Origin of the sequence: Geobacillus sp. E263 (assembly GCF_007197795.1) — a bacterium.
Taxonomy (GTDB): domain Bacteria; phylum Bacillota; class Bacilli; order Bacillales; family Anoxybacillaceae; genus Parageobacillus_B; species Parageobacillus_B toebii.
The window spans coordinates 2,306,334-2,364,004 of record NZ_CP041632.1; the positions used below are offsets into that span (position 1 = coordinate 2,306,334).

The 57,671-nt window shown below is 44.8% G+C and carries 58 protein-coding genes (2 of these 58 cut by a window edge); 2 read left to right on the plus strand and 56 right to left on the minus strand.

Annotation, left to right across the window (positions count from 1 at the left end; genetic code table 11):
- The 29 genes from dprA to FNL97_RS11930 form a co-directional block, all read right to left on the minus strand.
- Window positions 1-710, minus strand: the 5' portion of a protein-coding gene (gene dprA / locus FNL97_RS11790; protein ID WP_143416324.1) for a DNA-processing protein DprA. Its footprint begins 175 nt before the window's first position; the window shows 710 of its 885 coding nt (coding positions 1-710); it begins with the start codon at window positions 708-710; its stop codon lies beyond the left edge, outside the window.
- Window positions 711-841: 131 nt separating this feature from the next.
- Window positions 842-1,744 carry a succinate--CoA ligase subunit alpha gene (sucD, locus tag FNL97_RS11795; RefSeq protein WP_015863433.1) on the minus strand — a complete coding sequence of 301 codons (903 nt, stop codon included), beginning with the start codon at window positions 1,742-1,744 and terminating at the stop codon, window positions 842-844.
- Window positions 1,745-1,761: 17 nt separating this feature from the next.
- Window positions 1,762-2,922, minus strand: a complete 1,161-nt coding sequence (gene sucC / locus FNL97_RS11800; RefSeq protein ID WP_143415849.1) for an ADP-forming succinate--CoA ligase subunit beta — start codon at window positions 2,920-2,922, stop codon at window positions 1,762-1,764.
- Window positions 2,923-3,063: 141 nt separating this feature from the next.
- The gene (locus FNL97_RS11805) at window positions 3,064-3,336 is read right to left on the minus strand and encodes an EscU/YscU/HrcU family type III secretion system export apparatus switch protein (RefSeq protein WP_015863431.1); all 273 of its coding nucleotides are present in this window, start codon (window positions 3,334-3,336) and stop codon (window positions 3,064-3,066) included.
- Complete coding sequence (locus tag FNL97_RS11810) at window positions 3,333-4,907, minus strand: hypothetical protein (RefSeq protein ID WP_205729469.1); 1,575 nt, start codon at window positions 4,905-4,907, stop codon at window positions 3,333-3,335. The genes FNL97_RS11805 and FNL97_RS11810 overlap by 4 nt, the downstream gene beginning before the upstream one ends.
- Window positions 4,864-5,697 (minus strand): ribonuclease HII, encoded by an 834-nt coding sequence (gene rnhB, locus FNL97_RS11815; protein ID WP_081188597.1) that lies wholly within the window; start codon window positions 5,695-5,697, stop codon window positions 4,864-4,866. The genes FNL97_RS11810 and rnhB overlap by 44 nt, the downstream gene beginning before the upstream one ends.
- An 83-nt stretch (window positions 5,698-5,780) precedes the next feature.
- Window positions 5,781-6,632 carry a ribosome biogenesis GTPase YlqF gene (ylqF, locus tag FNL97_RS11820; protein ID WP_015863428.1) on the minus strand — a complete coding sequence of 284 codons (852 nt, stop codon included), beginning with the start codon at window positions 6,630-6,632 and terminating at the stop codon, window positions 5,781-5,783.
- A gap of 13 nt (window positions 6,633-6,645) precedes the next feature.
- Window positions 6,646-7,197 (minus strand): signal peptidase I, encoded by a 552-nt coding sequence (lepB, locus tag FNL97_RS11825; protein WP_143416326.1) that lies wholly within the window; start codon window positions 7,195-7,197, stop codon window positions 6,646-6,648.
- Window positions 7,198-7,299: 102 nt separating this feature from the next.
- Window positions 7,300-7,647, minus strand: a complete 348-nt coding sequence (rplS, locus tag FNL97_RS11830) for a 50S ribosomal protein L19 (protein WP_041269613.1) — start codon at window positions 7,645-7,647, stop codon at window positions 7,300-7,302.
- Between the two features lie 137 nt (window positions 7,648-7,784).
- Complete coding sequence (gene trmD / locus FNL97_RS11835) at window positions 7,785-8,519, minus strand: tRNA (guanosine(37)-N1)-methyltransferase TrmD (protein WP_162839690.1); 735 nt, start codon at window positions 8,517-8,519, stop codon at window positions 7,785-7,787.
- A complete protein-coding gene (rimM, locus tag FNL97_RS11840) occupies window positions 8,519-9,037 on the minus strand; it encodes a ribosome maturation factor RimM (RefSeq protein ID WP_015863424.1) in 519 nt (172 codons plus the stop codon). Before rimM ends, trmD begins: the two co-directional genes overlap by 1 nt.
- 14 nt (window positions 9,038-9,051) lie before the next feature.
- The gene (locus tag FNL97_RS11845) at window positions 9,052-9,438 is read right to left on the minus strand and encodes a YlqD family protein (RefSeq protein WP_062678233.1); all 387 of its coding nucleotides are present in this window, start codon (window positions 9,436-9,438) and stop codon (window positions 9,052-9,054) included.
- Window positions 9,439-9,490: 52 nt separating this feature from the next.
- Complete coding sequence (locus tag FNL97_RS11850) at window positions 9,491-9,727, minus strand: KH domain-containing protein (RefSeq protein WP_041269849.1); 237 nt, start codon at window positions 9,725-9,727, stop codon at window positions 9,491-9,493.
- 14 nt (window positions 9,728-9,741) lie between these two features.
- Window positions 9,742-10,014, minus strand: coding sequence for a 30S ribosomal protein S16 (gene rpsP / locus FNL97_RS11855; protein WP_015863421.1), 273 nt, complete (start codon window positions 10,012-10,014; stop codon window positions 9,742-9,744).
- Window positions 10,015-10,108: 94 nt separating this feature from the next.
- Window positions 10,109-11,449: a signal recognition particle protein gene (ffh, locus tag FNL97_RS11860; RefSeq protein ID WP_015863420.1), complete on the minus strand. Its 1,341-nt coding sequence runs from the start codon at window positions 11,447-11,449 to the stop codon at window positions 10,109-10,111.
- Between the two features lie 17 nt (window positions 11,450-11,466).
- Window positions 11,467-11,799 (minus strand): putative DNA-binding protein, encoded by a 333-nt coding sequence (locus tag FNL97_RS11865; RefSeq protein WP_015863419.1) that lies wholly within the window; start codon window positions 11,797-11,799, stop codon window positions 11,467-11,469.
- A 161-nt stretch (window positions 11,800-11,960) separates the two neighbouring features.
- A complete protein-coding gene (ftsY, locus tag FNL97_RS11870; RefSeq protein ID WP_015863418.1) occupies window positions 11,961-12,950 on the minus strand; it encodes a signal recognition particle-docking protein FtsY in 990 nt (329 codons plus the stop codon).
- A gap of 21 nt (window positions 12,951-12,971) precedes the next feature.
- Window positions 12,972-16,535: a chromosome segregation protein SMC gene (gene smc, locus FNL97_RS11875; RefSeq protein WP_143415850.1), complete on the minus strand. Its 3,564-nt coding sequence runs from the start codon at window positions 16,533-16,535 to the stop codon at window positions 12,972-12,974.
- A gap of 92 nt (window positions 16,536-16,627) precedes the next feature.
- Window positions 16,628-17,368: a ribonuclease III gene (rnc, locus tag FNL97_RS11880; RefSeq protein WP_062678236.1), complete on the minus strand. Its 741-nt coding sequence runs from the start codon at window positions 17,366-17,368 to the stop codon at window positions 16,628-16,630.
- Between the two features lie 149 nt (window positions 17,369-17,517).
- Window positions 17,518-17,751: an acyl carrier protein gene (locus FNL97_RS11885; protein WP_003251806.1), complete on the minus strand. Its 234-nt coding sequence runs from the start codon at window positions 17,749-17,751 to the stop codon at window positions 17,518-17,520.
- Between the two features lie 74 nt (window positions 17,752-17,825).
- Window positions 17,826-18,566 carry a 3-oxoacyl-[acyl-carrier-protein] reductase gene (gene fabG, locus FNL97_RS11890; RefSeq protein ID WP_015863414.1) on the minus strand — a complete coding sequence of 247 codons (741 nt, stop codon included), beginning with the start codon at window positions 18,564-18,566 and terminating at the stop codon, window positions 17,826-17,828.
- A gap of 3 nt (window positions 18,567-18,569) precedes the next feature.
- On the minus strand, window positions 18,570-19,511 hold the full coding sequence (gene fabD, locus FNL97_RS11895) for an ACP S-malonyltransferase (RefSeq protein WP_015863413.1): 942 nt from the start codon (window positions 19,509-19,511) through the stop codon (window positions 18,570-18,572).
- Between the two features lie 14 nt (window positions 19,512-19,525).
- Window positions 19,526-20,515, minus strand: a complete 990-nt coding sequence (plsX, locus tag FNL97_RS11900) for a phosphate acyltransferase PlsX (RefSeq protein WP_062678237.1) — start codon at window positions 20,513-20,515, stop codon at window positions 19,526-19,528.
- Complete coding sequence (gene fapR / locus FNL97_RS11905) at window positions 20,499-21,095, minus strand: transcription factor FapR (RefSeq protein ID WP_015863411.1); 597 nt, start codon at window positions 21,093-21,095, stop codon at window positions 20,499-20,501. The genes plsX and fapR overlap by 17 nt, the downstream gene beginning before the upstream one ends.
- Before the next feature lie 120 nt (window positions 21,096-21,215).
- Window positions 21,216-23,264, minus strand: a complete 2,049-nt coding sequence (gene recG / locus FNL97_RS11910) for an ATP-dependent DNA helicase RecG (protein ID WP_062678238.1) — start codon at window positions 23,262-23,264, stop codon at window positions 21,216-21,218.
- Window positions 23,254-24,144: an L-serine ammonia-lyase, iron-sulfur-dependent, subunit alpha gene (gene sdaAA / locus FNL97_RS11915; RefSeq protein ID WP_041269848.1), complete on the minus strand. Its 891-nt coding sequence runs from the start codon at window positions 24,142-24,144 to the stop codon at window positions 23,254-23,256. The genes recG and sdaAA overlap by 11 nt, the downstream gene beginning before the upstream one ends.
- Window positions 24,145-24,178: 34 nt before the next feature.
- Complete coding sequence (gene sdaAB / locus FNL97_RS11920) at window positions 24,179-24,841, minus strand: L-serine ammonia-lyase, iron-sulfur-dependent subunit beta (protein ID WP_015863408.1); 663 nt, start codon at window positions 24,839-24,841, stop codon at window positions 24,179-24,181.
- 66 nt (window positions 24,842-24,907) lie between these two features.
- Window positions 24,908-26,584, minus strand: a complete 1,677-nt coding sequence (locus FNL97_RS11925; protein ID WP_143415851.1) for a DAK2 domain-containing protein — start codon at window positions 26,582-26,584, stop codon at window positions 24,908-24,910.
- 17 nt (window positions 26,585-26,601) lie between these two features.
- On the minus strand, window positions 26,602-26,964 hold the full coding sequence (locus tag FNL97_RS11930; protein WP_015863406.1) for an Asp23/Gls24 family envelope stress response protein: 363 nt from the start codon (window positions 26,962-26,964) through the stop codon (window positions 26,602-26,604).
- A gap of 234 nt (window positions 26,965-27,198) precedes the next feature.
- Between FNL97_RS11930 and rpmB the strand changes: the two genes are divergently transcribed.
- Window positions 27,199-27,384 carry a 50S ribosomal protein L28 gene (rpmB, locus tag FNL97_RS11935; RefSeq protein ID WP_015863405.1) on the plus strand — a complete coding sequence of 62 codons (186 nt, stop codon included), beginning with the start codon at window positions 27,199-27,201 and terminating at the stop codon, window positions 27,382-27,384.
- Between the two features lie 46 nt (window positions 27,385-27,430).
- Here the strand turns inward: rpmB and spoVM are convergent, their stop codons facing one another.
- The 17 genes from spoVM to FNL97_RS12020 all read right to left on the minus strand — a co-directional run bounded on the left by spoVM (window position 27,431) and on the right by FNL97_RS12020 (window position 44,898).
- Window positions 27,431-27,511 (minus strand): stage V sporulation protein SpoVM, encoded by an 81-nt coding sequence (gene spoVM / locus FNL97_RS11940; protein ID WP_003394991.1) that lies wholly within the window; start codon window positions 27,509-27,511, stop codon window positions 27,431-27,433.
- Between the two features lie 74 nt (window positions 27,512-27,585).
- A complete protein-coding gene (locus FNL97_RS11945; RefSeq protein ID WP_062678240.1) occupies window positions 27,586-28,236 on the minus strand; it encodes a thiamine diphosphokinase in 651 nt (216 codons plus the stop codon).
- A gap of 37 nt (window positions 28,237-28,273) precedes the next feature.
- Window positions 28,274-28,939 carry a ribulose-phosphate 3-epimerase gene (rpe, locus tag FNL97_RS11950; RefSeq protein ID WP_015863403.1) on the minus strand — a complete coding sequence of 222 codons (666 nt, stop codon included), beginning with the start codon at window positions 28,937-28,939 and terminating at the stop codon, window positions 28,274-28,276.
- Between the two features lie 2 nt (window positions 28,940-28,941).
- Window positions 28,942-29,823, minus strand: coding sequence for a ribosome small subunit-dependent GTPase A (gene rsgA, locus FNL97_RS11955; RefSeq protein WP_062678241.1), 882 nt, complete (start codon window positions 29,821-29,823; stop codon window positions 28,942-28,944).
- A gap of 4 nt (window positions 29,824-29,827) precedes the next feature.
- On the minus strand, window positions 29,828-31,789 hold the full coding sequence (gene pknB / locus FNL97_RS11960; RefSeq protein WP_143415852.1) for a Stk1 family PASTA domain-containing Ser/Thr kinase: 1,962 nt from the start codon (window positions 31,787-31,789) through the stop codon (window positions 29,828-29,830).
- Window positions 31,790-31,794: 5 nt separating this feature from the next.
- Window positions 31,795-32,544, minus strand: coding sequence for a Stp1/IreP family PP2C-type Ser/Thr phosphatase (locus FNL97_RS11965; RefSeq protein ID WP_015863400.1), 750 nt, complete (start codon window positions 32,542-32,544; stop codon window positions 31,795-31,797).
- 4 nt (window positions 32,545-32,548) lie between these two features.
- The gene (gene rlmN, locus FNL97_RS11970; protein ID WP_373467267.1) at window positions 32,549-33,628 is read right to left on the minus strand and encodes a dual-specificity RNA methyltransferase RlmN; all 1,080 of its coding nucleotides are present in this window, start codon (window positions 33,626-33,628) and stop codon (window positions 32,549-32,551) included.
- 20 nt (window positions 33,629-33,648) lie between these two features.
- Window positions 33,649-34,992 (minus strand): 16S rRNA (cytosine(967)-C(5))-methyltransferase RsmB, encoded by a 1,344-nt coding sequence (gene rsmB, locus FNL97_RS11975; protein WP_143415853.1) that lies wholly within the window; start codon window positions 34,990-34,992, stop codon window positions 33,649-33,651.
- Window positions 34,982-35,938, minus strand: coding sequence for a methionyl-tRNA formyltransferase (gene fmt / locus FNL97_RS11980; RefSeq protein ID WP_143415854.1), 957 nt, complete (start codon window positions 35,936-35,938; stop codon window positions 34,982-34,984). The genes rsmB and fmt overlap by 11 nt, the downstream gene beginning before the upstream one ends.
- Window positions 35,939-35,949: 11 nt before the next feature.
- Window positions 35,950-36,423: a peptide deformylase gene (def, locus tag FNL97_RS11985; RefSeq protein ID WP_015863396.1), complete on the minus strand. Its 474-nt coding sequence runs from the start codon at window positions 36,421-36,423 to the stop codon at window positions 35,950-35,952.
- A gap of 14 nt (window positions 36,424-36,437) precedes the next feature.
- Complete coding sequence (gene priA, locus FNL97_RS11990; protein WP_143415855.1) at window positions 36,438-38,852, minus strand: primosomal protein N'; 2,415 nt, start codon at window positions 38,850-38,852, stop codon at window positions 36,438-36,440.
- On the minus strand, window positions 38,849-40,054 hold the full coding sequence (coaBC, locus tag FNL97_RS11995) for a bifunctional phosphopantothenoylcysteine decarboxylase/phosphopantothenate--cysteine ligase CoaBC (protein WP_015863394.1): 1,206 nt from the start codon (window positions 40,052-40,054) through the stop codon (window positions 38,849-38,851). Before coaBC ends, priA begins: the two co-directional genes overlap by 4 nt.
- Window positions 40,055-40,111: 57 nt before the next feature.
- Window positions 40,112-40,309, minus strand: a complete 198-nt coding sequence (gene rpoZ, locus FNL97_RS12000) for a DNA-directed RNA polymerase subunit omega (protein WP_015863393.1) — start codon at window positions 40,307-40,309, stop codon at window positions 40,112-40,114.
- A 3-nt stretch (window positions 40,310-40,312) separates the two neighbouring features.
- Window positions 40,313-40,927 (minus strand): guanylate kinase, encoded by a 615-nt coding sequence (gene gmk, locus FNL97_RS12005; RefSeq protein ID WP_015863392.1) that lies wholly within the window; start codon window positions 40,925-40,927, stop codon window positions 40,313-40,315.
- 14 nt (window positions 40,928-40,941) lie between these two features.
- Window positions 40,942-41,205: an extracellular matrix/biofilm regulator RemA gene (gene remA, locus FNL97_RS12010; protein WP_015863391.1), complete on the minus strand. Its 264-nt coding sequence runs from the start codon at window positions 41,203-41,205 to the stop codon at window positions 40,942-40,944.
- Between the two features lie 56 nt (window positions 41,206-41,261).
- Window positions 41,262-42,137, minus strand: a complete 876-nt coding sequence (locus FNL97_RS12015; protein WP_089097054.1) for a YicC/YloC family endoribonuclease — start codon at window positions 42,135-42,137, stop codon at window positions 41,262-41,264.
- Between the two features lie 88 nt (window positions 42,138-42,225).
- Window positions 42,226-44,898: a calcium-translocating P-type ATPase, SERCA-type gene (locus tag FNL97_RS12020; RefSeq protein ID WP_143416327.1), complete on the minus strand. Its 2,673-nt coding sequence runs from the start codon at window positions 44,896-44,898 to the stop codon at window positions 42,226-42,228.
- A 108-nt stretch (window positions 44,899-45,006) separates the two neighbouring features.
- Between FNL97_RS12020 and FNL97_RS12025 the strand changes: the two genes are divergently transcribed.
- Window positions 45,007-46,719 carry an Rqc2 family fibronectin-binding protein gene (locus FNL97_RS12025; RefSeq protein WP_143415856.1) on the plus strand — a complete coding sequence of 571 codons (1,713 nt, stop codon included), beginning with the start codon at window positions 45,007-45,009 and terminating at the stop codon, window positions 46,717-46,719.
- 42 nt (window positions 46,720-46,761) lie between these two features.
- Here FNL97_RS12025 and FNL97_RS12030 read toward each other — a convergent pair whose 3' ends face one another.
- The 10 genes from FNL97_RS12030 to FNL97_RS12075 all read right to left on the minus strand — a co-directional run.
- A complete protein-coding gene (locus FNL97_RS12030; RefSeq protein WP_015863387.1) occupies window positions 46,762-47,325 on the minus strand; it encodes a Uma2 family endonuclease in 564 nt (187 codons plus the stop codon).
- A gap of 128 nt (window positions 47,326-47,453) precedes the next feature.
- Window positions 47,454-48,077: an orotate phosphoribosyltransferase gene (gene pyrE / locus FNL97_RS12035; RefSeq protein ID WP_097354298.1), complete on the minus strand. Its 624-nt coding sequence runs from the start codon at window positions 48,075-48,077 to the stop codon at window positions 47,454-47,456.
- Window positions 48,074-48,793 carry an orotidine-5'-phosphate decarboxylase gene (pyrF, locus tag FNL97_RS12040; protein ID WP_097354297.1) on the minus strand — a complete coding sequence of 240 codons (720 nt, stop codon included), beginning with the start codon at window positions 48,791-48,793 and terminating at the stop codon, window positions 48,074-48,076. Before pyrF ends, pyrE begins: the two co-directional genes overlap by 4 nt.
- The gene (locus tag FNL97_RS12045) at window positions 48,765-49,706 is read right to left on the minus strand and encodes a dihydroorotate dehydrogenase (protein ID WP_143415857.1); all 942 of its coding nucleotides are present in this window, start codon (window positions 49,704-49,706) and stop codon (window positions 48,765-48,767) included. The genes pyrF and FNL97_RS12045 overlap by 29 nt, the downstream gene beginning before the upstream one ends.
- Window positions 49,703-50,476, minus strand: coding sequence for a dihydroorotate dehydrogenase electron transfer subunit (locus FNL97_RS12050; protein WP_143415858.1), 774 nt, complete (start codon window positions 50,474-50,476; stop codon window positions 49,703-49,705). Before FNL97_RS12050 ends, FNL97_RS12045 begins: the two co-directional genes overlap by 4 nt.
- A complete protein-coding gene (gene carB, locus FNL97_RS12055; protein ID WP_143415859.1) occupies window positions 50,473-53,670 on the minus strand; it encodes a carbamoyl-phosphate synthase large subunit in 3,198 nt (1,065 codons plus the stop codon). Before carB ends, FNL97_RS12050 begins: the two co-directional genes overlap by 4 nt.
- Window positions 53,663-54,757 carry a carbamoyl phosphate synthase small subunit gene (locus FNL97_RS12060; protein ID WP_062678253.1) on the minus strand — a complete coding sequence of 365 codons (1,095 nt, stop codon included), beginning with the start codon at window positions 54,755-54,757 and terminating at the stop codon, window positions 53,663-53,665. Before FNL97_RS12060 ends, carB begins: the two co-directional genes overlap by 8 nt.
- Complete coding sequence (pyrC, locus tag FNL97_RS12065) at window positions 54,758-56,041, minus strand: dihydroorotase (protein ID WP_143415860.1); 1,284 nt, start codon at window positions 56,039-56,041, stop codon at window positions 54,758-54,760.
- A complete protein-coding gene (locus FNL97_RS12070; RefSeq protein ID WP_143415861.1) occupies window positions 56,004-56,933 on the minus strand; it encodes an aspartate carbamoyltransferase catalytic subunit in 930 nt (309 codons plus the stop codon). The genes pyrC and FNL97_RS12070 overlap by 38 nt, the downstream gene beginning before the upstream one ends.
- A 178-nt stretch (window positions 56,934-57,111) precedes the next feature.
- Window positions 57,112-57,671, minus strand: partial view of a solute carrier family 23 protein gene (locus FNL97_RS12075; RefSeq protein WP_143415862.1) — the 3' portion only. 745 nt of this gene lie beyond the right edge of the window; only the last 560 of its 1,305 coding nucleotides appear in the window; its start codon lies off the right edge, out of view; it ends in the stop codon at window positions 57,112-57,114.

Here is a 57,671-nt window from a genome sequence, read left to right on the forward strand (position 1 = left end):
CTCTCTTTCGCTTGTACGACGATCGTTCCAAGCGATATTCCGCTGATAATCCGATTGCGCAGCGGAAAATGCCATTTTTGCGGCCGCACATGCGGCGGATGTTCCGATAAAATAAGGTGTCCGCCCATTAATTGGTCTGCTAGTCTTTTATTTTGTCTTGGATATATATGTTCAAATCCTCCTGCGATGATCGCGATTGTATGTCCACCGTTTTCAATTGTCATTTCGTGCGCTAACGTATCGATTCCTACCGCAAGACCGCTTACGATTACCCAATCGTTCGCCACCAGCGGCGGAACTAGTTGCCGCAACGATTGTATCCCTTCTTTTGTCGGCTGTCTCGTCCCAACAATACTAATCATTTTAAATGACGACAAAAGACGAATATTCCCTTTTGCATATAGCACCCATGGGGGCTTGTATATATGTTTTAACAAAGGTGGATAGTCTGCGTCAAAAATTGTGATGACGTGGATATTTTTGTCCTTATATGTTTTTATCATACTTTCAATATGAGGGGAATGTAAATCTTGGAAAAATTGTGTATATTGTTGGGAGGATAAAGGAATACGCGTTCGCAATGCAGAAGATGGAAGGGTAAATACAGAGGAAAAGGTCGGATCGATTTCCAATAAGCGATGGATCGTTTTCCAGCCTGCCCCGCGGCAGTGGTGAAGATGAATAAGGCGCTCACGAACGGATGAATACATCATATCTTCCTTTCTATCCCTTTGTCTGTTTTTGCACGGTTCCGATCATGAATCTGCCATAACGATGATAGAATTTGCCAATACCCAATAAAAAATCGTCCCGCCTGAAAAACGATGCGGGACGATGTATTTTAATGAGTTTTGCATTTTTCGTAAAGGCCTTGTTCCTTCAAAACGGAAATTAATGTTTCGCCAATTACTGCAGGTGTTTCTGCCACTTTAATGCCGCATTCGTTCATTTTCTTAATTTTTTCTGCTGCCGTTCCTTTACCGCCGGAAATAATTGCGCCAGCATGTCCCATCCGTTTTCCTGGAGGTGCTGTTTGGCCGCCGATAAAGCCAACGACCGGTTTTTTCATGTTCGCTTTTACCCATTCTGCCGCTTCTTCTTCCGCGGTGCCGCCGATTTCCCCAATCATAATAACGGCATACGTTTCTTCATCTTCGTTAAACGCTTTTAATACATCAATGAAGTTTGTGCCATTGACCGGATCGCCGCCGATTCCGACCGCTGTCGATTGGCCGATGCCCGCTTGCGTCAATTGATGAACCGCTTCGTACGTTAAAGTACCAGAGCGGGAAACAATGCCGACATGGCCTTTTTTATGAATGTAGCCTGGCATAATGCCGATTTTACATTCTTCCGGCGTAATGACGCCAGGACAGTTTGGTCCGATGAGACGAGTTTTCTTGCCTTCCATGTAGCGTTTTACTTTCACCATATCAAGGACAGGAATACCTTCCGTAATACAAACGACAAGGTCTAATTCTGCATCGACCGCTTCCATAATCGCGTCTGCGGCAAATGCTGGCGGAACGTAAATGACAGAAGCGTTTGCTCCTGTTTTTTCTACCGCTTCGGAAACAGTATCAAACACTGGTACTCCTTCGACTTCTGTACCGCCTTTTCCTGGCGTGACACCGCCTACAATTTTTGTTCCGTACTCGAGCATTTGTTTTGTATGGAATAATCCTTGTGAACCCGTAATCCCTTGTACGATCACTTTTGTGTCTTTATTAATAAAAATGCTCACGTTTCTCCCTCACTTTCTTAACGTACTAGCTCCACGATTTTTTGTGCGCCGTCTGCCATCGAATCAGCAGCGGTAATGTTTAGACCCGATTCTTGCAAAATCTTTTTCCCTAGTTCGACATTTGTTCCTTCGAGACGGACAACAAGCGGAAGATTAAGGCCGACTTGTTTTGTCGCCTCGATAATGCCGCTAGCGATCACGTCGCATTTCATGATGCCGCCGAAAATATTGACGAAAATGCCTTTGACGTTCGGGTCGGAAAGAATAATTTTAAACGCTTCCGTTACTTTTTCCGCGGTTGCGCCGCCGCCGACATCCAAGAAGTTTGCTGGTTCGCCGCCGTAATATTTGATGATATCCATCGTTGCCATTGCAAGGCCGGCGCCGTTGACCATGCAACCGATATTACCGTCAAGGGCGATATAGTTTAAATCATATTTGGATGCTTCAACTTCTTTCGGATCTTCCTCATCTAAATCGCGGTATTCTAAAATGTCTTTATGGCGATATAAAGCGTTCGAGTCAAAGTTTAATTTCGCATCAAGCGCCATTACTTTGCCGTCGCCAGTGACAACAAGCGGGTTGATTTCCGCGATCGAGCAGTCTTTGTCAACAAACACTTGATAAAGCCCCATCATAAACTTGACTGCCTGATTGACAAGCTCTTTTGGAATGTTGATGTTAAACGCTAAACGACGTGCTTGAAACGCTTGTAATCCCACCGCTGGGTCGATATATTCTTTAAAAATTTTCTCTGGTGTTTTTGCTGCTACTTCTTCGATTTCGGTACCGCCTTCTTCTGAACCCATCAACACAACGCGAGAAGTTGCGCGATCCACAACGAGACCAATGTAATATTCTTTCTTAATGTCGCAGCCTTCTTCAATAAGTAAGCGTTTTACTTCTTTTCCTTCCGGACCTGTTTGATGAGTAACAAGCACTTTTCCTAGCAGTTCGCTCGCATATGTACGAACTTCATCTAAACTTTTTGCTACTTTTACCCCTCCGGCTTTTCCGCGCCCGCCGGCATGAATTTGCGCTTTTACAACGCAAACAGGGCTTCCTAATTCTTTCGCCGCCTCTACCGCTTCCTCAACAGTGAACGCTACGCGGCCGTTTGGTACGCTAACGCCATAATTTCTGAGGATTTCTTTTGCTTGATATTCATGGATATTCATGCGCCAACCTCCTATGTATAAAACTAAAAAGTTCTAGCGCTTTCATTTTATAATGATACTTTCTATATTGTCCACCTTTTCGACACAAAATTAAAAAATTTCAAAAGGGAAAACCCTTTCAATCCTTTGATACAAGGGGATCTATTCTTTTTTTACATGTTTGTCTAAACGATAAATAAACGCAAACAATTCAGCAACAAGATAGTACAAATCTTCAGGGATTGTTTCGTTTATTTCCAGTTCACTCAATAATTGGACGAGAGACGGATCTTCTTGTATAGGAATCCCGTGTTGTTTTGCGGCATCGATGATCGCTTCCGCTACATGCCCTTTTCCTTTGGCAACCACTACCGGAGCTTCATGTACATTCGAATCATAGGAAAGGGCCACCGCTTGTTTTTCTTTGTTTTTCATATACGGTAATCCACCCCGTTATAACGTTGTTGAAATACGATATCAATGGGCATTTTCTTTTGTTTAGATGTTTCGATTTTCAAAGCGGATAACGTATATCCATGCGCCTCTAGCCGTTCTTTCAGCATAGGTTGAAACTCATTGGCAATGCGGAGTAAATGGGGATGATCATTGAAAATGGAAATGTGAACAATACGTTGTTGCACGCGCACGTCGACAACCGTTTCTTTTAATTTGTCCAAAAGTAAGCAAAAAACGATATGACAATAGTCTGGGTCGATTTTCCCATCTTTTTGTCTTTTTCCTTGCCAATGAATCGCTACATCCGTCCGTTGTTCTCCAATCTGAATCGGAATTTGCATAAATACATGTTGCAACGGTCCTTCGCCTTGGGATAATAGTTGCTGACCAGTAATATGATAAAGAAGCGTCTGTAACGTTTCTTTCAATACCGGTTCATGCGCGTTTTCTAACGCCTGCAAAAGAAGGGATTTTAAAGACGTTAGCGTCGTCATGGCAAGCGTTTTTGTTTCCAGCGCTCGGCGTATATTTGCTTCATACTGAAGCCCAAGCTTCTGAAACGACTCTTTTAATAGATGAAAAATCGATAAAGCAATATCATTATCCGATCTTGTTAAAATAGCAGAAAAAAGCTGTTGTTCCTCATTGGAGAGAAAACCGTTCTCATAGGATACATAAAGCGTTTGAAAATGTTTAAGAAATTGCTGTTCTTCAAATCCTGGAAATAACAGCTGTAAATGCTGCTGTATTTCTTGGAAGTCGCCATTCCTAATGGCAGTTTGGAATTTTTTTAATTGATCAGAATCTATGTTGTGTAACGGTAAACCTAACTTGTTCAATAATTGTTGCGCAATCTTTTGTTCAGGTTGTTGTAATGATTGAAGTAAATTGGAAAGAATGTCATAGGCGTTTTTTCGATCGGTTGCAATGTGCTGTAAATAGCGATGCAACGCTTGCAATGAATCTTTTTGCTGTTCCGTTGGCAAAGACGCCAGCAGTTTTTCCGTATATTGCAGCTGCTGAAAAAGCGGGGGATTGGTTTTTACCGCAAGCAATGAAAAGAAAACATCTTTCGTCACCGGAAAACGACGGGCAAACATATAGCGAAGCGTTTCCCATCCTTGTTCCTTATCTTCTAATTGCTCTGTCCATTGAACGATTTTACTCATTTCTTCTTTCGCAACCGGTATTTTTTCTTGTAATACAAAGCGAAGAAAAGAATGCGCATCACGCGGCAATTTCCATTTTTGAATAAGATGCTGCGCCGCTTCATCGATGTTGAAAGAGAGCCCTCTCTCTCCATCTATTATTTTCCAATATATATTGTCATTTTCGGCTTTTACTTCGAATAAATAATAATTTCCCGCTTGTAAAGAAGCGCGTAATCTTGCAGTTACCATTTCATCCCCGACGCGCACATGAGCGATCTTTTCAGCTTCTCCTTGTATGCTCTCAATTTTTCCATAGACAACTTGTCCATGGCGAAAGCGGCCGTGCGTTGCATCGCTAGCTGGAAAAACCGGCAATGCTTTGTCGATGCGTTTGATCATATTCCTTTCCTTCTTTCTTCATTTCTATCATTTCTTTAATTGGAGAAAAAGAACAACGGTGTTCATCAATGGTACCGTATACGCGAATCGCTTCTAAATGCTGGGCAGTGCCATATCCCATATTTTTTTCAAATCCATATTGTGGATATTGCTTTGCGAGCTGTTTCATAAAATGGTCGCGCGTCACTTTTGCAATGATGGAACTAGCCGCAATCGAAACGCTATTTGCATCGCCTTTTACAATGCTTTGTTGCGGTGTTGATATAGGCAGTGTCATTGCATCAATTAATAAATAATCCGGTTTCGGTGAAAGCTGTTCGACCGCTTTGATCATCGCTTTTTTTGTTGCTTCATAGATGTTCATTTCATCAATTTCCGCAGCTGTGACGACGCCAATGCCAATCGAAATCGCACAGGATTGAATCATATGAAATAACATTTCCCGCTTTGCTTCCGATAGCTTTTTCGAGTCATTTAATCCCGGAATGTACGCATCTTTCGGCAGCATGACGGCCGCGGCAACAACTGGACCAGCAAGCGGCCCTCGTCCCGCTTCATCGATGCCAGCTATATACTCGATTCCTTGTTCAAACAACTGCCGCTCATAGCGCGACATTTCCTGCCATTGTCTTTTTGCTTGTTCTTCTTGTTTTTTCTGTTTATACCAGCGAGCAACGAGCTTTTGTACGCTTTTTCGCTCATCTTGAACAATCTCTTTAAACAAGGGAGCATTCTCATCATCGATTTGCTGTAATAGAGCTTGTATTTCTTTTACAGTATATTTATTCATTTCTCCTGTCCCTCTCTTCTTTCTCTATACATTTTATCGGCATTGCAATAAAAAAAATAAAGCCCGATTCATTTAGCGGGCTTTTATGGAGTTTCAAAACTCAATCTTCCTAATTTTTCCGTACGAATATCGTGAAGCACAATTTCGGATACTTTATCATAGTCAACGGCACCCCCGCTGACAAGACAGCCGCGCCGTTTGCCAATTGCATCAAACAATGCCACAATTTCTCCAGGAATATCATCAAGAGAATACCGCTCTTTTAATCGTTCTGGATAATGCTGTTTTAAAAAATTTAACGCATATACAGCAACATCTTGCAAATTTAAAATCGTATCTTTAATGGCCCCGGTTGTGGCAAGCTTCAGACCAACTTCCTCATCCTCAAATTTCGGCCATAAAATACCTGGTGTATCAAGAAGCTCCATTTCTTTGCCGACTTTAATCCATTGCTGCGCTTTCGTGACCCCCGGTTTATCCCCTGTTTTTGCAATATTCCTTCCAGCAAGACGATTAATTAGCGTAGATTTTCCAACATTCGGAATTCCAACAATGAGCGCGCGCATCGGTCGAGGATTTTTTATTCCTTTCGCCGCCATTTTCGCAAATTTGTCTTTCAACATTTCCTTTGCTGCCGATACAATTTGCCTAATTCCTGTGCCTGTTTGCGCATCGATCGCCAACGCATGCAACTGCTGCCGTTCGAAATAGGCAATCCATTGCTCCGTCACCGTCTCATCAGCCATATCCGCTTTATTTAGTAAAACGATACGCGGCTTGTTGCCGAGAATTTCATGAATCATCGGATTTCTCGATGACAGCGGAATGCGGGCATCGAGCAATTCGAACACGATATCGATTAATTTTAATTTTTCTTGTACTTCCCGTTTTGCTTTCGCCATATGGCCGGGAAACCATTGAATCGTCATATGCATCACCTATTGCTTATTATTTCACAATGCGTGCATCAGAAAGCGGCCAATACACAATATTGGCTTTTCCGACAACTTTATCCATTGGTATAAATCCAATGTGACGGCTATCTTTGCTAAAACGGCGGTTATCGCCCATCACAAACAGATGGCCTTCCGGTACGGTTTTTCGGCCGGTAAGTTCCTCTAAAGTAAACGGTTCGGTCCATGGACCATCGACCACTTGTTTTTTATATTCTTCTAGGTACGGTTCCTCGTACGGCTTTCCGTTTACATATAGCGTATCGTTTTTGTATTCAATATGGTCGCCCGGCAAACCGATCACCCGCTTAATATAGTCTTTTCCCTCTTCGGCATGAAAAACAACAATGTCAAAACGATGAGGCGTACCGATTTTATAAGAGAGCTTATTGACAATCATACGGTCGTGATTGTGCAGGGTTGGCATCATTGACTGGCCGTCGACAATAATCGGCGCGAAAATAAAATAACGAATGCCGCCCGTGAGCAAAACGGCAATCACAATCGCTTTTAACCATTCCCGCAGTTCGCTTCTTTTCTTTTCCATCATTCTCCCACCTAAATGATTTTTTATCTATTATGACACAATTACGGGTAGTGAAAAAAGGAGCTTGCCATCAAGCTCCTTTTTCTCCATTCATAATGTTCATTATCGAACGATTTCTTTAATGCGTGCTGCTTTACCACGAAGTTGACGTAAATAATACAATTTCGCACGGCGTACTTTACCGCGGCGAACAACTTCTAACTTCGCGATTTTCGGTGTATGCACTGGGAAAGTACGCTCTACACCAACACCGTAAGATACTTTGCGGACGGTGAATGTTTCGCTAATACCAGCACCGCGGCGTTTAATTACAACGCCTTCAAACACTTGGATACGTTCACGGTTTCCTTCGATGACTTTCACATGAACGCGCACCGTGTCACCAGGACGGAAATCTGGTAAATCTGTCCGCAATTGCTCTTTCGTAATTTCTTGGATTAAATGATGCATCATTTTCCACTCCTTCCAACAGATGTTCATGACAATGCTTATCCATCATTGCAGCGGAACATCGTTTTCCTCACTTAAGCAAATCACTTAAGTCACACAAAGAATATACTAGCATAAACTTGCATCATGCGCAATAGTTACCGCTCTTCTTTTTTCCACTCTTCGATCCATCGTTTTTGCTTTTCTGTTAATGGATAATTTTCTAGTAAATCCGGTCGGCGCAAAAACGTTCGTTTTAACGATTGTTTTTCACGCCATTCTTCGATGAGGCGATGATTTCCCGACAAAAGTACTTCTGGAACTTTCATGCCGCGGAAATCGGCAGGACGCGTGTAATGTGGGTGTTCGAGCAAGCCGGAACTAAACGAGTCATGAACAGGGGAAGCTTCGTTGCCAAGCACACCCGGAAGCAGCCGGACAACGCTATCGACGATCACCATTGCTCCTAATTCCCCGCCTGTTAATACATAATCCCCAATCGAGATTTCATCGGTCACTAAATATTCGCGAATTCGTTCATCATAGCCTTCGTAATGGCCGCAAATAAGCACTAAATGGTCCTCTTTCGCCAGTTCTTCCGCTTTTTTTTGCGTGTAGCGTTCACCTTGCGGGCAAAGCAAAATGATGCGTGGATGTTCGGAATACTTTGTCACATAGGCAACTGCGTCAAAAATCGGCTGCGGCTTTAACACCATTCCCGCTCCGCCGCCGTATGGATAATCATCCACTGTTTTATGCTTGTTATCCGCGAAATCGCGAAAATTGATCACATTAAGCGAAACCGCCTTTTTCTCTTGTGCCTTTTTCAAAATCGACTCATTAAAAACTCCAGTAAACATGTTCGGAAATAATGTTAATATATCGATTCTCATCATTCGAGCAGCCCTTCCATTGGGCGAATGGTAATGGTTTTCGTTTCTACATCGACATTTTTTACAACGTCTTCTATATATGGAATAAGCACTTCTTTTCCGTTATCCCGTTTTACCACCCATACATCGTTGGCGCCCGGAGTTAAAATTTCTTTCACGGTTCCGATCGTTTCCCCTTCTTCTGTAACGACCGTACAGCCAATAATTTCATGGAAATAATATTCTCCTTCATCTAACTCGCCAAGCTGGCTCTCCGGCACCTTCAACATCGCCCCTTTAAACTTCTCGACAAGATTAATGTTGTCATATCCTTCAAACGCAAGCAAATCAAATGATTTATGAACACGATGGCTTTTGACGGTTACTGCGACTGGTTCTTTCGATTTCTCCATAAAAATATATAACGTATTTCCTTTTTTATAACGTTCCTCTGGAAAATCAGTGCGGGAAATAACTCGTACTTCGCCACGAATCCCATGCGTATTCACAATTTTTCCGACATTAAACCACTTTTCCATTCCATTCACCCCTTCTAGCGAATTTCTTTGACGATTCCATCTTCAATAATAATGGCACGTTTGGAAATGACATTTTCCCACTTGTCACCGACCTCTACGTCAATGAGCGCTTGTACTTCCCGCTCTTTTAATTCGCTTCCTAACGGTAGGATATGTAATTGTTCCAGCTGAAAATCAAGAAGTTTGATCTTTTCCAGCCTTGCATCCATTTCTTTTGCAAAGTGCTGCTTTAGAAGGGAAGAAGAATATTTTCCTGTTTTTTCGAGCCGTTTCTGTTCGAAACGAAGCTGATCACATTCCCGCATGAGTTGTTGTTTTTGGGCTAAAAATGCCTCACGAAGCGCTTGTTTGCTCTTTTCCGTTACGATTTGCCGCACTTCTATCGTTTGAATAATTTTCATAATGTCACTCCTAACGGAAATAAATATAGAAAAAGGGAGAGGAAAATCACCCTCACCCTTTTTCTTTTACTTGCACGATCACACGTTTTGGCTGCTTTACTGCTGCAGCGTACACGACCGTGCGAATCGCATGAATCGTACGACCTTGCTTTCCAATCACTTTGCCGATATCTTCTTCGTGCACTGACACCTCATAAATGATTGTCCGTTCATCCTCGATGTTTGTCACGAAAACCTCTTCGGGATGATCGACAAGCGCTTGTACGATCGTTTCAATTAATTGTTTCATGTACACCACAGACATTATTTGCCGTATTTTAAGTTATGGAACTTCTCTAAAATGCCTTGTTTGGATAACAGGTTGCGGACCGTATCCGACGGTTTTGCGCCGTTTTGCAGCCATTTAAGCGCAAGTTCCTCGTCGATTTTGATTTCTGCTGGTTCTGTAATCGGATTATACGTACCAATTGTTTCGATGAAACGTCCGTCACGCGGAGAACGAGAGTCCGCAACAACGATACGATAGAAAGGTTTTTTCTTCGCACCCATGCGTTTTAAACGAATTCTTACTGCCATGTTATTTTAGCACCTCCGTAAATAGTTCACACAAGATAGTATATTAACAATAATTACGTAGTTTGTAAAGTGTTTTTTCTTAACACATCATTCTCTACATAAACGGGAATTTAAACCCTCTTTTCTTTCCTTTTGGCATATTCGTCATCATTTTCATCATCTTTTTCATTTCTTCAAACTGTTTTAAAAGCCGGTTTACCTCTTGCACGGATGTACCGCTTCCTTTTGCAATCCGCTTTTTCCGGCTTCCATTAATAATTTCCGGATGCATTTTTTCTTCTTTTGTCATCGAGCGAATAATCGCTTCAACGCGGCTAATTTGTTTTTCATCAATTTGTAAGTTGTTCAACCCTTTTATTTTATTCGCACCCGGAAGCATTTTTAAAATTTCATCAAGGGGGCCGAGTTTACGCACTTGCCCAAGCTGCTCTAAGAAATCTTCAAGTGTAAACGTAGCAGTGCGCATTTTTTGTTCGAGCTCTTTGGCTTTTTCTTCATCGACAGCGGCCTGCGCTTTTTCAATAAGTGTAAGCACATCACCCATTCCTAGAATGCGCGAAGCCATGCGCTCCGGATGAAACGGCTCGAGCGCGTCGAGCTTTTCACCCATCCCGACGAATTTAATCGGGGTGTTCGTAACCGCTCGAATCGAAAGCGCCGCCCCGCCGCGCGTGTCGCCGTCAAGCTTCGTTAAAATAACGCCGGTGATGCCAAGCTGTTCATGAAAGCTTTGCGCGACATTTACCGCATCTTGCCCCGTCATCGCGTCGACAACGAGGAAAATTTCATCTGGCTTCGCTACTTCTTTCATTTGCTTTAATTCATCCATCAATGTTTCGTCAATATGGAGACGTCCGGCCGTGTCGATGAGCACATAGTCGTAATGCTCTTCTTTTGCTTTTTCGATGGCTTGCTTAGCAATTTCCACAGGGCTGACTTGATCGCCCAAGGAAAAAACGGGCATATTCAGTTGTTTTCCAAGCGTTTCAAGCTGTTTAATCGCCGCTGGACGATAAATGTCCGCCGCGGCTAACAGTGGTTTGCGATTATATCGTTTCCGCAGCAAGTTCGCTAATTTCCCCGTCGTCGTCGTTTTTCCGGCGCCTTGCAATCCAACCATCATAATGACGGTCGGCGGACGGCTGGCAACCGCAATTTTGCTTTGTTCGCCGCCCATCAGTTCGGTCAGCTCTTCTTTGACGACTTTAATGACTTGCTGTCCCGGCGTTAAGCTTTTTAACACTTCCTGCCCAACCGCGCGTTCGCTGACCCGCTTGACAAAGTCTTTGACAACTTTAAAGTTGACGTCCGCTTCAAGAAGGGCAAGGCGAACTTCACGCATCATTTCCTTAACATCCGCTTCCGTTACTTTTCCTTTGCCGCGGATTTTGTTCATCACGTTTTGCAAACGTTCGGATAATCCTTCAAACGCCATCTGTTTTCACCTCCTTATCATTCTAATTCTTCTAGTTCTTTAATCATATCGAAAAGTTGTTTGTCCTCTCCATATTTTTGTAAAACATAATCTTTTAGTTGGTTCATCAGCTGTTTTCGTTTTTGAAACTTCTGAAAGAGCGATAATTTTTTTTCATATTCTTCTAGCATCGCTTCGGTTCGCTTTATATTATCATAAACAGCCTGACGGCTGACTTCATACTGCTGGGCAATTTCACCGAGGGAGTAATCGTCTAAATAGTAAAGCGACATATAGCTGCGCTGTTTTGGCGTCAGCAGCGCTTGATAAAAGTCATACAAATAATTCATTCTCATCGTTTTTTCGAGCATGAAACTCCCTCCTTTTTTGTTAAGTGAAACACCTTTACAGATGTTTAGTGTATCTTTTTTTATTATACATGTCAAGATTTTATCTTTACAAAAAAGAAGCTGGCTCAAAAAGACCATGAATCATGATGTCTCGAGCCAGCCCCGTCTTTTAGACCTATATGTTACTCATTTGTTTCATCAAATAAATCCGCAAACAAACCATATACATATTGTTCCGGATCAAACGGCTGCAAATCATCCATTTTTTCGCCAAGCCCAACGAATTTCACCGGAATATGAAGCTCATTGCGGATCGCAAGCACGATCCCGCCTTTGGCCGTGCCATCGAGCTTCGTCAACACGATGCCAGTGACGTTAGTTACTTCTTTAAAAATTTTCGCTTGGCTCATCGCATTTTGTCCGGTTGTCGCATCAAGTACAAGCAGCACTTCATGCGGCGCTCCTGGAATTTCCCGTTCAATGACGCGTTTTACTTTTTCAAGCTCTTTCATTAAATTCACTTTGTTTTGCAAACGTCCAGCTGTATCGCATAAAAGCACATCGACATGGCGCGCTTTTGCCGCTTGGATCGCATCATATATAACGGCCGCTGGGTCTGAACCTGCCGATTGTTTAATGACTTCCGCACCGACGCGCTCCCCCCAGACTTCAAGCTGCTCAATCGCTCCGGCGCGGAACGTATCGCCTGCCGCGAGCATAACCGTCTTTCCTTCTGATTTCAACTTATGGGCAAGCTTGCCGATCGTCGTCGTTTTGCCGACTCCATTGACACCGACAAACAAGATAACGGTTAAGCCATTTTCTTGGATATTTAATTCGGCTTTCGCGTCATCATCGCCGCGGTAAATCTCAACAAGCTTTTCGGAAATGACCGCCTTCATTTCTTTCGGATCTTGAATATTGCGGCGTTTCACTTCCATTTTCAGTTCATCAACCAGCTCCATAACGGTATTCACACCAACATCCGCACTAATCAAAATTTCTTCGAGTTCTTCAAAAAATTCTTCATCGACTTTCCGATAGCGGGCGATTAAATCGTTGACGCGGCCAGCGAATGAATCACGCGTTTTCGAAAGACCTTGCTTAAACTTTTCCGTAACCGAATCCGCTTGTTTTGTAATTTTTTCTTTTAACTTTTTGAAAAAACTCATATCGACGCCATCCTTTCTACATTATGACTTTACGAGTTGTTTCGAATCTTCTAAACGGACGGAAACGAGTTTCGATACGCCAGATTCCTGCATCGTGACGCCATACAGCACGTCCGCTTCTTCCATCGTTCCTTTTCGATGGGTAATGACAATAAATTGTGTCTGGTCGCTGAATTGTTTTAAATATTGGGCGTAGCGATGCACGTTCGCTTCATCCAGCGCTGCTTCCACCTCATCAAGCACACAAAACGGAACAGGGCGCACCTTTAAAATGGAGAACAATAGAGCAATCGCCGTTAGCGCACGCTCCCCGCCGGAAAGCAAGCTTAAATTCTGTAATTTCTTTCCTGGCGGCTGTGCGACGATTTCGATGCCTGTTTCGAGCAGGTCGTCCGGATTCGTCAGGCGCAAATCAGCGTTTCCTCCGCCGAACAGCTGGCGAAACACGTCGCCGAAGTGGGAACGAATATGTTCAAACGTTGATAAAAATCGTTTTTTCATTTCTTGGTCCATCTCGTCAATGACTTGATGAAGCGTTTCTTTTGCTTGCTGAAGATCCGCTTTTTGTTCTGTTAAAAATTGATAACGCTCTGATACCCGTTCGTATTCATCAATTGCGCCTAAGTTCACCGTTCCGAGCTCATCGATCGCCCGTTTAATAAGCTTTACTCGTTTGCGCGCTTCTTGAACGTCCACCGTTAACGGATACGCTTCTTTTGCCGCCTCAAACGAAAGCATATATTCTTCGCGAAGACGGCTTAACAAATTTTCCAACTCTACATCAAGGCGGTTCATCTTGACTTCTTCGTCTTTTACAATATCCGCAAGCTGTTTATGCTGGCGTTTTTTCTCTTTCCATTCCCGTTCCAAATGCTCGAGCTTCGTCTGATATTGCAAGCGCTGTTCACGGCGGCTGGCGATCAGTTCAATCGTTTTTTGCTTATCTTGTGATTTTTTTTGCCGCATTTTCTCTAATTCTTCTTCTCCAAAATGGCTCGAATTCATCTCTTCGATCAGAGAGGCAAGTTCTTGTTTGGACGCCTGCAGCTGTTTTTCTGTATCTGCTAGCTCGTTATGGAGCTGTTCTACTTTTTCTTGAACATTTTTTAGGCGCTGCTGTGTTTCGGCTAGAGCGATTTTTTGTTCCGTCATCGCTGTTTGCAGCGCTTCTTTTGATGTCTGCTCTGTTTGTTTTTGCGCTTGAAGCGTTTCAATCGTCCGATCGATTTCCTTCAATTTTCCTTCTAAGTCGCAAAGCTGTTGTTCAATCACAGCAAGCTTTTCTGTCATCTGTTTTGCTTCTTGTTCATCATTGGCTTTTTCATGGTCGTAGAGAGCAAGACGTTCATTCATATTTTTTTCCTGCAATTGTACTTCGCGCAATTCGCTTTTTACTTCTTGAAGCGCAAAACGCTCCTCCTCTATTTGCTTTCGCAATGCAAGCAATGCCGCTTCCTCTTGATGAATCATTTTCTTCTTCGTTTGTACAAAACGTTCAAGCTGTTCTGTTTTTTGCTCCATTTCATGCAGCTTTGCCGTAATCGTTTCTAATTCACGGTTTCTGCTTAAAAGAGAATTCGCTTTTTTCGCGATTCCGCCGCCAGTCATCGCACCGCCCGGACTAACGACATCTCCATCGAGTGTTACAAGACGGTAACGATAATGAAGCAAGCGCGCTAGTTCATTCGCTCCTTTTAAATCGGTTGTGATAATCACATTTCCAAGCAAATTGGCAATGACCGAACGATAGGCGCTGTCATAATGAATGAGCTCGCTTGCAATTCCGACAAATGACGGATGGTCTTTAATAAGGGCAAGTTGTTCGGAAGAAATTGTTTTCGGCTGCATGACATTCATCGGCAAGAAAGTAGCACGCCCGTAAGCATGCGCTTTTAAGTAATGGATCGCTTTTCGCGCTACTTCCTCATTTTCTACAACGATATGCTGCATCGCGCCGCCGAGAGCGATTTCCATCGCCGTTTCGTAGCGGTCAGGCACTTGAATCAATTCGACGATGGCTCCATGAATGCCCGGAAACTGTGCACGTGCTTTTAATATTTCTTTTACTCCTTGGAAAAAGCCTGCATAGTCTTGCTGCATTTCCTCAAGCATTTCTTTGCGCGACTTCGTTTGTTGCAAATATTGGTACGCTTGATAAAGCATGGATTCTTTCTTTTCCAAATCGGCTTTCATCGCCGCAACTTCGTTTGTTTTTTGCTGCAAGAGCCTTTCCTTTTCTTGCAGCGTTTTTTCCATTTGTTGACGCTTTTGGTCTAGTTTTGCGTATTGCTCTTCGAGATATTTGCGCTCGTCTAAATATTTTCGGTTTTCTTCGGCAAGCGCTATTTGTTTTGCCTGTAATTTTTCTAGCAGTGTTTGCAAATGGGAGCGCTCATTTTTTAGCGAAGCTTGTTCATGAACCAGTTCGATATAATCGCTTTTTAACTGCTCGATTTTCTCTTCGACGTTTGCGTCATAGGCTGAAAGAGACGCTTGTTTCTCTTTTAGTTCCGCTTGAATAGTAGAAACGGTCTTCTTTAACTGAGCAAGCTGTTCTTTCTCATGCTTTAACGTTAGCTCGAGGCGTTCCTTTTTTTCGGAAAGAGATGAAATTGTATCTTCGAGCTGCTTTTTATATTGAACGGCATTTTTCTTTCGCTCTTTTAATACTTCTTTTTTCCCTTCGAGCTTTTCCAATTCTTCGCTCGCAACGAGCAATACTTGCTGCAGGCCGTCAATCGACTCATCAAGCGCCGTAATATGATCGCGAAGCTGTTCGATTTCCGCTTCCTCTTTTTGCAATGTGGAAGATAGCTGTATCTCTTCGTTTTGGTGCTGGGCAAGCAGTTGCTTTAGCGATGTCCATTGCTGATGCAATTGTTCAATGTCATGCACCATCAGTGCTACTTCAAATCTTTCGAGTTCATCGCGTTTTTCTAAATAATCTTTCGCGATGGATGCTTGCATTTTCAGCGGCTCTAGTTGTTGTTCTAGTTCATGTAAAATATCGCTGACACGGTGCAAGTTTTCTTGCGTTTCCGCAAGCTTATTTTCCGCTTTTTTCTTGCGGATTTTATACTTTAACACACCGGCTGCCTCTTCAAAAATGGTCCGTCTTTCTTCTGGCTTGCTGCTTAAAATTTCCTCGACGCGACCTTGGCCAATGATGGAAAAGGCTTCTTTTCCTAACCCAGAATCCATCAATAGATCTACAATATCTTTTAAACGACACGGCTGTTTATTAATGAAAAATTCACTTTCTCCCGAGCGGTAAACACGCCGCGTAATGCTGACTTCTTGATAATCGAGCGGCAAAAATTGATCTTCGTTGTCAAGAGTGATCGTCACTTCTGCCACATTCAGCGGTTTCCGGGAATCACTCCCAGCAAAAATAATATCTTCCATTTTCGCACCGCGCAACGACTTTGCTGACTGCTCGCCAAGCACCCAACGAATCGCATCGGTTATATTGCTTTTTCCGCTCCCGTTCGGACCGACAACCGCCGTCACCCCGGGAACAAATTCAATGGATACTCGATCAGCAAATGATTTAAATCCGATAATATCCAACCGTTTGAGGAACATTCATACCCGCCTCACAATCTTTCCTATGTCTGTACCATCACTATAACATAAAGAACCGAAAGAAGGGCTGACTATATTGGAGAGCCAGCCCCTTATTCTTTTCCTATTGTTTTTAATTTTTGCAATGCCATTTGTGCTGCATGTTGTTCTGCTTCTTTTTTTGACTTTCCGATTCCGATGCCAAGTGCCTGTCCATTTAACGAAACGCGAGAGACAAATTCTTTATTATGTGCCGGTCCTTTTTCTTCTAAAATGCTATATTCAAGCACACCGATGCCATCGCGTTGAACGAGTTCTTGCAATTGGCTTTTAAAATCCATCACATGAGAAAAAGCACCTTCATCAATTTTTGGGAAAATCGTTTGTCCCAAAAATTGCATGACCGCATCCATTCCTTGGTCTAAATATAGCGCACCAATGAATGCTTCGAATACATCAGCCAACAGCGCTGGCCTTGTTCTCCCCCCTGTCAACTCCTCCCCTTTTCCTAAAAGCACGAGTTCACCGAATGATAAGGCATTGGCAAATTTGACAAGCGATGGTTCACATACAATGGCCGCGCGCAGTTTTGTTAATTCTCCTTCACTCATATGCGGAAATTTTTTAAACAAATATTGCGAAACGGTAAGCTCAAGCACCGCGTCACCTAAAAACTCGAGCCGTTCATTATCTTCATGCGGCCGTCTCCGATGCTCATTCACATACGATGAATGGGTAAAAGCCTGAATAAGAAGTTTTTCATTCGTAAAAAAAATGCCGATTTTTTTTTGCAGTTCCTTAAATTTCGCTCGCCTTTTTTCATTTATTCGTTCTTTATCTTTTGGTTTCGACATACATAAGGCCCTCCGACTTCATTCCACACAAAAATATATATAGAAAAAGCAATGTTTTATCCTTCCTTATTATATCCGTTCATCCGTACGTTACACTGATAAAAAGCATAGAAAGCCCCGCTTTTGTAACGGGACTTTTCTATACGATATTACATGTGGCTTTTTATGTAGTTCACAGCATCTCCTACTGTGACAATTTTTTCAGCCTCTTCATCAGAAATTTCCATATTAAATTCATCTTCTAATTCCATCACAAGCTCTACGATATCTAGAGAGTCTGCCCCTAGATCATCTTTGAAAGAAGCATCCAATGTAACTTGGGATTCTTCGACACCCAAGCGGTCGACGATAATTTTCGTAACACGCTCTAACACGTCTGCCACCACATTCACCTCCCTTCATGATTATAGTAGATTCAGCTAGAAAATACTAGCGGATATTTCAAAAACATATGATTTTACATGACCATTCCGCCGTCGACATGAAGCGTTTGCCCTGTCATGTAGCTAGCGGCATCCGATACAAGGAATGAAACGACTTTCGCAACATCTTCCGGTTCGCCGAAGCGGGCAAGCGGAATTTGTTTTAACATTTCCGCCTTCAGTTCTTCACTAAGACGGTCGGTCATATCGGTTGTAATAAATCCAGGAGCAACCGCATTGACGGTAATGTTGCGGCTCGCAAGCTCACGGGCTGCTGTTTTCGTTAACCCGATGACGCCAGCTTTTGCGGCGACATAGTTTGCTTGTCCCGGATTTCCGCTGACGCCGACGATAGAAGCAATGTTCACGATGCGTCCGTACCGCTGTTTCATCATCGGGCGTGTCACTGCTTTCGTGCAGTTAAACACCCCTTTTAAGTTAATATTCATCACGTCATCCCATTCTTCTTCTTTCATGCGCATTAATAAATTATCGCGGGTAATGCCGGCATTGTTCACTAAAATATCGATGCGCTCAAATCGTTCTAATACCGCTTTGACCATCTGATCAACAGCTTCGGCATTAGATACGTCCGCTTGAATGGCGAACGCTTCCCCACCCATATTTTTAATTTCTTCGACAACTTCATTCGCTTTCGCTTCATTGCCGGCGTAATTGACCGCTACTTTTGCGCCTTGACGCGCCAGCTCCAATGCAATCGCCCGGCCGATGCCGCGCGATGCTCCCGTGACAAGCGCAACTTTTCCTTGCAACATCGTTTATTCTCCTTTCAATGCCGCAACGGTCGCTTGTAAAGACTCAAGATCGTTCACTGCGTACACGCTCACGTTGCGGTTAATTTTTTTCACAAGTCCTGACAGCACTTTCCCCGGACCGATTTCAATAAATGTATCTACTCCTAAGCCGATCATCATTTCTACCGATTGTTCCCAGCGTACAGGAGAATACAATTGCTCGATTAATAGACGCAAAATCTCTTCTTTTTTCACGACCGGCTGTGCAGTAACGTTTGAAATAACAGGAATTTCAGCATCACGAATCGCAATGGTGTTTAGCACATCCTGCAATTTGCTTGCTGCCGGTTTCATAAGGGAAGAATGAAACGGACCGCTCACCTCAAGCGGAATAACCCTTTTTGCTCCTCGCTCTTTCGCAAGCTGCCCGGCTTTTTCTACTCCCGCTTTTGAACCGGAAATAACGATTTGCCCCGGACAGTTTAAATTCGCCAGCTGTACTGGATCGCCTTGTTCCGATACTTCTTTTGTCACCGCTTCAAGCGCGGCCGCATCCATTCCCAGCACCGCGGCCATCGTTCCTTCTCCTGCCGGCACCGCTTCTTCCATAAACTCCCCGCGTTTTCTTACCGCATACACCGCATCGGTAAACGAAATCGCTCCCGCCGCCACAAGCGCCGTATATTCTCCTAAACTATGGCCAGCGACGTAATCCGCCGTAATGCCGGCTTCTTTTACTTTTTCAAGAAGCGCAATGCTCGTCGTTAATAAGGCCGGCTGTGCGTTGTACGTTAAAGTCAGCGTTTCTTGCGGCCCTTCAAAAATAAGCGAAGAAAGCGAAAAACCAAGACGTTCGTCCGCGGACTGAAACACCGCAGCGATGTTGGCGTCGCTTTGTGCGACGTCTTTTCCCATACCTACCGTTTGCGACCCTTGTCCTGGAAAAATAAAAGCAATTTTCCCCATATGTTCCACTTCCCTTATGAATGATTTTGTTCAATCGCTTCTTTTATTGTAGTGATGATATCGTTCGCTACCATTTCCCGCGCCTGACGGACGGCGTGAAAGATGGCGTTCGCATCAGACGAACCGTGCGCTTTTACGACGGGAGCATTTAGCCCAAACAGCGCAGCCCCTCCGTATTCCGAATAATCCATCGTTTTTTTCAAATCCATTAATTTCGGTTTCAAAACAGCTGCCGCTAATTTGCTTAAAAAACTGCTTGTTAATGCTTCTTTTAACATAGAAAAAACGGAAATAGCCGTACCTTCAATCGTTTTTAATGCAACGTTGCCAGTAAAACCATCCGTGACAACCACATCGGCGACGCCTTGCAATAAATCGCGCGCTTCTACGTTGCCGATAAAATTAAGATCGGTTTCTCGCAAAAGTTGGAACGCCTTCTTGGCAACATCGTTTCCCTTTTGGTCTTCTGTTCCAACGTTTAACAGGCCGATGCGCGGGCGTGGAATTCCCCGAACTTTTTCCGCGTACACCGCTCCCATTAAAGCATATTGCAACAGATGTTCCGGACGGGCATCGACGTTTGCTCCGACATCTAAAAACAAAAACCCTTCGCCGCCAATCGTCGGAAGCGTTGGTGCTAATGCAGGTCGATCAATCCCCGCGATTCGTCCGACGACGAATAGCCCTGCCGCCATAAGCGCGCCCGTATTTCCCGCCGATATACAAGCATCAGCGCGTCCTTCTTTCACTTCTTCGGCCATTAACACCATGGACGATTGTTTTTTTCTTCTTACCGCCCGCACTGGTTCATCCGTTGCTTCGATCACTTCATTGGTATGAATGACAGTGATCCGTTCGTCTGATGTAAGATAAGGGCGAATTTTGCCCTCGTCTCCGAATAGAGTAATATGTACATCTGAAAAGTGCTGAACGGCCTTCATCGCCCCGAGAACGATTTCTTTTGGGGCATGGTCTCCTCCCATCGCATCAATTGCTATTTTCATTGCTGTCTCCATCCTTTTTTTCGCGATTTGATCGATACATTTCAAACGTTCCGGAAAAGACAAGTTCTTGCCCGACGTAGCTGTTTACTTCCACAATCGTTCGTCCGTTCTCTTTTTCGCCGACCACTTTTGCTTTCGCTACCACTCGTTCATTTTCTTTCACTTGTCTTGTAAAGCGAATGTTCGCTTTTGCTGTCAATGCAAGCTCATCGTTGATGACGGCAACAGCAAGTGAATTGGCTTGGGCAAATAAATGATGACCGCGCGCAATACGATTCCGCTTAAACACATGTTCTGATTTCACATCGAAAATAGAAATGGCGCTATGGTCGGGCTCAATATCGATAATTTCCCCGATTACTTCCTCAATCGGAAGCGACCTGACTTTATCGGCCAGCGATTGCTGCGCGACATGTTTAATTCGCTCACGCAGTTCAGGTATCGACAACTCTAAACGGTCTAAGCGGATCGTTTGAACGCTGACGGAAAATTTTTCAGCTAATTCCTCATCGGTAATAAACGGATTTTCTTGAATCGTTTCTTGCAAAAGCCGTTGTCGTTCCCGTTTGCTTTTTCGCATCTATTTACACCGTCCACTTCTATGACTAGGTACTAATAGTAGTATATAATCTCAAAAAAAAGATTGCAAGCAAAAAAAGTGGTTTCATTCTTTAGTGAAAATGGCGAAAACAGCTCCGTATCAATCTAATTTTTCGCCATCTAGCACACCGGATTCTTGTAAATAAAGACGCAGCCATTGATACGGCTCATCGCGCCAAAAAGCAGTAGATTGAACTAATTTTGCCGCATCGTTGCGCGCTACTTCCAGAATGCGATAATCATGTACGACGTCTCCAAATTTAAATTCAGGCATACCACTTTGTTTGGTGCCAAAAAAATCACCAGGGCCGCGCAACTGCAAGTCTTTCTCTGATAGAACAAATCCGTCTGTCGTTTCCGTCATAATGCGCATTCTCTCTTTTCCTGTTTCTGATTTTGGATCAGCAATTAAAATACAATATGATTGCTCATCACCGCGGCCGACCCGACCGCGCAATTGATGCAGCTGTGCCAGCCCAAATCGTTCCGCATCGTAAATCACCATGACAGTGGCGTTCGGGACATTTACGCCAACTTCCACAACCGTAGTAGAAACTAACACTTGCACACGATTTTCGCTGAACGCTTTCATTACTTCCTCTTTTTCCTCCGAAGAAAGCCGTCCGTGCATAAGGCCGATATGATATTTCCCTTTGTAATAATGTGTCAACATGCTATGAACATCAATTGCATTTTGCACATCTAATTTTTCCGATTCTTCAATGAGCGGACAAATGACATATGCTTGGCGTCCTTTTTGAATTTCTTTTTCGATAAAATCAAGAACGCGTTCAAACATATGGTGTTTTACCCAATATGTCTGCACTTTTTTTCTTCCGGCCGGCATTTCGTCGATCACCGACACATCCATTTCGCCAAACGCAGTAATGGCAAGCGTTCGCGGAATTGGTGTCGCCGTCATCATCAACACGTCAGGCGATTGCCCTTTTTCGCGCAAAATCCGGCGCTGTTCCACTCCAAACCGATGTTGTTCGTCTGTAATCACCAAACCAAGCTGCTTGAAATTTACTTCTTCTTGAATAAGTGCATGTGTCCCAATAATAATGTCAATATCTCCACAAGCAAGCTGTTCTAAAATTTCCTTTCTTTTCTTTCCTTTCACAGAACTTGTTAGTAACGCCACCGCTACATTGGTTGATGCGAATAATGTTTGCAATGACTGCGCGTGCTGCTCCGCTAGAATTTCCGTCGGCACCATTAGCGCTCCTTGATAGCCGGATAGAACGGCAGCATATAATACAATCGCCGCAACGACCGTTTTTCCCGAACCAACGTCTCCTTGAAGAAGGCGGTTCATACGGTATGGGGATCGCATATCCGCTAGTATTTCATGAACAACGCGCTGCTGTGCTTTTGTCAACGAAAATGGAAGCTGTTGGATGAAGGCATGCAATTTTTCCTCCGAAAACGAATGGGCGATTCCTTCCGAATATTCTCTTTGCACTTTACGAAGAGCATGAATTTTTAATTGAAAAAGCAAAAATTCCTCGTATACAAGCCTCCGTCTCGCCTGCTTCAATTCCTCATGAGAACGTGGAAAATGGATCGCCCGAATCGCTTCCTGCTTTGAAATAAGCCGGTACGTTTGCCGTATCGATAGCGGGAGCGGATCCACGATTGCTTCGCCGTATTGCGTTAAAGCCAACTTGATAAAACGACGCATTCCTTTCACTGTGATGGATCCACGAACCGAGTAAACAGGTTCAATTTCCCGCTTTTGCGGCAGCGATCCTAATTTCAATTCATATGCCGTAATCATTTGACGGTGTTGATCCCATTTTCCAATGACTGTAACAGTATCGTTAATGGATAATTTTCCTTTTAAATAAGGACGATTGAAACAAACGACGGTGATTAAATACCGTCCCACAAGCAGACGAAATGTTAAGCGCGATTTTTTTTTCGCATAATAGGTAAGAGAAGGCTCGCTATGAACCTTCCCTTCGACTGTTACTTTTTCGTCGTGTTTTACTTCCGCTAAATCTTTTATCTCATAATCTTCATAGCGGTATGGAATATGCATAAACAATTCCTCGATCGTTGTAATCCCCATTTCTCGAAGCGCTTCACTTGTTTCTTCTCCAATTCCCTTTATTGCTGTAACAGGTTGTTGCAACTCACGATTCACGGCTATTAGCTGAAACGCCGAAAATTTTTGCCGCTAAAGCGCGGCCGGTCGGCGTTGCTGCTAACCCTCCTTCTGCAGTTTCTTTCAATGCAGTTGGCATTGTTTCACCGATGCGAAACATCGCTTCAATGACCTCATCACATGGAATGCGGCTTTTAATACCAGCAAGCGCCATGTCTGCTGCTACCATCGCATTTGCCGCTCCCATCGCATTTCGCTTTACACATGGAACTTCGACAAGACCAGCGACAGGATCACATACTAATCCTAACATATTTTTTAAAGCGATCGCCATCGCTTCCGCTGCTTGGCTCGGCGTTCCCCCGGCAAGTTCGACTAACGCTGCCGCCGCCATTCCCGCGGCTGAGCCGACCTCCGCTTGACACCCTCCAGCCGCGCCAGAGATGGAGGCGTTATTGGCAACAACAAAACCGAATGCCCCCGCTGTAAATAAAAATTCAATCATCTCTTCACGCGTCGGCTTTAATTTTTCTTTTACTGCAAAAAGCGTCCCCGGAACAACTCCGGCGGAACCCGCAGTCGGCGTCGCGCAGATGACGCCCATTGCCGCGTTTACTTCATTTGTCGCCACCGCTTTACTAACGGCATCTAAAATCGTTTCTCCTGATAAAAAATTCCCTTGTCTGATATATTGTTGCAACAACACCGAATCCCCGCCAGTGAGCCCCGATCTGGAGACAACGCCGGCAAGCCCTTTTGCAACCGCTTGTTCCATTACTTGCAAGTTTTTATCCATTTGCGCAAAAATTTCTTCACGGCTTCTCCCCGTTACTTCTATCTCTTGCCGAATCATTACTTCGGCAATTTTAATGTTTTGGCTTTCCGCCAATTGCACAAGTTCAGCAACGTTGCGAAACATCATGATGCGGCCTCCTTTTTTGCAAACGCTTACGCTAATCCGCAATGTTTGTTACTTGGATAATATGCGGCAACGCTGTCAGTTCATCAATCACTGTTTGATCAATCGGCTGATCTATTTCAATGGTCATCAACGCTTCTTTTCCTTTTTCTTTCCGTGACACTTCCATATGTCCAATATTAATCGCATATTTCGCTAAAACATTCGCCACCGACGCGATCGCCCCGTACCGGTCATTATGCATAATGAGCAATGCCGGATGATGGCCAGACAACTTCAACTCAAATCCGTTTAACTCGATAATCTCGATTTTTCCACCGCCAATGGAAATACCGACAAGTTCTAATTCCCCTTTTTCATCTCCAATGCGCACTCTCGCTGTATTAGGATGATGAGGAATCGCATCTTCTTCATAAAAAGTGACTTCCATTCCTTCTTGTTTCGCAATTTCAAGCGAATAAGGAATTCGCTCATCAAATGTATCAAAATCAAGAAGGCCACCAACAATGGCTACATCGGTTCCATGCCCTTTATACGTCTGCGCAAAAGAACCGTAAAAGGAAATATGTGCCCATTTCGGTTTTCTGCCAAATAAGCTGCGCGCCACTCTCCCGATTCGCGCCGCTCCTGCTGTATGCGAACTAGATGGTCCAATCATAATTGGTCCGATAATATCAAAGACGCTTTTATATTTCACATTTTCACTCCCTTAATATTACAATAAAATAGAAGGGGAACTCCCCTTCTACTATTCTAACATAATTTATTCAACAGAAAAGATAAATGGATATAACGGCTGTTTTCCGTTATGCACTTCCAATTCTACGTCCGGATATGTTTCCTCAATATAAGAAACAATTGCTTCGACTTCCTCTTCTGTTGCTTCTTCCCCATATATCATTGTAACGATTTCACTATCTTCATCAATTAGCGTATTAAGCAGCTGCTTCGTCACCGAAAGCTTATCTCTTTCCGCCGCAACGATTTTATTATCAGCAAGACCCATATAATCGTCTTTTTCAATCTCCACCCCATCGATCGTTGTATCCCGTACTGAAAACGTAACTTGTCCTGTTTTGACACGCGACAAGGCGACCGTCATTGCTTTTTCATTTTGTTCCTCAGAAAGTGATGGATTAAACGCCAGCAATGCCGACATCCCTTGAGGGACTGTTTTCGATGGAATGACGATCACCTTTTGGTTGACGACGGTCGCAGCTTGTTGTGCTGTCATAATAATGTTTTTATTATTTGGAAGCACGAATACTGTTTCTGCGTTAATGCTTTCAATTGCTTTTACGATATCCTCCGTGCTCGGGTTCATCGTTTGGCCGCCTTCAATGACAACGTGTGCGCCGATGCTTTTAAACAGCTCGGCAACGCCGGATCCCATCGCTATTGTCACAATTCCATATTTCTCTTTTTGTTTCGCCTTCGATGCGCTCGAAGCAGCATTGCGTTCTTGATTTACTATATTTGCGTGCTGCTGGCGCATATTTTCAATCTTAATGTTTATTAAACTTCCGTATTTTTGCCCGTATGTCAGCACTTCGCCTGGCTGTTCTGTGTGAATATGCACTTTTACAAGTTCATCATCAGCAATGACTAATAATGAGTCACCGAATCGGCTTAAATCTTGACGAAACGCTTCTTCAGAGAATGGATGTTTTTGCAATTTATCTCGTTCAAACCGTACCATAAATTCGGTACAGTAACCAAACTCAATTTCATCCGTATCGATATGGCTTTGTGCACTTTTATGATGTTCAGCATTGATTAATTCTTGCATCGAGACTTCTATAGGCTTTCGATCAGCAACATTTTCCCCTTTTAATGCGCTCAAAAATCCTTCATATACGTAGACAAGCCCTTGACCGCCGCTATCGACAACCCCCACTTCTTTTAATACCGGCAATAATTCAGGTGTGCGTTGCAAAGACGCCTTCGCTTCCTTCACTACCTCTTCCATCACAATGGCAATGTCTTGTTCTTTTTTGGCGACTTCTACCGCCCGCTTCGCCGCGTCTTTCGCTACGGTCAGTATCGTGCCTTCCACCGGCTTCATTACCGCTTTATAAGCGGTGGTGACACCTGCTTCAAGCGCAGCAGCAAATTCCGCACTATTAATTTCTTTTTTCGCTTCCACCGCTTTCGCAAAACCACGAAACAATTGCGATAAAATCACTCCTGAATTTCCGCGTGCTCCCATCAATAGCCCTTTTGCTAATGCGCTGCCGACTTTTCCAATATGATCAGAAATATTATTTTTTACTTCCTTTGCACCAGAAGTCATCGATAAATTCATATTCGTGCCTGTATCGCCATCCGGAACCGGAAAGACGTTCAGCGCATCGACCGCTTTTGCATTGTTGGATAAATGCGCCGCTCCTTGAAAGACCATTTCTGCAAACAGTCTTCCGTCAAGTATCCTAATTGTCACCTACTAACTCCTCCTTACTACGGATTCGTTACACGAACCCCTTGAACATAAATATTAATCGACTGTACGGAAAGCCCTAACATTTGATCAAGCGTATATTTCACTTTTGTTTGCACGTTATGGGCAACTTCAGAAATTTTCGTTCCATAGCTAACAATAATGTACATATCGATATGCACTTCCCCATTTTCTTCTCGGACAATCACACCTTTAGAAAAGTTTTCCCTCCGCAAAATTTCAGAAATTCCGTCTTTAATTTGATTTTTCGATGCCATTCCAACGATTCCGTAGCAATCGACCGCAGCGCCCCCTGCAATCATCGCAATGACATCATTGGAAATTTCGATTCTCCCGTATTTTGTTTGCAATTCAATGGACATGACAGTTCCCCCTTTGGAATTGTTCGCATAGCTACAGTCATTGTACTATAACGCTCTGCTTTTTAAAAGTTCTCCCATCGCCCACTAGTATTATTTAGCCGAAAATAAAAATATATGTCAAGGATATTTTCTTGAAAGATAAAACATTCATATATTGAAATCTAACCGTTTGTATGATAAATTATAATAGTGTTTTTTACAACTGAAAGCGGTACTAGTAAGGAGGGAAAAAAGATGGCAAAATGCTTTGTGACAGGAAAGAAAAAATCTTTTGGTAATTCACGTTCACACGCGATGAATGCAAATAAACGCACATGGAAAGTAAACCTTCAAAAAGTTCGTATTTTAGTCGACGGAAAGCCAAAACGTGTATGGGTGTCTGCCCGCGCGTTAAAATCTGGAAAAGTGCAACGTGTGTAATTTACACCGCATAATAAAAAAAGCACCAAAAATTGGTGCTTTTTTCTTATCCCTTTTTAAAGGAATTTAACATGGCACGCACAATTCCACCGAGAAATTTTGGTAATTTAATGGTATAAAATTTCATTCCGATCCCCTCCTCACAGCCATCGTAACGAGCTTCCTTCATCATAAGTATATTCGTTTGACTTTAAATCGTACCTACGAATAGACGCCTAAATCGCTGCTTCTTATCATCATTAATATGCCTTCGGAAAATGAAAAAGTACCAGAAGATTGGATAAGTTCGTTACTAATACATAGTGTCGAACCTCGAAAAATATGACTATTTGTTAGCGGATATTTAAATCCATCCAACGTCATTCCTTTAATATCATTGGAAATCGGAATGTAAGAAACGTATCGATATCGTTCATCGTAAAAAACGGTGTACGTGCCTGGAAGATGGACAGTCACAATATTTTGTCTGTCGATCATCTCAATCGGTTTCCCTGCGTATTTGATCAGCAATTGAACATTGCCAAATAAATGGTCAAGGCGTCCGCCGGTTGCTCCAAAAATGCGGATTTTATCTGCTTCTTGCTGCACCGCCCAATCAAGCGCAATTTCCATATCGGTTTTATCTTTTTCCGCCGGCCATATATCAAGATCATCGAGTGTTTTTTGTAGTAATATAATCTCTTCCGTCGTCATGGAGTCAAAATCGCCAAACGCTTTTATCGGCCGGATTCCCGCTTCAAGCAGCGTCTTTGTTCCACGATCCACCCCGATCCATCGTACATGTTCTCCATCGTAACTAGCTAAAGAGGGAAGATGTTCACTCGGTCCGCCGCCGACAATATGAATAAACATACGTTTCTTCCTTTCTTGCTTACTCTAAAGCGGAAGGTTATACACCTTCCGCCTCATTTTCGCCACGAATGGCACGAATCGCCGCAGCACGGTCACGTTCATTATAAATAGCAGAACCAGCAACAAGCACGTTTGCCCCAGCCTCCATGCATAGGCGGGCTGTTTTGGCATTAATCCCGCCATCTACTTCAATTTCTACAAATCGTCCTCTTTCTTTCACCAGTTGCGCAACTTGTCGAATTTTTGGCAATACAGATGGAATAAATTTCTGTCCTCCAAATCCTGGATTAACTGTCATCAATAACACTAAATCAACATCATCGATAATATGTTGAATCATTTCTACCGGCGTATGTGGATTTAAGACAACTCCGGCTTTTACTCCTTGCTCTTTAATTAAATGAATCGTACGATGCAAGTGTGGGCACGCTTCCACATGAACGGATAAATAATCCGCTCCCGCCTTTGCAAAAGCAGGAATGTATCGGTCAGGCTGCTCAATCATTAAATGAACATCTAAAGGAAGCTTTGTAATGGGACGAATCGCTTCGACAATTAGCGGTCCGATCGTAATGTTCGGCACGAAATGGCCATCCATCACATCAACATGAATGTAATCGGCTCCACCTTGTTCCACGTCACGGATCTCCTCAGCAAGCCGCGCGAAATCGGCGGATAAAATCGATGGTGCAATTTTTACCATAGTTAATACCTCGGCTTTCGTTCTTTAATTTCTTCGACAAAACTCATGTAATTCTCATATCGATAAGAAGGGATTTTACCCGATTCGACCGCTTCTCTCACAGCGCATTTTGGCTCCGCGATGTGCAAACATCCGCGGAATTTACATTCCTCGCTGCGCTCACAAAACTCTGGAAAATAAAGCGGCAGCTCTTCCAATTCTATATCATCAAGCTCTAATGCACTAAAACCTGGCGTATCAGCAACAAGGCCGCCGCCAATTTCCAACAATTCTACATGGCGGGTTGTATGTTTTCCACGTCCTAAATGTGTAGAAATATCATTGGTTTTTAACTGCAAATCCGGACGGAGCGCATTTAAAAGCGAGGATTTCCCGACGCCGGATTGCCCAGCAAAAACGGAAATATGCCCTTCTAAATATGAAAGCAACTGTTCTACTCCTAATTTGGTGATGGTTGACGTTTCAATGACATCATAGCCTATTTGCCGATAATCACGAATATATTGTTCCATTGTTGGTTTTGTCTGGTCGTCCACTAAATCCATTTTATTCACGACAATAATCGGACGAATATGTTTGGATTCGACAAGAACGAGAAAACGGTCGAGAAGTCTTGTGCTAAAATCTGGCTCCACTGCCGAAAACACTAAAATCGCTTGTTCTACGTTAGCGATTGGCGGACGAACGAGCCAGTTTTTTCGTTCGCGTATATTCATAATATATCCTTCTGTTTCGCTCGTCGCCTGAAACTCGACATGATCCCCGACAAGAGGAGTAATTTTCTGCTTTCGAAATACTCCTCTGCCTCGGCATTGAAACACCTTTCCTTCCGATAATACATAATAAAATCCGCTTAGCGCTTTAATAATCTTTCCTTCTGCCATAGCCTCACTCCTTTGTGACATTGTTTGGATATGGAATTGTTCCTTCATCCTTTACTACATTGTTTACAATGACACGATAATACGCCGTTTCCTTATATGGAATTTCAAATTCCACCGTCTCCGTTACCGGTGCGGTCAGACGGTATGTTTTATACGGCGTTGTCATATTATGTTTGGCATCTTGAATATATAATTGCGCTTCCATCACTTGTCCTTCTTCTTCCGGTTCATATGGAATTTCAATATCTTTTATCACCGTTTTCACAGGAAGCGTCTCCTTGCCGCGTGAAATAATTACTGTAATGGTATCGCCTTTATCTACTTTTTCATTGGCTGTAGGTGTTTGAGAAATAACGAGCCCTTCCGGAACTTTATCCGAATATTCGTATTTTACCTTCAAGTACAACTGTTGATCATCTACATAATCACGCACACTCTTTTCTGTATATCCCGTCAAGTCTTTCAACATAATTTTTTCCGGACCAAGGCTGACAGTGAAAATCACTTTTGTTTCTTCAGGAATGACTTTATCTCCTGCATAAGGAAATTGATCGATAATGGTACCAGGAGGCTTGTCGCTATAACGTTCATTGCGTGTAACATTCATAAAATTTTCGTTTTTCAGCTGTGCTTCCACTGTTTCGATATCTTCGCCGATAAAATCGCCAAACTCTACTTTCTTTTTACCGATGCTTTTATAAATAATAACAGCAGATCCTTCCTTTACCATCATTCCTGCTTCCGGTTTCGTGCGTACAACCTTTCCTTCTGCGATTTCGTCATCCTCGACGTCAATCGTATCTTTAATCTCCAATCCTAGCGATGATAACTTTTCGACCGCCTCATCATAATCTTCATTGACGACATTCGGCATTGTCACTTCTTTCGGAAAAATCAAATCGGGAATCCACGTAACAGCGCTCACCCCCGCTGCTGCAAGAAATAAAAATAACGCAGTAAGCCAAACAATCCATTTTCGCTTTTTCTTCGGTTTTGTTTCTTTTTTCTCTTCTTCCTTTTTTTCTTCGTAAACAATGGTTTGCTGCTCCAGCCCGGCGCTGACAAGGCTCTCTCTAATAACAGGAATCGCCTTTGTCGGTTCTTCATCATCGGCAGGAATCATAAATTTTTGCTCATTGACGCGTTCCGGATCTAAAGCCGTGCTGATATCCTCATTCATTTCCCTTGCCGAACGGTAACGATAAAACGGATCTTTCGCCGTCGCTTTTAAAATAATATTCTCGACACTTTGAGGAATACTAGGATTCCATGCTTTTGGAGAAGGAGTTTCCGCCTGCAAATGTTTGAGCACAATCGATACGGCAGACTCTCCAGAAAAAGGGAGCCGCCCTGTTACAAGCTCAAACATGACAATTCCTAGGGAGTAAATGTCGGATTTTTCTGTCGCAATTCCGCCTCGCGCTTGTTCGGGGGACAAATAATGAACAGAGCCAAGCACCGAATTTGTTTGCGTAATCGTAGTAGAACTACGGGCAACGGCAATCCCGAAATCAGTTACTTTTACATCTCCATTCTCATCAATTAAAATGTTTTGCGGCTTAATATCCCGATGAATAACCCCGTTTTCATGAGCGTGCGCAATCGCTGATGTTAATTGCTCCATAATATGAAGCGCCTTTGGAACCGGGAGGGGGGCGTGCTGATGAATATATTGTTTTAATGTATACCCGCGCACATACTCCATGACAATATAATAAATGCCTTCATCTTCTCCAACATCATAAATGGTGACAATATTTTCGTGATTCAAACTCGTTGCCGCCTGTGCTTCGCGGTGAAACCGTTTGATAAACTGTTCATCATTGGCAAAATCAAAGCGCAATACTTTTACGGCGACGTCGCGGTCTAAAATGATATCTCTCGCTAAATAAACATTTGCCATCCCACCGCCGCCAATTAAACTAATAATTTTATAGCGATCATTTAACCGTTTGCCGATGAGCATGCGGATCACCTACTTTCACGTTCCAATGAAAAATCAATAATTGCCAGCGTAATATTGTCTTCCCCTCCATGTTCATTTGCCAAGTCAATTAGCGCTTGCGCCTTGTGCTCGAGCGAGTCGTCTGATGTCAAAATATGTACCATCATTTGTTCCGATACTTTGTTTGACAAACCATCCGAACATAAAAGCAACATATCATGCTCATCGATGCTGATTGTCTTCATATCCAATTTCACTTCTTTTTCCGTGCCGAGCGCGCGCAACAAAACATTTTTACGCGGATGGTGTTCTGCATCTTCCTTTGAAATTTGCCCCGTTTTCACTAATTCATTGACGAGTGAATGGTCTTCCGTAATTTGCTGAAATCCATTTTTATTTAAAAGGTAACAACGGCTGTCGCCAATATGGCCGACCGTGACAAACTGGTCAGTGCAAATCGCACTGACAATCGTTGTCCCCATTCCTTGGCATTCCGTATGCTTCAAGGAATGCTCGAATAAAATCCGGTTCACAGCCGCTACATGATCTTTCAACCATTGCTCTGCTATATCTGGAGAAGAGATGTGCTCTGACTGTTCCCATTCTTCTTTTAAATAGGAAATCGTCATTTCACTCGCAACATCGCCGGCGCGATGTCCCCCCATCCCATCTGCAACAACCGCCAAATAATGCCCGTCTTTATTTTGAAAAACTCCGCCGCTGTCTTCGTTGTGAGCCCGAATTTTACCAATGTCGGTTTGAAAAACGACTTTCATTATTTCACCTCGTCTCTTCTTTTCGCTCCTTCGCGCGAAGCTGCCCACATGCTGCGTCAATATCGTGTCCGTGTTCGCGGCGAATCGTAACATTGATTCCATGTTTTTTTAATGCGCGTTCAAACGCAAAAATTTGGTCGCGCGGCGTCCGCACATAATTTCGTTCCGGCACATAGTTTACCGGAATTAAGTTAACGTGGCATTTCAATCCTTTAATGAGCTCGGCTAGCTGTTCCGCATGTTCGATTTGGTCATTGACTCCGCCAAACAATCCGTATTCAAACGTAACGCGTCGCCCTGTTTTTTCAATGTAATAACGGACAGCATCCATTAATTTTGGAAGCGGATATGCTTTATTGATCGGCATTAACTTCGTGCGCAGCTCTGTCGTCGGGGCATGCAGCGAAATCGCAAAATTCACTTGCATTCCTTCATCCGCAAATTGGTAAATTTTCGGGATGATCCCGCTTGTAGAAACGGTGATATGTCGTGCACCGATGTTCAACCCTTTTGAATGGTTGACGATTTTCAAAAATTTTATCAGCTCATCGTAATTGTCAAACGGCTCGCCGATTCCCATGACGACAATGCTGCTTACGCGCTCTCCTTGTTCATCAAGCGCTTTTTGTACTTTTACGACTTGCGCTACAATTTCTCCTGCTTCTAAATGACGCTTCAATCCGCCAAGCGTCGAAGCGCAAAATGTGCAGCCGATGCGGCAGCCAACCTGTGTCGTTACACAAATGGAATTTCCATAATTGTGACGCATCAACACTGTTTCAATCGAATATCCGTCATGAAGTTCAAACAAAAATTTAATGGTGCCGTCTTTTGATGTTTGTTTCACTAATGTTTTTAATGTTGTAATATCGAAATGTTCGCTTAGTTTTTCACGTAACGTTTTCGGAAGGTTGGTCATCTCAGAAAAATCGGTTGCCCGTTTTTGATATAACCATTCATATATTTGCGTGGCACGAAATGGTTTTTCTCCTTGCTCGATGATCCAATCTTTTAACTGTTCGAACGTAAGTGAATAAATCGATGGATTGCGTGATACTGTTTCTTCTTTTTTCTGTTTTGCAATATTCGTCTGTTCCAACGAAGCTACACCTTCTTTCGTAATGATGCGATAAAAAATCCGTCCGACCCAAAATAATGTGGAAGAAGATGCAGTTGCCCGTTGTGAACGTATGGTTGTACTTTTTCGGGCAACCGCAGTTTCATCGTTTCATCTGGTGAAAATTCTGGGTGATCGTCTAAAAATTGAGCAATGACCGCCTCATTTTCATCACGGTCAATCGTACATGTGCTATATACAAGCGTACCGCCCTTTTTTAACAATGGCGCAACTGCGTGCAAAATTTCACGTTGCAACGCCACAAGGGAAGGAATATCTGCTTCCGTTTTTGCATATTTAATATCTGGTTTGCGGCGGATGACGCCAAACCCCGAGCACGGGGCATCAACTAAAATTTTATCAAACATCTCCCGCTCAAATACTTCGCCTAAACGTCTGCTATCAAGCACACGCGCAGAAATATTCGTAAGCTGCAGTCGTTTCGCATTCTCCTCGATTAAATTCACTTTATGTTCATGAATATCCGCACATATTACTTGTCCGGTGTTGTTCATTAACTCTGCGATATGGGTGGATTTTCCGCCCGGCGCAGCGCAGCTGTCAAGAACACGCTCATGTTCTTTCGGCCCAAGCGCCCGCGCCACTAACATCGAACTTTCATCTTGAATCGTAATCCATCCGCGGCGAAACGCCTCCGTGTGCGCAAGATTTCCTCTTTTCGCTTGAATCGCTTCCTCTGCCACCTCGCCGCGTACCACTTCCATTCCTTCTTGCTTAAGCTTATCCATTGCTTCCTCAACAGTTATTCTTGCAGTATTAACCCTTGCCGTTTGCTTTGGTGGAAGCAAGTTCGTTTCACACATCCGTTTTGTTTCTTCAAGTCCGTATTGCTCGACCCAGCGCTTGACAAGCCAGTGTGGATGGCTTGTCGCAACGGCTAGCCGCTCCACTTCATCTTCAATTTTCTCGAGTGACGGCACCCCTTGACGTAAAATAGCGCGCATCACCCCGTTAACCAGCGAAGCGACCCCTTGATGACCTCGTTTTTTCGCGATTTCCACCGCTTCGAAAATCGCGGCGCGGTCAGGGATACGGTCTAAATACAGTACTTGGTAAAGGGTCAAGCGAAGAAGCACGCGGACCCACTGCTCTAGTTTGCGCGCTTTTTTCAAAAACGGAGTCAAATAATAATCGAGCGTATCACGGCGCTGAATCGTTCCGTATACGATTTCCGTCAACAGCCGGACATCTCTTTCGGAAAGACGGCGCGTCTCAATCATTTTATTTAATAATAAATTGCTGTACGCTTCTTTTTCTTCGACAGCCAACAATGTTTCCAAAGCGACTTCTCGTACGTTTTTAGCTTTCATGTTCATCTCCTAGCTTCATTCCAATAGTGAGATGGGCGCCGGCGCCGCGCAAAAATTGTGCCGCATTCATCCGTTTTTTCCCCGCCGGCTGCAATTCTGTAATTTTAATTGCCGTTTCATTGCCGGTCGCAACAACAATTCCATCCTGTACGATATCAATAATCGTTCCGGGTTCTGCTTTTTTCGGAGCCGGAACTTTTTCTCCCCACCAAACCTTCCATACATTTCCGGCAAACGTTGTATATGCAACTGGCCACGGGTGCAAGCCGCGTATATGGTTATAAATGTCTTCTCCCGGCTTTGTCCAATCAATCTTTTCTTGTTCGCGTTTAATATTATACGCATATGTTGCTTTTTCATCGTCTTGTTTGATTGGAGTTAATTTTCCAGCTACTAATTGCGGAATCGTTTCTGATAACAGTTTTGCCCCAGCAATGCTTAATTTATCATGAAGCGTGCCAACCGTATCGGTTTCGGTAATCGGTACTTCCACTTGTGTTAAAATATCGCCGGCATCGAGCTTTTCCACCATATACATAATCGTGACGCCTGTTTTTGTCTTTCCTTGCAAAATCGCATAATGAATCGGAGCGCCGCCACGCAATTCCGGAAGCAATGAAGCATGGACGTTAATGCAGCCGTATTTCGGAGCATCGAGCAATGCTTTCGGCAAAATTTGGCCAAACGCCGCTGTCACAATTAAATCTGGCTTGAACGCCAACACTTGTTCATATTGTTCTTTTTCACGAATTTTTGTCGGCTGCAATACCGGAATTCCGTGTTTTTCCGCTTCCACTTTGACAGGCGGCGGTGTCAACTCCTGCTTTCTTCCTTTCGGTTTATCCGGCTGTGTAACGACGGCAGCAATGTTATAGCCATCTTCTATTAGCTGCTTCAATATAGGAACAGAAAAATCCGGTGTTCCCATAAACACAACTTTTATCATCTTTCCATCATCTACCCTTCTAATTCCTCCGGATCGTAATAACGAATTACTTTCGAAGTAAACAATATTCCGTTTAAATGGTCGATTTCATGTTGAAGCGCGCGCGCTAAAAATTCGGTTGCTTCAAGCGTAAACACCCGACCGCGCCGATCTTGAGCACGAACTTTTACATAATTGGCGCGTTTTACTTCACCAAACAGCCCTGGAAAACTTAGACAGCCTTCCGGACCGATTTGCTCCCCGCGCGCTTCTATAATGCGCGGATTGATCAGTTCAATCCGGCCGTGCTTGTCACCGACATCAACAACGGCAATTTGTTTCGCGATTCCGACTTGAGGCGCGGCTAAGCCGACGCCGTCCTCATCTATCATTGTTTCATACATGTCATTTAACAGCTGAATAAGCTGACGGTCAAATTGTTTTACCGGTTCGCACATCGTTTCTAAAATATCCGCTGGGTATGTCACAATTGGTAAGATTGCCAACACAATTCCTCCATTTACATCATTGTATATGGGTTCGTATCGATCGTAATCGATAAATCTCCTTGGGAAACATCGTGCTGATAACGATCGATAACCGCTTTTAATACCCGTGTCATGTTCGGCTCCCGTTTGTATTTTATCATGCATTGATAGCGATATCTATCATGAAGTCGAGCAATCGGTGAAGCGACAGGGCCAAGAATGATCGCTTCATTCGACAGCTGTGCCCGCAAATATGCCGCAATCTTTTCTGTCACAGCCACCGCTTTCGTTATTTCCGGATGTGATACGGTGATTAATGTCAAATAGTAAAATGGCGGGTAGCCGTACATTTTACGAAGCACCATTTCTCTTTGATAAAATGCATCATAATCGTGTTTAGCGGCAAGCGTGATGCTGTAATGCTCCGGCGTATACGTTTGGATGACGACTTCGCCGGGAAGCTCGTGGCGCCCGGCGCGCCCGCTTACTTGTGTCAACAGCTGAAATGTTTTTTCTGAAGCGCGAAAATCAGGAAGATGGAGCATCGTATCTGCGGCCAACACGCCGACAAGCGTTACTTTTGGAAAATCAAGACCTTTGGCAATCATTTGTGTGCCAAGCAAAATATCGGCCTTCCCTGCGCCAAACTCAGCAAGCAGCCGTTCGTGGGCGCCTTTGCGGCTCGTTGTGTCGACATCCATGCGGATCACGCGCGCTTCGGGAAGCAGTTTCGTCAATTCTTCTTCCACTTTTTGCGTTCCCGTTCCAAAAAAGCGAATATGCTCACTTCCGCATGATGGACAGCGATACGTAATCGGCTCCTCGTGCCCGCAATAATGGCATTTTAATCGCTGCTCGACCCGATGATACGTCAATGAAATATCACAATGTGGACAACGAATCACATAACCGCAATCACGGCACATAACAAATGTCGAGTAGCCGCGCCGATTTAAAAACAATACAGATTGTTCTCCTTTATGAAGACGGTCTTTCAACTTCTCAAATAACGAGCGCGAAAACATCGAACGGTTTCCGCTCCGCAGTTCTTCCCGCATATCTACAACATGAACGTCCGGCATCCCATTATCGCTTACCCGCTTTTGTAATGTCAGTAATTGATATACCCCTTTTTTCGCCCGCGCAAACGATTCGAGCGAAGGAGTAGCGCTGCCGAGTACGACAGGACATCCGTGGACGCGGGCGCGGTAAATCGCCACATCACGGGCGTGATAACGCGGATTTTCTTCTTGTTTGTAACTTGTCTCATGTTCTTCATCAATAATAATCATGCCGAGATTTTCAAACGGAGCGAAAATAGCAGAACGGGCGCCGACGACAAGCTGCACTTCTTTCCGATGAATTTTTCGCCATTCATCATATTTTTCACCGACAGACAAGCCGCTATGAAGCACTGCCACTTGTGAACCGAAACGCCCTTTAAACCGTTCGACCATTTGCGGCGTCAGCGAAATTTCTGGAACAAGAACAATCGCTTCTTTTCCTTGCCGCAATACTTCTTCAATCGCTTGCATGTAAACTTCTGTTTTTCCGCTTCCCGTCACGCCGTATAGCAAAAACACCTCATGCTCATTGGCTCTTACGCGCTCAACAATGGCGGAAAGTGCTTTTTCTTGCTCATCGGTAAGCGGAAGCGGCGCTGTTTTTGAAAACGAACGATGCTCATATGGATCGCGATATACTTCCATTTCTTTTTCTACAACGAGTCCTTTTGCGGTCAACGCTTTCAGCGAAGCATAGGAAGCATCGGTCTGCTCTAACAGCTGCTTCAACGGCATTGCTTCATCCGCAGACAGAAGAACCGTTAACAACTGTTTTTGCTTGGCGGCGTTTGCCGGCAATGCGTTAATGGCACGCGCGATTTCTTCATGCGATTGCGCCAGTTCCACGTACTTCACCGTTTTTGCTGTTGCTTTTTCTTTTACATGGTATACGACTTCTAAATGGCCTTGTTGAATCGCCTTTTGCAATGGCCAAAGCAGATCGCTATGCTCCACTTCTTTCCAATCAATGGCAGTGCGATCCACAAAAAGCGGCTGAATCGCTTCTGGCAGTAAAAAGCGATTTTCTGTACGAACGAGCCGGATTTCCTTTTCATATTTTGCTTTCATCGCTGCCGGAAGCATCGCTTGGTAAGCGGAAATCGCAAAACAAAGCGTCGTTTCTGTTAAATATTTCCCTAACTCGAGCAGCTCTTCGTTTAATACAGGGGTGACATCTAACACTTCTTCAATCGGTTTCAATGTTTTTACGTCCGAGTGAGACTTAATATCGATCACAAACCCTTGCAATCGCCGCGGACCGAACGGAACGGTGACACGCATGCCTGGCTGCAATACATCTTCCCATTTTTTTGGGATGGCATAATCAAAAGGCCGATCCGTCTGACGCGAAGGAACATCTACAATAACCGCTGCTACTTTCATCGAATCGCCTCGATATAATGATGAATTTCTTTTAAAATTTCTTCTGCTACTTGTTTTTTCGGCAAAAGTGGCAGCGAACGTACGGAGCCGTCGCGTTTGAAAATGGTCACAATATTCGTGTCGCCAGCAAACCCCGCTCCTTCTTCCGAGACGTTGTTGGCAACGACCAAATCCAGCCGTTTGTTTTCTAATTTTTGCCGGGCATATTCCTCAACATGGTCCGTTTCCGCCGCAAATCCGACTAAAATTTGCGTCGTTTTTTGTTCACCTAGCGTTTTTAAAATATCAACCGTTCTTTCCATTTCAATCACATAGTCGCCCGGCTGTTTTTTTATTTTTTGATCAAACACATGCTTCGGTCGATAGTCAGCCACCGCCGCCGTTTTGATGACGATATCCACATGCGGAAAGCGATCCATCACCGCTTCATACATTTCTTGCGCAGACTCTACTCGAACGGTTTCTACGTTTGCTGGCGCATCCAGCTCCGTAGGACCAGAAATGAGTGTCACCTCCGCACCAAAGCGCGCTGCCGCTTCCGCAATCGCATAGCCCATTTTCCCTGTGGAACGATTAGAAAAAAAGCGGACAGGATCTAATTTTTCACGTGTCGGTCCCGCGGTGACAAGAACTTTTTTTCCTTTTAAGAAAGGATTGAGAGAGGCAAAATATGTTTCGATATTGTCAATAATTTTTTCTGGTTCTTCTAGTCTCCCTTTTCCGACATATCCGCAAGCTAAATACCCTTCCGACGGCTCAATAAAGCGATAGCCAAAGCGATATAGCGTTTCGATATTGGCTTGCACTGCCGGATGTTCGTACATATGAACATTCATTGCCGGCGCGATCCATACCGGCGCTTTTGTCGCTAAAAGCGTTGTTGTAATCATGTTGTCGGCAATGCCGTTTGCCAATTTTCCAATTGTATTGGCGGTAGCAGGGGCAACAAGAACAAGATCAGCCCAATCTGCGACATCAATATGAGCAATTACCGCTGGATTTTTTTCTTCAAATGTATCCACATATACTTCGTTGCGTGATAATGCTTGGAATGTAAGCGGAGTAATGAATTGACAGGCAGCTTCACTCATCATTACTTTCACATTGGCACCGCGCTGGGTTAATTGGCTCGTTAAGGCAGCGGCTTTATAAGCTGCAATTCCCCCTGTTACACATAATAAAATGTTCTTTCCATTCACCATATTAGAAACACCTCTACTATACTTTTGTAAAAAAATAACAACCTAACAGCTAGGTTGTTATTTTTCTTCTACTAATTCGATATGGTCCGCAGCAATTTCCTCTAAAGCTTGCCCAACAAATTTTTTCGACACCGGATTTTTAATGGTTAATTCTTCATTTTCCTGAAGTTGACGCGCGCGTTTCGCTGCAACCGTAACAAGCTTATATTTCGAATCCACTTTTTGCATCAACAAATCGATGGAAGGATATAGCACGGTTTATTCCACCCCCAACATTTTTTTATAGCGTTTTGCCACACGTTCTCGTCGGCAATGTTCAGCAATCACGATCGCTTTAATCCGCTCGCACGCGAGCTCGACTTTATCGTTTTCCACGACATAATCGTAAGCATCCATCATTTCAAGTTCTTCTTTTGCTGCTTTCAAACGATTTTGAATGAGCTCTTCTGACTCTGTACCGCGCGCTATAATTCGTTTTTCCAATTCGCTTAAACTTGGAGGGGCAAGGAAGATAAAAAGACCTTCCGGAAACACTTTGCGCACTTGAAGCGCCCCTTGCACTTCAATTTCCAAGAACACATCTTTTCCTTCTTGCAACGTTTTTTCCACATAATCAATTGGAGTTCCATAGTAATTGCCAACGTATTCTGCCCACTCAAGCAATTTGTTTTCACGAATCATTTGCTCAAATTCTTCGCGCGTTTTAAAGAAGTAATCGACACCATCGACTTCTCCTTCCCGCGGTTTCCTTGTCGTTACGGAAACGGAATAATGCAAATTAATATCCGGCTGGGAAAACAATGCTTTTCGCACCGTTCCTTTTCCAACGCCAGACGGTCCAGACAACACAATCAATAATCCTCTTTCACTCATAGATATATAAAACCCTACCCTTCCTCCGATAAATCATCGCTTCCATATAAACGATTGGCTACTGTTTCCGGTTGAACGGAAGATAATATGACATGATCGCTGTCCATAATAATGACAGCCCGTGTTCTCCTTCCATGAGTGGCATCAACTAATTTTCCGCTTTCTCTCGCATCTTGAATAATTCGTTTAATTGGTGCTGAATCGGGGCTGACAATCGTAATAATGCGAGCGGCTGATACCATATTTCCATATCCGATATTAATAAATTTTATCCCCACGAAATGCCCACCTGCCATAAAAATTATTGTTGCCGCAATTGGGCAGTTCTAAACGATTACTCGATATTTTGCACTTGCTCTTTCATCTTTTCGAGCGCGCTTTTCATCTCTACTACTTGCGCAGCAATTCGGCTATCGTTCGCTTTTGCCCCGATCGTATTCACTTCTCGGTTTAACTCTTGTACTAAAAAGTCAAGCTTTCGACCGATTGGTTCGTCTTTTTCGAGCGTTGCGGCAACTTGCTTAAGGTGGCTGCGAATCCGCTTTAGCTCTTCGTTAATGTCCGCTTTTTCCGCGAAAATCGCCACCTCTGTTAAAATGCGTGACTCATCGGCAGGAAGTGGAACAAGCTCATTGATACGTTTCATTAACCGCTCGCGATAATGATCAATGACGCAAGGGGCCCACTCCTCAATCGCTTGCACGCTTTTTTCAATACTAGAAAGCTGCGTTTTTATATCAACAAGGAGCGCCTCACCTTCCTGCTTACGCATAAATGCAAGTTGCTCTGCTGCCTCTTTGACTGCTGCAAGTAACAGTTGCTCCATTTCCTCATTGTTGGTTTCTTCTTCAATAATTTCCGCAACACCTTCGAGCTGAAATAAGTGGGAAAGTGTCACACGATCATGCAAAGAAAACTGCTCATTCGCTCTTTGCAAACTATTATAATACTCCTTCATTAAATCCCAATCAATATGTAATTTTCGCTTCACCAATCCATCGCCTTCGATATTGACAAAAACTTCGATTTTTCCCCGTTTCACGTACTGCAAAATTGCTTTTTTTATTTTATCCTCAAAAACAATCCATTGTCTAGGGATGCGGATGGAAATTTCACAAAAGCGGTGGTTCACTGACTTCATTTCCACGGTAATGCTTAGCTGTTCATTCTTTTTCGTGCTGCGTCCAAAGCCTGTCATGCTATAAACCATGTCATCACATCCGTTTATGTGAAATCCAAAAAAGAAAAGGTCATAGAGTGATCCTCTATCACCTTGGATATTATATCATATCTCTTTTTCATTTTCTCGTAAAAAGTGAACCGGAAAACAAAAATGTTGGAAGTGCCGCTAAACCAATAATGAGCAGCCAATCAAACGAAGCGATCGGCACGGTATGAAAAATTCCCTGCAGCGGTGGATAGTAAATCACGACAAGCAATAACAATATTGATATGATGACTGCTCCAACAAGGTATATATTTTCAAGCGGATTGCGGTCAAAAATCGAGCGCTCACACCGGCAGTCAAATACATGAATAAGCTGCGCCATCACTAACGTCGCAAACGCCACCGTCTGTGCATAAACAAGCTCATGCCCGCTTCGTTCATACGCGGTCATAAATGCCGCCAACGTCACCATTCCGATGGCAAAGCCGCGGCTGACAATTTTCCAGCCAAGTCCGCGAGCAAACACCCCTTCTTTCGGATGGCGCGGAGGACGTTTCATTACATTTTCTTCCGCGCGGTCAATCCCTAACGCCATCGCCGGAAGACCGTCGGTAACGAGGTTCACCCATAAAATTTGAATCGGCACAAGCGGAAGAGGCAAAGCAAGCAGCATCGCAAACAACATGACTAAAATTTCTCCAACATTGGATGCTAACAAATAGCGGATAAATTTGCGAATGTTTTCGTAAATATTTCTTCCTTCTTGAATCGCCGCTTGAATCGTTGCGAAATTATCATCTAATAACACAAGCGAAGCCGCTTCTTTCGCAACATCCGTTCCGGACCGTCCCATCGCCACACCTATATCGGCCGCCTTAATTGCCGGGGCATCGTTCACGCCGTCGCCCGTCATCGATACAATATGCCCTCGCCGTTGCAATGCTTTTACAATTTTTAATTTATGTTCCGGAGAAACGCGGGCAAATACATAAATATCATCGACTACTTCTTCAAGTTCATCTACCGAAAGCCGCGACAGCGTTGGGCCGTCCATTATTTTTCCGTTCGGCGGCAGCACCCCAAGCTGCTTGGCAATCGCTTTGGCGGTAAGCACATGATCACCAGTGATCATGATTGTTTTAATGCCCGCTTCCTTGCACTGCTGCACCGCTTTTTTCACTTCTGGGCGTGGCGGGTCGATCATTCCTTGAATTCCGATAAACACGAGATTTTTCTCGGCCTCTTTTTCTGAAGTAATTCGCTCATAAGCTTGAAGCGGGCGATAAGCAATCGCAATCGTGCGGAGCGCTTGGCTCGCCATTTGATGGATGACATCTTTTACCGTCTTTCTCCATGCCATTGTCATCGTTTGCTCGCGGCCGTTCCACCAAATTTGCTCGCTCACTTGCAACAATACGTCCGGAGCTCCTTTTGTCACAATGAATCGTCTTCCTGTTTTATCTTTCACAATGACCGTCATCATTTTCCGCTCCGAATCAAACGGAAATTCTTGCTCCACGGTAAATTCGTTTTCGATGCGTTCTTTCGTCAATCCCGCCTTCATCGCGGCGACAAGCAAAGCGCCTTCGGTCGGATCGCCGTCAATGTAACGGCGTTTTTCTTTTTCTCTTAATTGTGAACTATTGCAAAGAACTCCAAACGTAAGCAATTGATGTAAGACTGTATCCTTTCTTGGATCAACAGGATGGCCGTTTTCATAAAATTGCCCGGATGTTTCAAGCCCTGTACCGCTGACTGAAAAGCTTTTCCCGCTTGCCCAAATATGCGTCACCGTCATCATGTTTTCCGTCATTGTTCCTGTTTTGTCGGAACAAATGACAGAAGCGCATCCTAACGTTTCCACAGCCGGTAATTTGCGGACAATCGCGTTTTTCTTAATCATCCGCTGCACACCAAGCGCGAGTGCAATCGTTACAATCGCTGGCAATCCTTCTGGGATCGCGGCAACCGCTAGCGAAACACCTGCTAAAAACATTTCATATAAGCCGTGCCCTTGAATGACACCGACTGCGACAACGAGAATCGTAAGCAGCAGGGCAACAGCAATTAAGATTTTCCCCAGTTGCTCGAGCCTGTGCTGCAACGGAGTCATCACCGTTTCCGCTTCTTGAAGCAGATTCGCGATTTGTCCCATCGCCGTTTTCATTCCCGTTGCAATCACAATGCCAACGCCGCTTCCTCTTGTTACAAGGGTGCCCATGAAAGCCATATTATGTAAATCACCAATCGCAGCATTTTCGTTCATAAGCGGTGCGGCTGATTTCGCCGTCGGCACCGACTCACCCGTTAGCGCCGATTCTTCGATTTCCAGCCCTTTTGCATCAATTAAGCGAACATCGGCTCCGATTCGGTCTCCGCTTGAAAACTTGATAATATCGCCGACAACAAGTTCTTGCGATGGAATTTTCACCCATTCCCCATCGCGCAACACCGTCGCCTGCGGTGCCGATAATTGTTTCAGCGCCTCTAATGATTTCTCGGCACGCCGTTCTTGGAAAAATCCTAAAAATCCGTTCATGATGACAATAACAATGATGGCAACCGCATCGACATATTCGCCTAGCAGTCCCGAAATAACGGTAGCAACCAGCAACACAAGCACCATAAAATCTTTAAACTGATTCAAAAACAACAAAAGCGCCGACTGTTTTTTCGCTTCTTTTAACTCGTTATATCCGAACCGTTTCAGACGCTTTTTCGCTTCTTCTGTCGTTAATCCTGTAGCGATGTTCGTGTTCGTTTCCTTCGCGACTTCATTAGATGCGAGCGTATGCCATTGCATCAACGTTTCTCCCTCCTCTTCGCTTCTCTATGAAAGCTTATTCAGACATGTCCGAAAAAATGATATGATATTCATGAAATAAAAAAACGAGCAGAAAGGTGTTTTTCTATGGCGTTTGACGGAGTGTTTACATATGCAATGACAAGAGAGTTGCAACAAGCGCTTGAAGGAGGACGCATCACGAAAATTCATCAGCCGTTTGCCCACGAACTCGTATTGCAAATCCGCTCGTACGGGCGAAATTATAAATTGCTGCTGTCTGCGCATCCGAGCTATGCGCGCGTTCACTTAACGAATGAAACGTATGACAATCCGGCAGAACCGCCGATGTTTTGTATGCTTTTGCGCAAACATTTAGAAGGAAGCATCATCGAAGCGATCCGCCAAGTCGATTTCGACCGCATCATCATTATTGAGACAAAAGGCAGAAATGAAATCGGCGATGTCCATACAAAACAGCTGATAATAGAAATTATGGGACGGCACAGCAACATTATTTTGATTGACAAGGATACGAACATGATTATCGACAGCATTAAACATCTTTCCCCTGCCGTCAACCGGTATCGTACGGTGCTTCCTGGCCATGAGTACATCGCACCGCCATCGCACGGGAAAATAAATCCGCTTGAAGCAACCGAAGAAACAGTCTTGAAAAAAATTGATTTTCATGCGGGGAAATTAGCGGAGCAGCTCGTTGCTGCATTTTCGGGCATTTCGCCGCTCTTAGCAAAAGAAATCGTTTTTCGCGCCGGGCTTGCGAATCGGGCAACACTTCCAAAAAGCTTTATCTCGTTGATGGATGAAGTGCGCGCCCATCGCTTTGCTCCCGCGATGTATACAAATGGGGAAAAAGAATGGTTTTACGCGCTTCCACTTACCCATTTGCAGGTAGAAGCAAAGCCATTTGATACGCTTAGTGAGCTTCTTGACCGCTTTTACTTCGGCAAAGCCGAGCGCGACCGCGTGAAACAGCAAGCTCACGATCTCGAGCGGTTTATTGCGAACGAAAAAGCGAAAAATGAAAAAAAGCTGATCAAGCTGAAACAAACATTAGAGGAGGCAAAACAAGCGGAACAATATCGGCTTTACGGGGAACTGTTAACCGCTAACCTGTACGCCATCAAGCGGGGAATGAAAGAAATCGAAGTGATCAACTATTACGACGAAAACGGCGCGACGGTGACGATTCCGCTCGATCCGCAAAAATCGCCGTCGGAAAACGCGCAAAGCTATTTTCAAAAATACCAAAAAGCGAAAAACTCGTTAAACGTCGTCCAAGAACAAATTAAGCGCACGAACGAAGAAATCGCTTATTTCAATACGCTTCTCCAGCAGCTGGAAACCGCTGCGCCGAAAGATGTCGAGGAAATTCGCGAGGAGTTGATCGAACAAGGATATTTGCGGGCGCGCGCCACGAAACAAACGAAAAAACAAAAACCACGGAAGATCGAGCTGGATCGCTACGTCGCAAGCGACGGCACGGAAATTCTGGTTGGGAAAAACAACAAGCAAAACGATTATTTAACAACAAAACTAGCGCATAAAGACGAGATTTGGCTGCACACGAAAGACATTCCCGGCTCACACGTCGTCATCCGCAGCAAAAACCCGTCAGAGCAAACAATTGCGGAGGCGGCCAATCTCGCCGCCTACTTCAGCAAAGCGCGCCAATCGAGCTCCGTTCCCGTCGACTACACGCGCATCCGCTATGTGAAAAAACCGAGCGGCGCCAAACCGGGTTTTGTGATTTACGAAAACCAGCAGACGGTTTACGTGACGCCGGATGAGGATTTGGTGATTCGAATGAAAAAGCAATAACATAACAAATACCTCCCACGCTTCGTGTTGGGAGGTATTTCTTTATGTGAATATTTCTTCGAGATTTAATGCCAACCCCAGAAAACAAACCGATTGGACAACGCCCGTCCCTGCTTTAATATCGGCTTGTTCATATAATCCTTCCTCATTTAACGTATAAACCGTAATCGCGTCCTTCATCGGATTCACAATCCAATATTCTTTCACACCGTAGGCCATATATAAGTTAAACTTTGTCACTAAATCATGCGCCTGATTGGAAGGGCTTAATATTTCCACAATCAGTGTAGGAACACCGACATATTTCGTCTCGGTAAACCCTTTTTCACCACAAATAATGCTAAGGTCGGGAATGACCACTTTTCGATCAGGAAACTTCTCGCTAACCAACTCAATGTCTGTCGGCGCGGCAAATACTTTGCACTTTTTCCCTTTCAAATAAATTCCGAACTGCGTATGAATATTGCTCGAAACAAGCTGATGTTTAATGCTTGGGGAAGGAGTCATATACACGACGCCGTCAATATATTCCAAGCGGTCTTCGCTTTTCTCCCGCAGCGCTAAATATTCTTCATACGAAACGTTGGAAAATCGCGGTAAGGACATCATAATCCCTCTTTTCCTCTCTTATATATACTTCTATTATATTACCTGCTCACCTTGAGCAAAAGAGCGGAGCGGGATCATGAAAAAAAGAGCGCATTCCGCTGTGCGCTCTCTTACTCGCATCCATTTTATTTCCCCCACTCTTCCGGGTTTTCCCGCCATTTTCTTAAAGTGGTGAGGTCTTGTTCTGTCACGACGCCCAGTTCGACTGCGGTTTCAATAAGTGTGTCGTAATCTGTCAGTGTATACACTTCTACGTTATTTTCCGCAAATGCTTGTTTTGCTTTTTCGAGTCCGTACGTAAAAATGGCGACGATACCAAGTACTTGACAGCCTGCTTCCCGCAATGCGCGGACGGCATTCAAAGAGCTTCCGCCTGTAGAAATTAAGTCCTCAACGACAACGACCTTTTGTCCTTTGTCGACTTTTCCTTCAATCTGCTTTCCTTTTCCGTGGCCTTTTGCTTGGCTGCGCACGTAGCACATCGGCAGGTTTAGCCGTTCACTGACCCATGCCGCATGTGGAATGCCGGCTGTGGCCGTTCCGGCGATTGCTTCGACGTTGGAAAAATGTGCGCGGATCAGCTTAGTGAGCCCATCGGCGATCGCGTTTCGTACGTTCGGATACGCAAGTGTAAGACGGTTGTCACAGTAAATCGGTGATTTCAATCCAGACGACCATGTGAACGGTTCATTTGGCTGCAGCGATACAGCGCCAATGCGGAGCAAATGTGTGGCGATTTCTTTGTTCATTCGTTTTCCTCTCCCTTCCATTCCCGTTTTAGCCGCTCGTAAGCCGCAGCTGGATTTTCTGCGCGGGTAATGCTTCTACCGATGACAATAAAGCTTGCGCCGAGTTTTTTTGCTTCATATGGGGTGACGACGCGGACTTGATCGTTTTTTTCATCATCGGCAAAGCGAATGCCTGGGGTAACGGTCAAAAAGGCTTCTCCGCAATGTTTGCGGATAAGCGGCACTTCTTTTGCCGAGCAGACGACCCCGTCAAGCCCGCTTTGTTTCGCCAGTGCCGCGTAATGAAGCACCGTTTCTTCCATTGTCCGGCCGATCCAAAGTTCGTTATGCAGCATTTGCTCGCTTGTGCTTGTCAGCTGCGTGACGGCGATGCAATATGGACGGCGCGCTCCGTTTGGCGTTCCCGCTTCTAATCCTTCGAGCGCCGCTTCCATCATCCGCGTTCCACCGGCGGCGTGGACGTTGACTAAATCGACCTCTAAACGGGCCAATCCCTGCATGGCGCGTTTGACCGTATTCGGAATATCATGCAGCTTTAAATCAAGGAAAATCCGGTGTCCTTGTTCTTTTAAGCTATGAATGATCGCGGGACCTTCTTGATAGTATAATTCCATGCCCACTTTGACAAATAGCGATGTATGAGAAAATGGCTGTAAAAATGTTCGTACTTCCTTGCCCGACGAAAAATCAAGCGCCACAATAAACGGATCGTTCACCTTTTTTCCAGCTCCTTCCCATGCATTCGGAAATGTGGTCGATGCCAAGCTCGTCCAAAAGCGCCGGCAGCTTGTCAATAATGTTCGGGCAGACAAACGGGTCGATAAAATTCGCCGTCCCAATTGCGACGGCGCTGGCGCCGGCATAGAAAAACTCAATGACATCTTCAGCAGATTGAATGCCGCCCATGCCGATAATCGGAATCGAAACGGCTTGGCTTACTTCGTAAATCATGCGGATCGCAATCGGCTTAATCGCCGGTCCCGATAATCCCCCGGTTCGGTTCGCCAAAATCGGCTTTGCCGTTTTCACATCGATGCGCATGCCAAAAAGTGTATTAATCATCGTTAGTCCGTCCGCTCCCGCCGCTTCAATCGCTTTCGCCATCTCGACAATGTTGGTGACGTTTGGCGAAAGCTTGACATAGACAGGCACTTCGGACACTTCTTTCACGAGCTTCGTGAGTTCTGCGGCAATTTCCGGAACGGTGCCAAACGCAATGCCGCCTTTTTTGACATTCGGACAGGAAATATTGAGCTCGAGCGCGTGAACATTTGGCGCTTTGGAAATATGTTTGGCAACCTCTACATATTCCTCCATCGTCGAGCCAGCCACATTCGCGATAATCGGAACATCAAATTGCGCAAGCCACGGCAGTTCTTCTTTCATTACTTTTTCTAAGCCAGGGTTTTGCAGACCGATGGCGTTTAGCATTCCGCTTGGCGTTTCCGCCACTCTTGGCGTCGGATTGCCAAAGCGCGGTTCTTTTGTTGTCGCTTTGATCATAATCGCGCCAAGCTTGCTTAAGTCATAAAATTGCGCATATTCGCGGCCAAATCCGAAACATCCTGATGCCGGCATAATCGGATTTTTAAGCGAAAGCCCCGGCAGTTCGACCGCTAAACGGTTCATAACACCACCTCCCCGGCTTTAAACACAGGACCGTCGCTGCATACTTTTTTATACGCCGTTTCACTGCCAGGAACGCGGCAGACACAGGCAAAACACGCGCCGATGCCGCAACCCATCCGTTCTTCTAATGAAAGATATACTTCTTTATCTGGAAACATTTGTTCTAGCGCCTTTAACATCGGTTTCGGCCCGCACGCGTACAAGACGTCAAACGAAATCGCCCGCTCATGGATGACATCGGTGACAAATCCTTTCGTTCCGTGAGAGCCATCAACAGTGGCGATATACGTTTCCCCGAACTCTGCAAACTCCCGTTCATAAAAGACGACCTCTTTCGTTTGAAAGCCGAGCACGCTTGTGACGATAACTCCTTTTTTGACAAGTTGTTTCGCTAATTCGTAAAGCGGAGGAACACCGATGCCGCCGCCGACAAAAAGCGCGCGCTGTCCTTTCTCTACGACATCGAGTGGAAATCCGTTTCCGAGCGGGCCGAGCACGTCGATTGTTTCCCCAGGCCGTTTTTCCGAAAGCAATGTCGTGCCAATTCCTTCTTTCCGATAAATGAGCGTACATTCCCTCGCATCTTGATCGATGCGGCAAAGGCTAAGCGGACGGCGCAGGAGCGGGTCCGCTTGCGAAGTCACTTTCACATGGACAAATTGGCCTGGTGCATTCATTTCCTCAACTAAATGGCCGCTTAACGTTAGTTCATAAATGTTTTTTGCAATCGGCTTGTGACGGACAACCGTCATTTGTTCTTGTTTCATCATACGCGCACCATCCCTTGTGTCATCGCCGTTGTCGAAAACGTCATCGATTCGATGACTTGAAGCATCGCCTTCGCCGTATCCAGCGAGGTTAAGCATGGAATGCCGTTTTCGACCGCTTCACGGCGAATGCGGAATCCATCGCTTTCCGGCTGTTTTCCTTTTGTAAGCGTGTTGATGACAACTTGCGCTTTCCCTTGACGAATCACATCTAAAATGTTCGGCGATGCGGAATGGATTTTATTGACGATGGTTACCGGAATGTCCGCCGCTTTTAACGCTTCCGCCGTGCCGTTTGTCGCGAGCAGCTGATAGCCAATTTGATAGAAACGTCTTGCAAGTTCAATCGCATCTTCTTTATCTTTATCGGCAACCGTCAATAGGACAGCTCCGTATGGACGAATATGGATTCCCGAAGCAACTAACCCTTTATATAACGCTTTTTCAAATGTCACGTCTTTGCCGATCACTTCGCCGGTTGATTTCATTTCCGGACCGAGCGAAATATCGACGTTGCGCAGTTTGGCAAATGAGAAGACCGGCGCTTTCACGTATACTCCTTCGATTTCTTGCCTCAAGCCTGTTTCATAGCCAAGTTCCGCGAGTTTCGCTCCTAAAATGACTTTCGTCGCGATATTCGCCATCGGCACATTGGTAATTTTGCTTAAAAACGGCACCGTGCGGCTTGAACGCGGATTCACCTCCAGTACGTACACTTCGCCTTGATACATAACAAATTGGATATTCAATAATCCAACAATGCGCAATCCTCTTGCCAATTTAATCGTGTAATCGACGATTTTTTGCTGGATGTCCTCCGTTAACGTTTGCGGCGGATAAACGGCAATCGAGTCGCCGGAATGCACGCCCGCCCGTTCGATATGTTCCATAATTCCCGGGATAAACACCGTTTCTCCGTCAGAAATCGCATCCACCTCGATTTCTTTTCCGATTAAATAACGATCGATGAGAACCGGATGCTGCGGGTTCACTTTGACGGCGTGCTCCATGTAGTGCAATAGCTCTTCTTCTTGATACACGATTTCCATTGCGCGGCCGCCAAGAACATACGATGGACGAACAAGCACGGGATAGCCGATTTCCTCAGCAATCCGCACCGCTTCCTCGACGGAAAATGCCGTTTTTCCTTGCGGCTGCGGAATGCCTAGCTCCGATAATGTTTGTTCAAATTTGTCACGGTCTTCGGCGCGGTCTAAGTCCTCAAGCGACGTTCCCAAAATGCGGACGCCTCGCGCCGCTAATTCGGCCGCCAAGTTGATTGCCGTCTGGCCGCCGAATTGCACGATAACCCCGATCGGCTTTTCTAAATCAATGACATGCATCACATCTTCAATGGTTAACGGCTCGAAATATAATTTGTCCGATATGCTGAAGTCGGTCGACACCGTTTCCGGATTGTTGTTGATAATAATCGCCTCATAGCCCGCTTCTTTAATCGCCCAGACCGAATGAACGGTCGCATAATCGAATTCAATCCCTTGCCCGATGCGAATTGGTCCTGAGCCGAGCACAACGACGCTTTCTCGGTCGGTGACGACCGATTCGTTTTCGTCTTCGTACGTGCTGTAGTAATACGGCGTTTCTGATTCAAATTCCGCCGCGCATGTATCCACCATTTTATATACAGGAATGATTCCTGCTTGTTTGCGCATCTCATACACATCGCGCTCACTCTTGTTCCAAAGCTTGGCGATGGCTACATCGGAAAAGCCCATTTCTTTCGCTTTTCGCAGTACTTCGATATCCCCCTTATAGTCACGAACAACGTTTTCAAAGCGGACGATGTTTTCGATTTTGGTTAAGAAAAATCGGTCAATTTGGCTCCACTCGTGAATTTGCTCGACAGTAAAACCGCGGCGAAGCGCCTCGGCAATATAGAAGAGGCGTTCATCTCCCGCTTTGCGAATCCGCTTTTCGATTAACTCATCTGATATGTTTTCGGCATCTTTAAGTTCGAGATGGTAGACGTTCGTCTCAAGGGAGCGAACCGCTTTTAACAGTGACTCTTCGAACGTCCGTCCGATCGCCATCACTTCGCCTGTGGCTTTCATTTGCGTGCCAAGACGGCGGTTGGCCGATTCGAATTTATCGAACGGAAAGCGCGGAATTTTCGTCACAACGTAATCGAGCGTTGGTTCAAAACAGGCGTACGTTTTTCCTGTCACCGGATTAATGATTTCATCTAACGTTAAGCCAACGGCGATTTTCGCGGCGAGCTTGGCAATCGGATAGCCGGTAGCTTTTGACGCCAGCGCCGATGAGCGGCTGACGCGCGGGTTGACTTCAATAACGTAGTAATGGAAGCTATGCGGATCGAGCGCCAGCTGCACATTGCAGCCGCCTTCGATGCCAAGAGCGCGAATGATTCTTAGCGATGCGTTGCGCAGCAATTGATATTCGCGGTCGCTTAGCGTTTGGCTTGGAGCGACGACGATCGAATCGCCGGTGTGAATGCCGACCGGATCGATATTTTCCATATTGCAGACGACGATCGCGTTATCGTTGGCGTCGCGCATCACTTCATACTCGATTTCTTTATAGCCCGCGATGCTTTTTTCTAGCAAGCATTGATGAACAGGGCTTAGTTTTAACCCAGTAGAAACGATATCGATCAATTCTTCCTCGTTTTTGCAAATGCCGCCGCCAGTGCCGCCGAGCGTAAACGCCGGGCGGACGATAACCGGATAGCCGACCTTTTCCACGAAAGCGTATGCTTCTTCCAAGCTATGAATAATTTCGCTTTCCGGAACCGGTTCGCCAAGTTCGTTCATGAGCGCGCGAAATTGTTCGCGGTCTTCCGCTTTTTCAATTGCTTCTAATTTTGTTCCTAAAATTTCAACGCCGCATTCTGCGAGCACCCCCGTTCTAGCAAGCTCGACCGCCAAGTTTAGCCCAGTCTGTCCGCCAAGTGTCGGCAAAATCGCGTCCGGACGTTCTTTGCGGATAATGCGAGAAACGAATTCGAGCGTGAGCGGCTCCATATATACTTTGTCGGCAATTTCCGTATCGGTCATAATCGTTGCTGGATTGGAGTTAACTAAAATAACTTTGTATCCTTCTTCCTTTAGCGCCAAACATGCCTGTGTGCCCGCATAATCAAACTCCGCCGCCTGGCCGATGACAATCGGGCCGGAACCGATCACTAAAATCGTTTCAATGTCTTGGCGTTTAGGCATGAACGATTTCCCCTTTCTTTTTAAACTCGCGAATCATCTCAATAAACTCATCAAATAACGAGTTATCATCCTCAGGACCAGGTGAGGCTTCCGGGTGGTATTGCACCGTAAACGCCGGATAATCAAGATGCCGCAATCCTTCTACCGTGCCGTCGTTTAAAGCGATATGGGTTACTTCTAATCTTGTATGTTGCAATGATTCTTTTTTGACAGTATAGCCATGATTTTGTGAAGTGATCGCTACTTTTCCCGTCGCCAAATGCTTCACTGGATGATTTGAGCCGCGATGGCCGAATTTCATTTTTTCCGTATCGGCGCCACAGGCGAGCGCGAACAGCTGATGGCCGAGGCAGATGCCAAAGAGCGGCACTTTGCCGAGAATGCCTCGAATCATTTCAATCGCTTCCGGCACATCTTTCGGGTCTCCAGGACCGTTTGATAACATTACTCCGTCCGGGTGCAAACGTAATACATCTTCCGCGGTCGCGTTATATGGAAGCACAATCACATCGCAATTTCGTTTATTTAATTCGCGCAAAATGCCATGTTTCATGCCGAAATCAACGAGGACGACGCGATAGCCTCGCCCCGGGCTTGGATACGGGCTTTTTGTCGAGACGCGCTTCACTTGATCTCTCGGCAGTTCCGTTGTTTTCAAGTATTCGACAACCTCTTGCACGCTTGCATCTAAATCGCAGATCATTCCTTTGAGCGTGCCATATTTTCGAATAATCCTCGTTAATTTTCGCGTATCGATTCCTGATAACCCCGGGATCCGTTTTTCTTTTAAATACTGATCGAGCGTCATTTCGTTTCGCCAATTGGATGGTGAGTCGCACACTTCTTTAACAATGAAACCATGAACATGCGGTTCAATCGATTCAAAATCATCGTGATTAATGCCATAATTGCCGATGAGCGGATACGTCATTGTTACAATTTGTCCGCAATAAGAAGGATCGGTTAAAATTTCTTGATAACCGGTCATTCCCGTGTTAAACACCACTTCTCCAACCATTTTTTCCGTGCTGCCAAACGCGTCGCCGATAAAAAACGTACCGTCTTCTAATACAAGCTGCCGTTTCATTTATTCTCTTCCTTTCTGCCAAACTAGTTTTCCGCCGACAAACGTCATCACCGGCCAACCCTTACATTTCCAACCGGCAAATGGAGTATTTTTCCCTTTGGATACAAACGTCTGTGGATCAATTACTTCTTCGGTCTCTAAATCTATAATCGTAATATCCGCCCGCTCGCCGACAGCAATCTTTCCAAGCGGCAAGCCGAAGCATTCAGCCGGCTTCACCGTCAGCAAATCAATCAGCTGCTTCAGTGTCAATATGTTCGTTTCGACCAAGTGGGTATAAAGGAGCGGAAACGCCGTTTCCAAACCGACAATGCCAAACGGGGCGGCATTGATTCCTTTTTGTTTTTCCGCTTCCGTATGCGGGGCATGGTCGGTTGCGATAAAGTCGATCGTGCCATCAAGCAGCCCCTCGATTAACGCCTCGCGGTCTTCTTTGCTGCGAAGCGGCGGATTCATCTTATAATTCGCGTCAGGGCCTGGAATATCTTCATCGCATAAAAGAAGATGATGCGGCGTCACTTCCGCGGTGACGCGAATTCCTGCCCGTTTTGCATCGCGGACAACGCGGACCGATTCTTTCGTGCTAATATGGCACACATGGTAGTGACATCCCGTTGCTTCCGCTAATAGCACATCACGTGCGATATGTACCGATTCGCATACGGATGGAATTCCATATAGCCCGTAGCGGTGCGCAAATTCGCCATCATGCACCACACCGCGATTCGCCAGCGTGTTATCTTCGCAATGGGCGACAATTGCCATATCTAGTGCAGCAGCCCGCTTCATCGCTTCATACATCATGCCGGCAGACTGCACGCCTACCCCGTCATCGGTAAACGCGAACGCACTTGCTTCTTTTAATGCGGCAAAGTCGGTCAGCTCTGTTCCTTGCTGGCCGACCGTAATGGCCGCATATGGAAGCACATGGACATAAGCCGTTTCGCGGATTCGCTTGCAAAGCCATTCCATTTGTTCTTTCGTATCCGGCACTGGTCGCGTATTCGGCATTGCCGCCACTGTGGTAAAACCACCTTTTGCTGCTGCCAGCGTTCCGGTGGCAATCGTTTCTTTCGCTTCGCCGCCCGGTTCGCGCAGGTGAACATGCAAATCGATAAATCCGGCTGATATCAACTTCCCTTGTACATCGATAACTTCGTCTGCTTCTTCACTGTGAAGCTTGGAGCCGATGGCGGTAATAAATCCATTTTCGATTTTTAGTTCCGTCCGTTCGATCACACCATCTTTATTGAACGACTTGCCATTTTTTAAAATAATTGCCATTGGCCATTCTCCCTTCTTCGATTGCTCGTTTTAACACAGCCATCCGCACATAGACGCCGTTTTCCATTTGCTTAAAAATGCGCGAGCGTTCCGATTCAACAAGGCTGCTTTCAATTTCGACATCGCGATTGACTGGCGCCGGATGCAAAATAATGCTGTTTGCTTTCATCTTTTTCGCCCGCTTTATCGTCAGTCCATAGCGCTCATGATACTGTTCTTTTGTCAGCCCCATTTTTTCCGCGTGCCGTTCATGCTGGATGCGCAGCAGCATGATGACATCCGCCTCCGCTACCGCTGTATCAATATCTACATACGTACCATATGGATTTGCTTCATCTTTCCATTCTTCGGGGCTCGAAAATAACACCTTCGCTCCGAGTCTTGTCAGCACTTCGGCATTAGAGCGGGCTACGCGGCTGTGACGAATATCCCCGATGATTGCTGCAGTCAGCCCGGCAAATGTGCCAAACTCCTGCCGGATGGTGAGCAAATCTAAGAGCGATTGCGTCGGATGATGCCCGCAGCCGTCACCAGCGTTAATGATGGGAGTGCGGACCGTATGACGAAGCTCTTCAAAATACGCATCTTGCGAATGACGAATAACAAGCGCGTTTACCCCGATCGCCTCAAGCGTGCGGACCGTGTCGTACAATGTTTCTCCTTTTTGTACGCTCGACATATCGGCATCAAACGGAATCACGTGAAGCCCTAGTTTCCGTTCCGCCATTTCAAAGCTGCATTTTGTCCGTGTGCTTGGTTCAAAAAACAAATTGGCGATAAACATCGGTTCAGGCGGACGCCAAAAATGTCCTTTTCTAAATTGCTCCGCATCCTCTAATAATCGGATAATTTCCGTGACGGACAGTTCAGATAATGTAAACAAATGTGCCATCGTTTTCTCTCCTTTGCTTGATTTCTCATAAAAAAACACCCTGCCTAGAGACAGGGTGTTACACAGTTCGCAAAAAGGGACCAGAAAGCAACTTTCGTCTTTCCAGACAACGATCTACCTTTTTCCTTCTCGTCGTAACACCCTTTTAAGTCTCTCGGGACTTAATTAAAAGGTGCAGTTATGCCACATGATCGTTACTATTTTCTTTTACTTCGAACATATTTTCGTTTACTTCCGGGCGCCCCGGTAAAATAAGGTTTAAGAGGACACCAATAATTGCCGCAAGCGCCATACCTTGAATTTGGAATTGTTCTGTCACTTTTAACACCGCGCCGCCAATTCCAATGACTAAGATAACAGAAGAGATGACTAAGTTGCGTGTGTCTCCAAAATCGATGCGGCTATCGACAAGCATGCGCAAGCCCGAAGAGGCGATAATTCCGAACAACAAGATCGACACGCCTCCCATCACCGGGGTTGGAATCGAGCTAATAAGCGCCGTTACTTTTCCGATAAATCCAAAGATAATCGCAATCATCGCCGCACCTGCTAACACGTAGACGCTATAGACCCGCGTAATCGCCAATACTCCGATGTTCTCGCCGTACGTTGTTTTTGGCGGTCCGCCGATAAGCGCAGAAATCATCGTCGCTGTACCATCTCCTAAAATCGAGCGATGCAAACCCGGTTTTTGAATTAAATCGCGTCCGACAACTTTGCTTAACACAAGCTGGTGTC

Excerpts from the sequence above, each read along its gene's own strand:
- rsgA (WP_062678241.1), bottom strand. The coding sequence starts at position 29,823 with ATGGCAGAAGGAAAGATTATTAAAGCGCTAAGCGGATTTTATTATGTA.
- FNL97_RS12045 (WP_143415857.1), bottom strand. The coding sequence starts at position 49,706 with ATGAACCGTTTAGCGGTCGAACTGCCGGGGCTTTCGCTTAAAAATCCG.
- FNL97_RS11845 (WP_062678233.1), bottom strand. The coding sequence starts at position 9,438 with ATGAAAATTATTCAAACGATAGAAGTGCGGCAAATCGTAACGGAAAAG.
- smc (WP_143415850.1), bottom strand. The coding sequence starts at position 16,535 with ATGTTCCTCAAACGGTTGGATATTATCGGATTTAAATCATTTGCTGAT.
- fmt (WP_143415854.1), bottom strand. The coding sequence starts at position 35,938 with ATGATAAAAGTTGTGTTTATGGGAACACCGGATTTTTCTGTTCCTATA.
- sdaAA (WP_041269848.1), bottom strand. The coding sequence starts at position 24,144 with ATGTTTCGCAACGTTGCTGAACTTGTGCAATTGGCGGAAAGCCAAAAC.
- ftsY (WP_015863418.1), bottom strand. The coding sequence starts at position 12,950 with ATGAGTTTTTTCAAAAAGTTAAAAGAAAAAATTACAAAACAAGCGGAT.
- FNL97_RS12030 (WP_015863387.1), bottom strand. The coding sequence starts at position 47,325 with ATGTCCTTACCGCGATTTTCCAACGTTTCGTATGAAGAATATTTAGCG.
- spoVM (WP_003394991.1), bottom strand. The coding sequence starts at position 27,511 with ATGAAATTTTATACCATTAAATTACCAAAATTTCTCGGTGGAATTGTG.
- FNL97_RS11945 (WP_062678240.1), bottom strand. The coding sequence starts at position 28,236 with ATGTTTATTCATATTGTCGGCGGCGGACCGAGTGAACATCTTCCCTCT.
- rsmB (WP_143415853.1), bottom strand. The coding sequence starts at position 34,992 with ATGAAAGCTAAAAACGTACGAGAAGTCGCTTTGGAAACATTGTTGGCT.
- rnhB (WP_081188597.1), bottom strand. The coding sequence starts at position 5,697 with ATGAATAAATATACTGTAAAAGAAATACAAGCTCTATTACAGCAAATC.
- fabD (WP_015863413.1), bottom strand. The coding sequence starts at position 19,511 with ATGGGGAAAATTGCTTTTATTTTTCCAGGACAAGGGTCGCAAACGGTA.
- lepB (WP_143416326.1), bottom strand. The coding sequence starts at position 7,197 with ATGGAAAAGAAAAGAAGCGAACTGCGGGAATGGTTAAAAGCGATTGTG.
- FNL97_RS11805 (WP_015863431.1), bottom strand. The coding sequence starts at position 3,336 with ATGAAAAACAAAGAAAAACAAGCGGTGGCCCTTTCCTATGATTCGAAT.
- fabG (WP_015863414.1), bottom strand. The coding sequence starts at position 18,566 with ATGTTGCAAGGAAAAGTTGCGCTTGTCACGGGAGCATCGCGCGGCATC.
- FNL97_RS11965 (WP_015863400.1), bottom strand. The coding sequence starts at position 32,544 with ATGAAAGTCGTTTTTCAAACCGACATTGGTAAAATTCGGGCTCACAAC.
- FNL97_RS12020 (WP_143416327.1), bottom strand. The coding sequence starts at position 44,898 with ATGCAATGGCATACGCTCGCATCTAATGAAGTCGCGAAGGAAACGAAC.
- ffh (WP_015863420.1), bottom strand. The coding sequence starts at position 11,449 with ATGGCGTTTGAAGGATTATCCGAACGTTTGCAAAACGTGATGAACAAA.
- pknB (WP_143415852.1), bottom strand. The coding sequence starts at position 31,789 with ATGCTCATCGGCAAACGGTTAAATGATCGCTATAAAATTATTAGTTTA.
- pyrC (WP_143415860.1), bottom strand. The coding sequence starts at position 56,041 with ATGGCAATTATTTTAAAAAATGGCAAGTCGTTCAATAAAGATGGTGTG.
- rimM (WP_015863424.1), bottom strand. The coding sequence starts at position 9,037 with ATGGAAAAGTGGTTTAATGTCGGAAAAATTGTGAATACGCATGGGATT.
- gmk (WP_015863392.1), bottom strand. The coding sequence starts at position 40,927 with ATGAGTGAAAGAGGATTATTGATTGTGTTGTCTGGACCGTCTGGCGTT.
- coaBC (WP_015863394.1), bottom strand. The coding sequence starts at position 40,054 with ATGGTGAATGGAAAGAACATTTTATTATGTGTAACAGGGGGAATTGCA.
- fapR (WP_015863411.1), bottom strand. The coding sequence starts at position 21,095 with ATGCGAAAAAGCAAACGGGAACGACAACGGCTTTTGCAAGAAACGATT.
- FNL97_RS12070 (WP_143415861.1), bottom strand. The coding sequence starts at position 56,933 with ATGGCACATTTGTTTACATTATCTGAACTGTCCGTCACGGAAATTATC.
- priA (WP_143415855.1), bottom strand. The coding sequence starts at position 38,852 with ATGAAAGTAGCAGCGGTTATTGTAGATGTTCCTTCGCGTCAGACGGAT.
- rnc (WP_062678236.1), bottom strand. The coding sequence starts at position 17,368 with ATGTCGAAACCAAAAGATAAAGAACGAATAAATGAAAAAAGGCGAGCG.
- FNL97_RS11810 (WP_205729469.1), bottom strand. The coding sequence starts at position 4,907 with ATGATCAAACGCATCGACAAAGCATTGCCGGTTTTTCCAGCTAGCGAT.
- FNL97_RS12015 (WP_089097054.1), bottom strand. The coding sequence starts at position 42,137 with ATGGTTTATAGCATGACAGGCTTTGGACGCAGCACGAAAAAGAATGAA.
- FNL97_RS12050 (WP_143415858.1), bottom strand. The coding sequence starts at position 50,476 with ATGATGAAACAAGAACAAATGACGGTTGTCCGTCACAAGCCGATTGCA.
- rplS (WP_041269613.1), bottom strand. The coding sequence starts at position 7,647 with ATGCATCATTTAATCCAAGAAATTACGAAAGAGCAATTGCGGACAGAT.
- ylqF (WP_015863428.1), bottom strand. The coding sequence starts at position 6,632 with ATGCATATGACGATTCAATGGTTTCCCGGCCATATGGCGAAAGCAAAA.
- FNL97_RS12060 (WP_062678253.1), bottom strand. The coding sequence starts at position 54,757 with ATGAAACGGCAGCTTGTATTAGAAGACGGTACGTTTTTTATCGGCGAC.
- FNL97_RS11850 (WP_041269849.1), bottom strand. The coding sequence starts at position 9,727 with ATGAAACAATTAATTGAAACGATCGTACAAGCGCTTGTCGATCATCCC.
- sucC (WP_143415849.1), bottom strand. The coding sequence starts at position 2,922 with ATGAATATCCATGAATATCAAGCAAAAGAAATCCTCAGAAATTATGGC.
- pyrE (WP_097354298.1), bottom strand. The coding sequence starts at position 48,077 with ATGAACAAAGAAATCGCCACACATTTGCTCCGCATTGGCGCTGTATCG.
- rpmB (WP_015863405.1), top strand. The coding sequence starts at position 27,199 with ATGGCAAAATGCTTTGTGACAGGAAAGAAAAAATCTTTTGGTAATTCA.
- FNL97_RS11865 (WP_015863419.1), bottom strand. The coding sequence starts at position 11,799 with ATGCTCGAAAAAACGATGAGAATGAATTATTTGTATGACTTTTATCAA.
- rpsP (WP_015863421.1), bottom strand. The coding sequence starts at position 10,014 with ATGGCAGTAAGAATTCGTTTAAAACGCATGGGTGCGAAGAAAAAACCT.
- FNL97_RS11930 (WP_015863406.1), bottom strand. The coding sequence starts at position 26,964 with ATGTCCATTGAATTGCAAACAAAATACGGGAGAATCGAAATTTCCAAT.
- rpe (WP_015863403.1), bottom strand. The coding sequence starts at position 28,939 with ATGGTAAAAATTGCACCATCGATTTTATCCGCCGATTTCGCGCGGCTT.
- carB (WP_143415859.1), bottom strand. The coding sequence starts at position 53,670 with ATGCCTAAACGCCAAGACATTGAAACGATTTTAGTGATCGGTTCCGGC.
- trmD (WP_162839690.1), bottom strand. The coding sequence starts at position 8,519 with ATGAGAATCGATATATTAACATTATTTCCGAACATGTTTACTGGAGTT.
- plsX (WP_062678237.1), bottom strand. The coding sequence starts at position 20,515 with ATGAAAATAGCAATTGATGCGATGGGAGGAGACCATGCCCCAAAAGAA.
- FNL97_RS12025 (WP_143415856.1), top strand. The coding sequence starts at position 45,007 with ATGGCGTTTGACGGAGTGTTTACATATGCAATGACAAGAGAGTTGCAA.